The organism is uncultured Caulobacter sp., assembly GCF_937900395.1.
Lineage (GTDB): Bacteria > Pseudomonadota > Alphaproteobacteria > Caulobacterales > Caulobacteraceae > Caulobacter.
Genome location: NZ_CALCDX010000215.1, coordinates 1 through 57671, shown reverse-complemented (window position 1 = coordinate 57671; position 57671 = coordinate 1). Strand labels below are relative to the sequence as shown.

The window sequence follows — 57671 nt, the reverse complement described above, 5'->3', positions numbered from 1 at the left end:
GCGGATCGCGACCTTCGCCGCGATGGGCGTAGCCGACGACCTGCCCGCCGAACGCCGCGCCGATGGAGTCGAGCACGTCGCGGTCGGCGACGCCCAGCGCCTCGAGCCGCGAGCGGTCGGGAACCAGGCGCAGGGTGGGACGCGGAGAGCCCCAACTGTCGTCGATGTCGACGATGTAGGGCACGGCGTGGAAGGTGGCCTTGACGCGCTCGGCGACCGCGCGGCGGGTGGCGGCGTCCGGGCCGTAGATCTCGGCCAGCAGGGTCGCCATGACCGGCGGTCCGGGCGGCGCCTCGACCACCTTGATGGCCGCGCCGGCCGGCAGAGCGACGCGCGCCAGGCGCTCGCGCAGGTCCAGGGCCACGGCGTGGCTCGAGCGCTTGCGCTCGTCCTTCGGCGCCAGGGCGACGGAGAGGTCGCCCTGCTCGGGACGGGCGCGCAGATAGTAATGGCGAACCAGGCCGTTGAAGTTAAATGGCGAGGCGGTCCCCGCATAGGAGTCGATCGCGACTGTCTCGGGCAGGGTTCCGGCGATGGCGGCCGCCTGAGCCAGGGTGCGCTGAGTGATCTCCAGCGACGTGCCTTCCGGCATGTCCAGGACCACCTGCAGCTCGGACTTGTTGTCGAAGGGCAGCAGCTTCACCGTCACCGTCTTGGTGGCGAACATCGCGCAGGCCAGCAGGGTGGCGACACCGACCCCGCCCAGGAACATCCAGGCCGAGCGCCGGTCCCGGATCACCCGGCCGGCGACCCGGCGATAGAGCGCGCCCAGCTTGCCTTCGTCATCATGGCCGTGGCCGCTCGGCGCGCCTTCCAACGCCTTGCGGGCGAAGCGGACCATCAGCCACGGCGCGATGACCACCGCCACGAAGAACGAGAAGACCATGGCCGCAGAGGCGTTGACCGGGATCGGGGCCATGTACGGGCCCATCAGCCCCGAGACGAACAGCATCGGCAGCAGGGCGGAAACGACCGTCAGCGTAGCCACGACCGTGGGATTGCCGACCTCGGCCACTGCCTCGACCGCCGCCTCGATCCGGCCGCGTCCGTCGTTCATCGCCCAGTGGCGAGCGATGTTCTCGATCATGACGATGGCGTCGTCGACCAGGATGCCGATCGAGAAGATCAGGGCGAACAGGCTGACGCGATTGATCGTGTAGCCCATCAGGTTCGAGGCGAAGAGCGTCAGCAGGATGGTGCTCGGAATGACCACCGCCGTGACGCCCGCCTCTCGCCAGCCGATCGCCAGGCCGATCAGCACGACGATCGAGACCGTCGCCAGGCCCAGGTGGAACAGCAGCTCGTTGGCCTTTTCGTTGGCGGTCGCGCCGTAGTCGCGGGTGATGTCGACGTTCAGCGTCGCGGGCAGCAGCGAGCCCTTCAGCGCCTCGACGCGATCGAGCACGGCCTTGGAGACGACCACGGCGTTGGCGCCCTTGCGCTTGGCGATGGCCAGGCTGACCGCCGGAGCCTCGCTCCAGCCGTTCTCGAAACGCGCGTAGCGGCGGACCTGGGTCTGGTCCTCGCGCGGCCCTTCGGCGACGTCGGCGACGTCGCGAACATAGACGGCCTCGCCCTTGGACGACGGCAGGGCCAGCAAACCGATCTCCGCCGCGCTCTTCAGGTCGCGCCCGGCGGTGACAGCCACCGCCTCGCCGCCGTTGCGCGCATCGCCGGCCGGGAAGGCGCGGGTCGCCTGCCGGATGGTGTCCATCAGCGCGCCCATCGACACGCCGCGCAAAGCCAGGCGCGCGGGATCGGGCGTGACGCGGATCTCGCGAGGGCGGCCGCCGACTATGAAGGTCAGCCCCACGTCGTCGACCTTGGCGACCTCGGTCTTCAGCTTGCCGGCGACCTCGCGCAGGCTTTCGTCGGTCCAGCGGCTTTCGTAGCCCGGCTTGGGCGACAGGGTCAGGACCAGGCTTGGCACGTCATTGATGCCGCGGGTCTGGATCAGCGGCTCGGGGACGCCAGCGGGAATCCGGTCGTAGTTGGCGCGAACCTTCTCGTGGATGCGCACGGCCGCCGCGTCGGGATCGACACCGACCTTGAAGCGGGCCGTGACCATCACCTGATGGTCGTCGGCGAAGGTGTAAACATGCTCGACGTCGTTGACGCTCTTGACGATGGCTTCCAGCGGCTTGCCGACCAGCTCGACGGCGTCGGGCGCGGACAGGCCTGGGGCCGCGACCATGATGTCGACCATGGGCACGCTGATCTGGGGCTCCTCCTCGCGGGGGATCGAGAACAGCGCCAGCAGGCCGACAGCGATCGCGGCCAGCAGGATCAGGGGCGTCAGCGGCGATCGGATCGTCGCCTTCGTCAGGCGGCCGGAGAGCCCGAGGTTCATCGCCCCGCCTCCGCCGGCGTCAGGACATCTCCGATCCGAAGGCCGGACAGGACTTCGACCATGCCGGGATCAGCGGCGGCCGAGGTCTGGATGGGGCTGTCGGCGACCGCGCCGTCCTTGCCGACCAGGCGGACATAGTCGACGCCAAAGCGGGTGACCACGTAGCGACGCGGGATCACGATCGCCTGGCGCTGGCCGACCGAAACGAAGGCCCGAACCTTTCGCCCGATCAGCGCCTGGGGAAGATCGGCGGCGGTGACGTCCGCGACGATCTGGCCGCCCGTCACGGCGGGATAGACTTGGCTGATCTGCCCGGACGCGACCGCGCCGCCCAGATCCTCGGCGGCGAAGCGGACCTTACCGCCAACCTTCAGCGCCGAAGCCTCGCCTTCGGGAAGGGTTATGCGCACGACCAGCGGCCCGGCGGTGATCGTGGCGATCGACTGTCCGGGCATAACCACCGAGCCGACGGGGATGTCGGCCGTCAGCACGCGTCCGGCCGCGGGGGCCAGCACCGCGCCCTGGACGCCGAGTTCGGCGCTGGCCCGCGCCTGGGCGCGCGCGGCGGCGAGCCCGGCGCTGGCGGCCTTGGCCGCCGCCTGCACCTGATCCAGACGGGCCTTGGCGTAGACTCCGTGATCGTAAAGGTCCTGGGTGCGGGCGAGATCGGCCTGGGCCTGGGCGGCCTGGGCGGCTGCGGCGGCGACCTGGGCGTCGTAAGCGCCGGTTTGCAGGCCGATCCGCTCGTCGTGGACAATCGCGATCGTCTGCCCCTGGCGCACGATGTCGCCTTCCTTCACCAGCAGGCGCGAGATCGTTCCCGGGATGCGGGCGCGAGCCTCGGCCATGTCCCGCGTGGTCAGGGTGGCGGGGACCGGTTTGAGATCATCGACGACCGACGCGCGGACCGTCAGACGATCGGCGGCGGGCGTCATGACCACGGCGGGCTTGGTCGAGGCTTCGTCCTTGCCGCATGCGCCAAGCAGCGCGGCCAGTCCAAAAGCGCCGATCAGAAGAGGCTTTGCGGTCATCGTCGTCCCCCCAAGGGCCTTTTTTCTTTAGCCGCGATCACTGATCTGGCCGCTCGCGGCGTCCAGGCTGACGGTGGGGAGGCCCGCGGCCTTCCACGCCATGATCCCGCCGCCCAGATGGCTGTCCAACTTGTGGCCGGCGACCCGGCAGCGATCGATGGCGGTCGCCGAACGCTTGCCCGAGCCGCACTGCATGACGATGCGCCGGTCGTCGGCCAGCGGCAGCGCCGACGGGTCGAACGTCGACAGCGGGAAATTCAGGGCCCCATGGATCCGCTCGGCCGCGAACTCGGCGGGCTCGCGCACGTCGATCAGCAGGATCTGGCCAGCGTCCAGCGCCGCCTTCACTTCCGCGGGGGTGAGATCCTTCACCTTAGATCCGAACATGGCCGTCTCCATCACCGGGGCGGCGTCGCCACCCGTAAAATTCGTAATTGCTAATATGCGGAGATTGGAATATTAAGTCAAGCGCGGCTGGTTGACGAACATCATGGCCGCTCCGGCCGGCCGGTGAGCTGATCGGGATCAAACCAGTAGGGAGAAGCCAGGTGGTAAAGCCTCGCATCGTCGTTCTGGGAGCCGGTCTGGGCGGCGCTATCGCCGCGTTCGAGATCAAGCTCGCCGTCGGCAAGAAGGCCGACGTTCATGTCGTCTCCCAGGGCGACACGTTCCACTTCGTGCCATCAAACCCCTGGGTCGCCGTACGCTGGCGCACGCGCGACGCGATCGAGGTCAAGCTGCCGCCGGTCTTCCAGAAGAAGGACATCGCCTTCACGGGCGTCGGCGCCAGCAAGGTCGACCCCGCGACCAACACGCTGCATCTGGCTGACGGTCAGGCCCTGCCCTACGACTACCTTGTCATCGCCACGGGCCCCGAGCTGGCCTTCGACGAGATTCCCGGGCTGGGACCGAACGGCGGCCATACCCAGTCGGTCTGTCACGTGGCTCACGCCGAGACCGCCGCCGACGCCTTCGACAAGTTCTGCCAGAGCCCCGGCCCGATCGTTGTCGGCGCCGTGCAGGGGGCCTCGTGCTTCGGGCCCGCCTATGAGTTCGCTCTGATCCTCGACACCGAGCTGCGCCGCCGCAAGGTGCGCGACAGGGTGCCGATGACCTTCGTGACCTCAGAGCCCTATATCGGCCATCTGGGCCTGGACGGCGTCGGCGACACCAAAGGCTTGCTCGAAAGCGAACTGCGCCAGCGTCACATCAAGTGGGTGACCAACGCCAAGGTCGCCTCGGTCGACGAAGGCCTGATGCATGTCGAGGAGATCGCCGAGGACGGTTCGGTGCGCGCGCGTCACGACCTGCCGTTCGGCTTCTCGATGATGCTGCCCGCCTTCCGCGGCGTCGAGGCCGTGCGCGGCGTCGAGGGCCTGGTCAATCCGCGCGGCTTCATCCTGATCGACAAGCACCAGCGCAACCCGACCTATCCGAACATCATGGCCCTGGGCGTCTGCGTCGCCATCGCGCCGACCGGCAAGACGCCGGTGCCGGTGGGCGTGCCCAAGACCGGCTTCATGATCGAGAGCATGGTCACGGCCATCGCCCATAACTTGAAAGATATCCTGGACGGGCAGCCGGCGACCCATGAGGCCAGCTGGAACGCCATCTGCCTGGCCGACTTCGGCGACGGCGGCGTGGCCTTCGTCGCCCAGCCGCAGATCCCGCCGCGCAACGTCAACTGGTCGGCCAGCGGCAAGTGGGTCCACCTGGCCAAGGTCGGGTTCGAGAAATACTTCCTGGGCAAGGTCAAGCGCGGCGAGAGCGAGCCGTTCTACGAGAAGCTGGCCCTCGACATCCTGGGCGTCAACAAGATCAAGGGCGGCTAGCGATGCGTCAGTTCGTTTGCCCCGCCTGCGGCGCGTCCAACCGCATTCCCGAGGATCGCGACCCCGCCGCCGCCCGCTGCGGGCTTTGCAAGGCCGAGGTCTTTTCCGGCGCGCCGCTGGACGTCGACGCCCAGGGGCTAGCCCGTCACCTTTCCGGCACGAAGGGCGCGCCGGTGCTCGTCGATGTCTGGGCGCCCTGGTGCGGCCCCTGTCGGGCCATGGCCCCGCAGTTCGCCGCGGCCGCCGCGCGTCTTGGCGCTCGGGCGCGGCTGCTGAAGCTCAACGCCGACGACAATCCCGGCCCCTGCGCACAGTACGGCGTCCAAGGCATACCGGCGCTGCTGCTCTTCCAGGACGGTCGCCTGATCGCCCGCAAGGCGGGGCTGATGAGCGCCGATCAACTCGTCGATTGGGTGGGCTTGGCCACGGCCAAGGCCGCCGTCTGATAGCGAAAGGAATAGTCCCATGACCCTCGATCGCGCCGTGCTGGCCTTCGCCGGCCTTGTCGTTCTGCTCGGGCTGGCGCTCGCGCATTTCGTTCACCCGTACTGGGCTGGGCTGTCGGCCTTCGCCGGCCTGAACATGATCCAGGCCGCATTCACCGGCTTCTGTCCTGCGGCGATGATCTTCAAGAAGCTGGGCGTCAAGCCGGGGACGGCGTTCCGCTGATGCGTCGCGCCGCTCTGATCGCCGCCGCCGCCCTGCTGGCCTCGCCGTCCATCGGCCAGGCGACGACGCTGGAAGAGGCCATCGCCGCGGCGCGCGCCTACAATCCGCAGATCCGCGCCGCCAAGGCGCGGGCGGACGCGGCCGACGCCCGTCTGGACGCGGCCAAGGGCGCGCGACTGCCATCGGTTGGCCTCGCCGGCGAATACATGAGCGGTCGAAACGATCTGGGCGGTTTCTTTAACTTCGCGGCGGCGAACGTCGACCCGCGTTCGGTCCGCCTGGAGCTCTCGCAACCGCTTTACGCGGGCGGCGCGCTGTCCGCGGGCGTGGACCAGGCGCGCGCCGGCCAGGCGGGCGCCCAGGCTCGCCTGGTCCAGACCGACGATGAGCTGCAGGTCGCCGTCGCCCGCGCCTATGCCGGCGTACGCGCCGCCCAGGCCTTCTTCGAAGCGAGCCAGTCGCAAGCGAAGGCGCTCGAGGAATGGGCCCGGCAGGCGACGCTGCGCTTCAACGCGGGCGAGATCCCCCGCAGCGACCTGGACCTGACGCTCGCGCGCAAGGCCGAGGCGCGCGCGGGCGTGGCGAAGGCGCAAGCCGCCCTCGCCGTGGCCCGCGCCCAGTACGCCGCGCTCGTCGGCGCCGAGCCGGTGACGCTCGAGCCGGCGGCCGACGACAACAGCCTGCCTTCGCTGGACGAAGCCCTGACCCGCGCCGAGACCGTCAGCCCGACCCTGAAGGCCGCCGAGGCCGGCGTGCGCGCGGCCCGGGCGGCCGCGTCGGCCGCCGCCGCTCAGGGCCTGCCCAGCGTCAGCCTGGCCGCTCGCGCCGAGCAGGTGCGGGACCAGTTCTTTCCCGGCTACCGATCGGACGCCGTGACGGTCGGCCTGCAGGGGCGATGGACCCTGTTCGCCGGCGGACGCGTCCAGGCGGCCAAGTCCGAGGCGTCCGCGGGCCTCCGCGCCGCCGAGGCCGAGCGCGACGCCGCTCGCGCCGCGGTCAAGACCGCCGTCATCAGCGCCTGGAGCGATCTTCAGGCCAACCGCCTCGCCGCGACCGCGGCCCGGGAACAGGTGCAGGCGGCCAACAGCGCCGTCGATAGCCTGCGTCAAGAGGTGCGGGTCGGGCAGCGCCCCCTACTCGACCTTCTCGACGCCCAGCGCGACCAGCTCGCCGCTGTCGCTCACGCCTTGGCCGCGGAGGGAGAGGTGACGGCCAGCGCTCGCCAGCTGGCGGTCCTGACCGGCGCGAAGCCCGCGTCGCGTCCATAGAGGGCGTCAACCCTCTTCCGCACGATCGCGCGGACCTAGGCTTGGGCGGCCGGGAGGCGTACGGCCGCCGGGCGCCCGCGTCGCCACGGAGCTTCGAAATACCGATCGAAGAGAAAAGGCGGTGGCGGTGAGAGAGTCCGCCAAACCAGTAATCCCATATCGCATCAATGCATCTCACGACGCCTCATTATGACGTTGATTTTCATAGATTAATTCTCAATCCTGTGTCATTCCGCTCAACCCCTACCCAACCGATCCTGAGTACAAAATGGGACCGAAAGTGGGACCCGAAGTGGGGCCGAAAATGAAATTCGGCGAGCTTCGCTAGTGCGACTGGCCGAGGTTTCCGGAAGTGGGACCGGGCGGCTGTTTAAAAGCGGGACCGAACTGAGCTGGAGGCTTGGCATGGGACGTTCACTTCACAAACTGACCGCGATTCAAGCCGCGAAGCTCAACAAGCCAGGCCGCCATTCCGACGGCGGCGGCCTCTATTTGTCGATCGATAAAAGCGGGCGTCGGCGGTGGGTGTTCATGTACACGCGCGCCGGAAAGCGCGTTGAACTCGGGCTTGGAGGCCGCCGCGACCTCTCCCTGGCAGACGCGCGCGCTGAAGCGGCAACTTTACGTGCGATGCTGGCGGCGGGCGCCGACGCCAAGGTCGAGCGCGCCAGAGATGACAAGGTGCAGACCTTCGGCGCCTGCGCCGACGCTTATCTCGAAGCCATGCAGCCTTCGTGGCGCAACGCCAAGCACGCCGCACAATGGAAGATGACGCTCACCAAGTACGCCGCGCCGATCCGCGAGCGCCCGGTCAACGACATCACCACTCAGGACGTTCTGGACGTCCTACAACCGCTGTGGACACGCACGCCCGAGACGGCCGAGCGCCTGCGGGGGCGGATCGAGAACGTCTTGGATGCGGCGAAGGCCAAAGGGTTACGCACTGGTGAGAACCCGGCGCGGTGGCGAGGCCATTTGAACCAGCTTCTACCCAAGCGACAGCGATTGAAGCGCGGGCACCATGCGGCACTTCCCTACGACCTCATGCCCGAGTTCATGGCCAATCTCCGCACACGCAGCGCGGTTGCAGCCCGTGCCCTGGAGTTCCTAATTCTAACCGGCGCGAGATCGGGCGAAGTGCTGGGCGCGACTTGGGATGAGATCGATCTCCAAAAGGAGATCTGGACGGTGCCAGCCGATCGTATGAAGGCCGGCCGCGAACATCGCGTTCCCCTCTCAGGCCGGGCGATGAAAATCATCGCCGAGCGGCTGGAGACTGGGTCGGTCGGTCATGTGTTCCCAGGAGCGACGTCGGCGTCGGCGCTGTCCTCCATGGCCATGGCGATGCTGCTGCGAAGAATGAAAAGCGACATAACCGTGCACGGCTTCCGGTCAACGTTCCGCGATTGGGCCTCGGAAACGACGGGCTTTTCGCACGAGGCTTGCGAGATGGCCTTAGCCCATACAATCGCCAACAAGGCAGAGGCCGCCTACCGCCGCGGCGACTTGTTCGACAAGCGCCGTAAGCTTATGGAAGCGTGGGCCGGATATTGTTCAGGTGGGACAAAGCAAAGAGTGTTCACCTTGCTCCGCGCCTAGGCTCAGGACCCATTGATGTGAGGCGTGCGATCTGATTCAGGCTCCTGAGGAATCTGGATATGAGCGACCTGTATTGGCTGACGGACGAGCAGATGGCTCGGCTGGAGCCTTTCTTCCCCAAGAGCCACGGCAAGCCGCGCGTTGACGACCGCCGGGTGTTGAGCGGGATCATCTTCGTCAACCGCAACGGCCTCCGCTGGCGAGACGCGCCGGCGGCCTACGGGCCGCACAAGACCCTCTACAACCGCTGGAAGCGATGGAGTGAGGCTGGCGTCTTCATCCGGATGATAGAGGGCCTGTCCGGGGCTCAGACCGAACGCCGCACGGCCGTGATCGACGCGACCTATCTCAAGGCGCACCGCACGGCTTCGAGCCTGCGGGCAAAAAGGGGGGCCTTGGGTGGCTGATCGCACGCACGAAAGGCGGCATGAACACCAAGCTCCACGCCGTGACCGATGCGAACGGCAGGCCCATCAGCCTGTTCATGACAGCGGGTCAGGTCAGCGACTACACCGGCGCCGCCGGCCTGCTGGACAGCCTTCCACGGGCGCAGTGGCTGCTCGGTGATCGGGGCTATGATGCGGACTGGTTCAGGGACGCCTTGCAGGCCAAGGGCATCACGCCGTGCATCCCAGGCCGCAAAACCCGCACCGAACCCATCCGTTACGACAAGCGTCGCTACAAGCGGCGAGACCGGATCGAAATCATGTTCGGCAGGCTGAAGGACTGGCGACGGGTCGCCACTCGCCACGATCGCTGCCCGACCGTCTTCCTGTCCGCCATAGCTCTCGCCGCTACGGTGCTGTTCTGGCTATGAGTCCTGAGCCTAGAAGTAATCTCCTTTTATCTGACGCGTAAGGATCGCCCTGGCGACGGCTTCCGGCAAAGTCTTGGCGTTCAGCTTCCGGCGGGCATTCTTGAGATAGAGCTCAATAGTCACGCTGGCCAAATCAAGGTGCTCAGCAATCGCCCCCACGCGCATCCCATGCGAAATGAGTTGAAGACACGTCTTCTCTCGTTGAGTGAGTGGCTCAGCGCCTTGAGGTGCGCTGAGCACCCGGCTTATCTCGTCTGAATTATGCGAGGCGCTTCGCACGACGATTAGGCTGTGAACGGAAAAGCCCAACGACCACCCCCATCCCGGCATACGGAAAATATCCAAGCCCAGCGGCTCCTGCCCATCCCGATCGGCGGGGAGGACAAGCATCACGTGGGGCTGCGATGCAACCTGAGCTAGACTACGTTGCAGGACGGCGTCACCCTGCTCTGCCGCGCCAAGACGCCCCTCGTTTAACCTCAGGGGCCCGCCAGCGCCCACAAGCGCCTCGGCGGCCGGCGACATACCCCTGACCTTGCCGATGCGATCGCACAGGAAGATCGCCGCGCGCACCTTATCGAGGGCGTTCTGGACAACCAATTCGGCCTCCCCCTCAAGCGCCAGCTGGCTCACTGCGGCCGCTCGAGCATAAGGCGCGACAGCCGACAGCACCTGCCGCTCAACTGCCGTCGTGCGTCCCTCCTGGCGGGAGCGAAGGATCGACAACCCAACAAGAAGGTCCGACTTGGCGATCAAGTTGGTTTGACATCCGAACGGATAGTCCGCCCTCTCGACAAAGTCGGCATAGGCCCTGTTGTCGATGGTCAGCGCCTCACGGTCGTAGTCGACCTCGCTCACGACTGCGAGCTCCGGCGCCTTCAAACCCGCCGCAACCCTGGGATTGACCAGCGGGTTACCGCCGTCTAGCGCCTCGAACTCTTCCAAGATTTCTTGGGATATGCCCGTGACCCAGTTGAAGGTTACGCCGTGTGGCGCTCCTACGCCGATGAGCTGTGCCCGGCTGGAGCCTGTCACGAATGCGAGTTGCTCAAGTGCTTCCAACCACTGAACTTTGTCCAAGCCCGCCGCAGAGAACAACGAGACTAGAGAGGGGAGATATAACCCGTCGCTCACGAGAAGACTCTATTTTTGCTCAGTACCGTTAACCTGGGCTCACATATTGGAGGTTGCGCGGAGAATCAAAGGTCCAAATTATAAAAAATGTTAAACCCATTTTCTGCTTGACGGACCAAAGCGCAACCCGAATTTTTAAACAGTACTTGCGTCCGCACACATAAAATCCCCAAGAGCGAGTTTATCATCTTGACCACTCTCTATGAGGGCGTAGGGCGACGATCGACGCCGCCCCACTACGATCCCTAGACGACGGCGAGCTTGGTCCAGACGGGAAGAAGGTTCTCCGTCCAGGCGCGCGCCTGATCCCGCAACTGGTCGAGGTTCTCGTCTTCCGTCTGCAGGGCGATGCCGTCCTTGACGAGAACCTGGTTGATGCTGCGAAGAGCCAGCCATGCGGACTTGGCCAAGGCCTCGGAGCCCTCTTCACCCGCCTTGTGAGCAAGCCAGAAGAGTTGTTGCACGCGGGTCGCGTTGATCGCCGCGCCCGTGATCGGCGACGTCAGGTGGCTCGCCGCCGTCTCAGACAGGGCCCGCGCGGCGAGCGTCTTGTTCAGAGCCCTCGATGCGGCTGCAGATTGCTTGCAGACCTCTGGCTCCGCGGCGGGTTGGACCACGCCAAGACCTTGGAGGATCGACAGGGCCTGGCTGACCTGGGCCAGGTTGAGGCCTTCGGCCAGCCCATCGACCACCTCCGCAATGGCGTGAGGCTCGTGATCGGCGAGGAATTCGAGGATTGGACCGTAGACGGTAGGATTGAGGTCGGCTGGCCCCAGCACGCCCGGCGCGGTCGTCGGCCAGTCCGCGCGCGGCGTGACAAGCACGACACGCAACGCTCTAAACGCCTCGACCTGAGCCGAGGCTGACAGCTTGCGCGGCCCCTTGATCCAATAGTCGCGCCTGAACTGCTGGTTGGTGCAGTAGTCGCGAACGGTTTCGCGCAAAGACGCATCGGAAACAGTCTGGATGAGAGCCGACTGATCAGGCGTCAGGTTGATGCCCGTCGTGTGATCAAGGGTATGGGCCGAGCACACAAAGCTGAGCTTGGCGTCTGAGAGCCACTCCTCAACCTCGCCAAAGCTCATCGGCTGCCAGTCGCGGTTCATGTACTCATGCGCGATATAGCTGCGATCTTGTGTCTTGAGCCGCTTGAAGCGCTCGGCGACGCTGGGGTTGGCCTGCAGATAGCCCGGCTTGGCGTCCAGGAGCCGCTCGACGAAGTCGATCGCCCCGTCGATACGAGCCGCTGCGCCCTCACCGGGGACGCCCATGATGTCGGCGTGTCGCTTCAACAGGTGGCGCAGGGGCGCGCTCGCCGCCCAGCCAGGATTCGTATTGTAGCTGATATAAAGCACGCCGCCGGGCTTGAGCTTGCGGCGGATGAAATCGACCAAGACCTTGCGGTTTTCATTGGAAATCCAGGTCCAGACGCCGTGCAGGCCGATGAAGTCAAAATCAGGGAGATCGCGGCGTTCGCAGAACTCGGCGAAAGCTTCATCGTAGAGCCGAGCCTTGCCTTCCGCGGTGTCCACCAGCGACTGGGCGAAACTGGCGTGGGCAGGATTGAAGTCTGTGCCACACCAATCGATATTCGGCTGCAGCGCGGCGTGGAGCGCCAGCGAGAGCCCTTGACCAAAGCCAAGCTCACATCCGGCGCGGAAGGTCGGCGGTTGGTATCCGTTTGCAATCAGCGGAAGAACCGACCGGCTCGGATTGAGCTCCCCGTAGTATCCGAAGGTGTAATTTACGTCGGTGACGTAACCCTCACTCCACTCAACTGACACGTGCCCCCCCCCCGGTCTAAGGCCTGCCGTTACGCCTATTGGAACATCTTCCCTAAAAAGGGCCCGCCATGCGGCGGGCCCTTCCTAGTCCTCAACTCATCGTCAACCTAGGCGATGAGGATGGTGTTGGCGCCGGCGGCCGTGCCGAGAGCGACCACACCCGTCAGGCCGACCAATTGGACGACCGTGTCAACAGCGCCATCTTGGAAGATGAAGGTGCTGTCGTCAGCGGTCACGCCGTCACCGGTGCGGTCCCAGGCGAAGGCGACCGTCGCGCCGGTGCCGTTCAGCGCGGTCGACAGGTAGGACAGGACATTGCCCAGCGACAGCTGGCCAGCGCCCGTACCCACCGTCTCGGCGCCGGCGTAGACGTCGACGTTGTCGAAGGTCACGACGCCGTTGACGATGGCGTGCGAGGCCACGGTCGTGGCGCCGGTGCCGAAGTTCACACCATTGGTGCCGGCGGTGTTAGCAGCGATCACCGTCGAAGCTAGGTCCAGCGTGTCGGCGTTAGCGCCGGCGATGGCGCCGAAACCGACGACTTGGTCGTAGGCCGCAGCGGTCGATTCGCCGTCCGCGATGTGGACGATGTCGGCGGCCGCATCGACCGAGCCGTTCTGGCTGAGCACGATCTTGTCGGCGCCGTCGCCGCCGGTCACGTCGTCGACGCCGGTGTTGCCGACAAAGCCGTCGTTACCCGCGCCACCGTTGAAGGTGTAGGCGGTGCCAGCGGTCTGACCCAGGAACACGTCAGCGCCGTTGCCGCCGTTGAACGTGAAGGTGGCCGCAGCGCTGGTGGCCACGACGAAGTCGGAGTTAGCCGAGCCAGCGATCGTCGTGCCGGCCGAGACCACTTGAGCCAGCGAACCGTTGAGGGTCGCGCTGCCCGAGTTCAGGACGTTGCCGGTCCAGCTGAGGCTGAGGTCCGCACCTTCGCCGACGGCCAGGTACTGGTCGATGTCGCCACCACCGAGGCCGTCGCCAACCACGTCGATCTGCACTTGGACCAGGCCACCGCTCGTGGTGACCGCGTTGGTCGCCTTCGAGCCGTCCAGGCCGGTGCCGACGTTGTCCGAAACCTTGTCCCAGCCGGTGCCGACCGAGTAGGTGTCGTTGCCGTCCTTGGCCGAGGCGGTGTCATCGCCAGCGCCCAGCGACAGAACGTTGTCGCCACGGTCGGCGGCGACGACGTCGTTACCAGCGCCCGTGTTGATCGTGTCGCTCTGAGCCGTGCCGGTGATAGTGTCGATCTTGGCGCCGCCGTTGATGGTGACACCCTTGCCCGACGAACCCAGGCCGCTGAACGTGTTGGCGCCGGTCGTCGACAGGTTGACGACGGCGTTGTCGCCCAGGGCGATCGTGTTGGCGGTGAAACCACCCACAACGTTCGAGGCGTCAAGCACCTTCAGGCTGTTGTTGGTCGCGCTGCCGACGATGGTGCCGAGGTTGACGGTGCCGGTTGCGGTGACCTTCAGCGACTCCAGGTTCTTGGCGAACACGTTGTCGACCGTGGTCGCAGCCCCGCCCGTCACTTCGTTGCCAACCGCGATCGTGGCGGTCTTCACGCCATGGGCGGTCAGCTTGCCCAGGGCATAGGAGGTGGCGCCCAGGTCGGGGTCCAGGCTCGAGTTGATGTTGACCGCCAGGGTCTCGACCGAGTTATTCTCCAGCGTGACGCCGTTGAACGTTTGAACCAGGCTTTGGTTGGCCGGGGTGACGTCGTCGGTATCGTTGTCACCGAAGAAGTTCAGGGTCGAGAGGGCCGTGTTCTTCAGCGTGATGATGTCGGTCTTGTCGACGCCAGCCACGATGCCGAAGGGCTCGGCGGTCAGGGGCGACAGGTCCCCGCTGCCATCGACAGCCTTGTCCGACAGGATCGCCAGTTCCGTGATCGTGCCAGCCTTCGACAGGTCGATGGTGGTGTTCTCGGTGGCGACGATGTGGAACTTCTCGATGCCCGCCAGCGAGGGCGTGCCGGTCACGTCCTTGCTGAAGGCGGCGCGCACCGTGTCAACGCCACCAGCGTCGGTCAGAACGTCAGCGCCCGTCAGGGTGTCCAGCCCGTTGAAGGTCAGGATGTCGTTGCCAGCGCCCAGCTTGATCGCTTGGTCGGCAGCGCCGACGGTCAGGCGCAGATTGCTCAGCTGAGCTTCGGCGTCGATCGTCTTGGCGACCAGCGTCGAGTTCACGGTGAAGTCCAGGTCGGCGGTGCCGCCCGTGAGCTTGATCGTGCCGGTGTGCTCAGCAGCCTTCGTCAAGGTGACGATGTTGGTCTCGGTGTCGTTGTCAGCGATGGTGACGTTCTCGACCGCGATGCCCGTTTGGGTGCCGTCAGCCTTGTTGTCGCCGTCGATTTCCAGCGTGTAGTTGAAGGTGGTGTCGGTGTTCAGACCGTTGGTCACCGAGATGGCGACGGTGTCCGAAGCGCCCGAACCGTCCTTCAGGTTCAGCGTCACGGTCTGGCCGCTGGTGCCGGTGATGCCGTGCTGCAGGACGATCTTGCCGCTTTCGGCAAGGGTCTTGCTGATGCTGTCGAGCTTGAAGGTCGAGGCACCAGCCGACTCGTCACGCAGCAGAACGCTGGTCAGAGCGGCGTCGAAGGCGTCCAGGTCAGCCACTTGGTTGGCGCCGCCATTGTTGCGGATTTCCAGGGCTTCGACGTTGCTGATCTTCGCCTTTTCCGAAATCGAACCACCGTAGAAGCGGATGGTGTCGACGCCGTCGCCGCCGTTGATCACATCAGCCTTGGTGGTTTCGCCCGCGATGGAGCTGCGCACCCAGAAGGTGTCGGCGCCTTCGCCACCCTTGACGTTGCCATAGAACGACGCGCCCGAGTTTAGCGGGTCATTGCGCAGGCCAATGGCGCTGGTGATGTCGATGCTGGTCGTGCCCTTGAAAGCCGACAGATCGACCGCACGAATGCCGATGCCGTCGCCGATGGCCAGGCCGCCCGTCGCGACCGTAGTCGCTTCGTTGGTCTCGGTCGTGTTGACGATCGCCAGCGAGCCGGTGCCCGAAACGGTCAGGGTTTCCAGGTCGGTGGCCTGCAGCGTCTTGACGTTGTTCACGCCCGTCGACGTCAGCGCCAGGGCCTCAAAGCCCTCGGTGTTCCCGGTGTTGCCGATCGTCAGAGTGTTCAACGTCGCGTTGGTCAGGTTCAGCTTGCCAGCGTCGGCGTCAGCCGTGGCGCGCGAACCGTCCAGAACGCCCGTGACATAGTTGAAGGTCACGTTCTGCAGGACGCTGGTGGTGTTGGCCACCGACAGGTTGGCGGCCGGCTGGCTGATGTTCTGGAAGGTGGCGCTGCCGGCGTTGGCCGTGATGCGCGAAACTTCCAGGGTCTGGATGTTGTTGGCCGAGCGCAGGTCCAGCGTGTTGGTGTTGCCGGTGAACTGGGCCTTGACCGTCTGAATGTTGTTCAGGACGGGCGTGACGTTGTTGGCGCCGTTGTCGTTCGAGTTGCCCAGAACAACGTTGAGCGTCGGGTTCACGCCTTGGCCGGTCAGAACGTCTTCGTTCTGCAGGGCGTTGATACGGTCGCCGCCATCGGGTGTGTAAACCAGGTTGGACTCGAACAGGTTACCCGACTTGATGTCGGTGCCGTTGGTCAGCGTGACGACCGAGCTGCCCGCCGAAGGATAGTTGGCGAAGATGTCGTTGCCGGCGGCCGAGTCGACCGTCAGAACGCCGTCATCACCCAGGTCCGCGATCATCTTCGCGGTCGAAGCGGCATAGCCGCCCAAGCCCGTGGTGGTCGCGATCGACAGGATCTGACCGATGATGGCGGCTTTCACGGCGAGGTCGACATCGGTGGCGCTGGTCAGGCCGGTGTTGGCCTTGATGAAGGTCGACAGGTAGTTGACGTTTTCAGCGCGGCTCAGGTACGCGACGGCGGCGGCGACATCAACGCCAGCAGCAGCAGCAGCGCTGTTGCCGATGATCTTGTCGTAGGCCGAGGCGACGGCCTGAGTGATCGACACGTCCTTGTAGGCAGCCGAGAACGCAGCCGCGCCTTGACCGGAGCCGGTCGCCAGGTTGATCGCGAAGTTAACGAAGCGGTTTTCCTGGTTGAACTTGGCGTAGGCCGCGTCGTTCAGGTCCGAGGTGTTGGTCGTGGAGTCGACCAGGAAGTCCAGACCGGCGGCCGACGGGGCCTTGCCGGTGAAGAACTGATAGGTCGAGATGGCGACCGCGGTCGTGCCGTTAACAAGCGCGTAGGTCTTGGACAGCGCAACGGCGTCCGAAATCCCACCCGTCTGTGATTGGGTCGCGAAAGCGTCGAGCGTGAGCAGCGTGGCTGCGTCCGGCCCCTTGCCGAGATTGGCGTTGGTGTACGCCGTCTTCAGCTGATCCGTCGTGTAAGCCATAGAAATTCTATCTCCCAAAAGGTCCCAAGGCCACAGCCGGCACATGGCCCCAACTATTGCCCTGGGTGGCAGGTACAGCATTGCCAATACGCTCGCAAGGAGTTTTTAGTATAGAGTAATTGCTCTATAGCATTGATACACAGCTCGTCGCAATCACCGGACCACACTTCGAATTATAGAGCAATTACTCTATATGCCAGAAACGCATGTTGCGTTTAAACTTAATAACCCGACTGCACGTTTAGTTTAAACTGTTCGAAATTTATACGAGAGACTATGGATTCCCATAGTGGACGGAGAGCATAAACCCGGCATAACCACGGTATAAAGCTGCCGCCGAAACAATACGGCCAGCCTGAGATCGATTTTCGCCGCCTAGAACGGCACACATGCAGATCTGCATGTGCAGTTCCGTCGATGGGCTAGCTGCAAGTCGAATCGTCATTATGGGCGACGGAGTTTTTGCCTTGAGCAGCTTAAAGAAAAAAGAAACGGCAAAATTCTCCGAACTTCGCAAGGAAGCTGGCTCCTGGCTGAAGCAGAAGCGCCTTGATATTAACCTTTCTCAAAGTCAACTTGCATCCATACTTGGGTCTGATCACTACACTTTTATTTCTCAAATTGAGATTGGAAGAAGTAGAATTCCTCCAGATAGATATCTGGACTGGGCTCTCGCTCTGAAAATTGATCCATATGAATTTGCACAACACATGCTGCGCTTCTACGACCCGGCTATATTTGAGCTCATGTTCTTGGACGATCGAAAGTCTCGCAAGTAATCTACGAGAAAGGCACCCCAGGAGCATGATCAGAGCGCGTTCTCGGCCAGCCGTTAGACACTGGTCGCATCTGACAGGCATGGCCTCTATTCTTAATTGTGAAGTATTTATATACTTTGGGCCCAATGCGGCAGAAGCGCTTCCCGCCGTTAGATATGCTGATTTCAGCCTTCAGCCGCTTTAGGATCGGTGGGTGAGCGCCGCTGGCGGCTAGAGGCGAGCTAAGCTGGAGCTTGGTGCATGGCGGCGCCCCGCTCGAGTTCTTTGTCGAAACGGCTGGCGCCTCAGAATCAAAGTTCGAGGTCATCACCCCGGGCCGACGCAAACCGGCCTGCACGAGGTGACATAATGGCTTCGTTCCTGGACTTCGACTTCACCGCGCCCCTGCCACACCCTGGCGAGATCCTGCGCGAAGCCTATCTTGCGCCGCGCCGTATAACCGCCAGCGCACTGGCCGCGACCCTGGGACTGCCAAACATCGAGCAGATCACGGTCGGCTTGGAACCCATAACCGCCGACACAGCCTTACGGCTCGAACGCGCGCTTGGCGTCGACGCGCAGTTCTGGATGGACCTGCAAAGCCAACACGACCTGTCAAAAGCGGCGATCCAGAGCCGCTCGGTATTGTTGGCAATCGAAACGTGGGAGCTAGCGCTGGAGGCCGAATGACAAGCGCCACGCCGCGTTGGACTACAAGACCCCCCGTTCATGACGACGATCCGCCATCAGAGCAACGCCGGCGCGCGGGCGCTAGGCGCTCTTCGCGGACAAGCTCGGGGCCGATCTTCGCGATGCGCGACGCCGGCGCCGGCTATCGATGGCAATCGTCGCTGAACGGGCCTTCACCTCACGCCCACTCTCCAGAAGATTGAAAAGGGCGATACTGGCGTCAGCATAGGCATCTACGCAGCCGTTATGCAGACACTCGGACTGCTGGACGGCTTGGCTCCACTCGCCGGTATCGCCGAGGATCGAGCTGGCCAAACGCTGGCTAGCGCCAGCCTACCCAGGCATACGCATATCAAGCGACGTGACGGCAGCTAGCCATCGGATACAGACAACGTATGCGTTTTCACTATCCAGCTACGGCTTAGGGCGAGAACCTCGGCAGCCTCGCTGATGCGGTAGGCCATCCGCTCCACTTGATGCTTGGCCATCACGACGCCTCCGGACGGAAGCCGACCGGGTCGGCAATCCAGCGGTTAAGAGCCGACTCGCGCCATCCGGCGCCGTGGATGCTGATACGCACCTGGGCGGGGAACGTCCCCTCACGGATCTTGCGGTAGAGGGTTGAGCGACTGAGGCCCGTGCGCGCCAGCACAGTCTTCAGGCGAACAATGCGGTCCGGATCGGCCATCGTTGCGAGCTCCACAGATTGGGATCTGAAGGCATTCGATGAGCCAGAATTGGATTTCGGGTCGCCAACGACAAGACCTTGCAGGGCCAGATCGTACTCTGGGAAAGAAAGACAGGCTGCCGGCGCCTTTAGCGTAGCCTGCCGCAGCTGGCCGCAGTACGCCCGCCTTGACGCAGCCGAGCTGGATCACCGCCGCCTTCGCTACTTTCTTAGGCGTACACCGGGGCCGGCGGTTTCATCAGCCATCTGGAATATGACACCAGCAGTCTCAAGCGCTCGGCGCACCGCCTCAACGTTGTCGACGGCACTGCGACCTGGCCCCACCGCGCTCTCCATCCTACGGATTGTCGGCAAAGACAGCCCCGCCGCCTCAGCAAGCCTCGGCCCGCTCCAATCCACAAGTGCCCGTGCGGCGCGGATCTGAGCTGCAGTCAGCATCGTATTTTACCTTTAGTAAAGTTTAAGATGCTTTTCGCTTTACGAAAGGCATCGCCGGTGATACTAAAGAAGTAGTACACACCCAGGATCACGTGTCATGAACTCACGTCGTAAAGCGGCGGATGCTGTCGTGCGCCCGTACCATCTATCTCGACGTGTCATACTCGCCGGTGGATCAGCGACGCCGATGTTCAGCGCGACGCCGGGCGGATCGCAGAGCCGATCTGTTGACCTCTGTCACCGCTGGCTCGCCATCGACGCAGAGCAGCGCCGCCTTCAACTGGAATGGGGCAGCCTCGAAGGCCGGCTGATGAAGGCGCACGGCTGGCACCGCCTTTCGCTCGAACAGCAAGCCGGAATACCTGAAGGCGCCAGATTGGCCGCGATCGACGCCCGACTCGATGTGCTGGAGGTGGAAGGCGAAGCCCTCCTGAGAGCGATGAGGCCGGCGCCGGCGACAAGTGTCGCGGCTGTGGCGGCGAACCTGTCGGTCGCCGCGCGCCTCATCTTTGCAGAAGATCATCCACGGGCTCACGGCCTGATCACGCGCGCCATTCGCGATCTCGGCGCCTTCACTGGTGGAACATGACCCGCCGCGTTCGTCCGCGGCGTCACAGCGCCGACCGTTCGCTGGCGACAACGTTCCGCCGCAACGCGAGCGGTTTTCATCAGGCCGCTGAGACCGCGTTGCCGCGCTACCCTGAACTGACGCGATACTTTCTCGCCATCGCGATCGAGCTTTCGCTGAAAGCGTATCTTCTGCAACGCGGGATCACCGATGACTGGTGTCGCGTGCATCTGCGGCACGATCTGGTGAAGGCCCTCAGATCGGCACGGCGGGCGGGGCTTTCCAACGTGCCGACGGCGCTGCCTGAACTCGCCGCGCTGTTGAGCCCCTACTACCGGGTTCACGCCATGTCTCACATGGCGCCGGACGCCATCGCATCGGTGTGCTGGTCGCAGGCCTGCGTGACGGTGCGCGCCTTGGTCGACGCGATCGGGGACGCTGCAGGCGCTCGCTGGCCTGAGCCGCGAGGAGCCGTCTGATGTCGCGGATCCAGATGCCGTGGCCATTCGTGCGCGATCAGGGGTGGCGTTGGCGACATCCTCGCCTCTGGCGAGGTCGCCCGTTCGATCCAGACAATCCGCGGCAGGTCCTGTCGTACGCGGTGCTACGGCTTGGCCGAGATCGGCGCGACGTCTTTCTGCTCAGTCAGATCAAGGCGCTCGACTACGCCCTGATCGCGCGCCAGCTGGGCATTTCAGTCGCGGAAGTTCAGGCGCATCTCGCCGGCGCTCTCTACGAGATCGTCAGAACGATGGATGTGATCGAGCGCGCGCGCCCCAGGTCCATCCCACTGTCCAATGTGGAGCCTGCCGATGTCTCGGGACCATGACCCCTTCGCGGTGTCGCGGCGCGTTGTGATTGGCGCTGCCAGTGCGGCGCCCATGATCGCTGGCGCCGGGAGCGCGGTGTCGCCGAACGAGGTCCTGGCGCGCTGCGAGGCCTGGATCGCGCTCGACGCCGAGATCGACCGGCTCGGTCTACGCTGGTCGGACCTTGAGACCATTCTGGTCCGTGAGAGACGTTGGGAACGCATGACGCCGGACGAGCGCGTGGCGCTGTCGCCGACGCAGGAAATGGACGCGATCGACGCGCAGTTAAAGCCGCTGTTCGAGCGCCGCGAGGAATGGCTGGAAGCCTTGCCGGCCGTACCGGCGCGCGACCTGCAGGGCGTTATCGCCAAGCTGGAGGTGGCGTTGAAGGTGATGGTCCATCAGCAAGGCGACGGTTACGCGTTGTTCAAAGCGACGATGGACGAGCTGCGCACGGCACGTTGTCCGCGCTGTGCCTCGCTTATCTGTGGGGCCTGACCGCCGCGTCCCGACGTCGGCCGCCCCGCCCTCCCCCATGGCGGGAGCCAGGACCGGAACGGTCGGTGCTCGCCCTGGAGCGCCAGGTTGTGCTCGGCGACCTCCCCTCTCAGCATCCTGGCCAGGGTCAGAAACGCACCATAGAGCGCCGCGCGATCGTCCCGGGTGAGATCGACAAGACCGGCCTTCTGCACCAGGCCGCCAAGCTCGATCAGATGTCGGGTGCGCTCTCGCCGCTTCACGACCCAAGCCCGCCTGTCGGTCCTCGCCCGCCGCGCCTCGAGACGGCGTTGCGCGGCTCGCACACGGCGTTCGGCGTCACGGGTCGACGCCAGCGCTTGGCGCAGCGCCGTGACGCCCCGGATCGGTTGGTTCGCCGCGAAAGAAGTCCGCGCCGCGTTGGCGCCAAGCTGCCTTACGGCCGGCATCTTTGGCGCTGGCCATGTCGAGGAGCCCGCCGGCGAGGGTTTCGATATCGAGCGCGTCGCCGCCGGTGGCGATCACCAGGTCGCCAAGCTGCCGGACCTTACGATCCTTGAGCGCCTTGGCCTTGTCTTCGAGGCTCTTCAGCTCGGCGTCGAAGTCACGTGGTTTGCGCATCCCAAATCTCCAAGTTTGGATGATGGCGCAAGCGTAAAACAGGACGTTGGGGAATGCTGTAAGGTCGCCGGAACACACTGAGACGGTCCGGTCCCTCCCGAGATTCTAATCTTGGAGGGCGCGCTTATACGTCGTGCCGACGTGCGCTCAGGGTAGTAAGTGGTCTGTCGCCATGGCGATCTACCACTTCAGCGTCAAAGTCATCAGCCGCGCCACCGGGGCCAGCGCCGTGGCCTCGGCCGCCTATCGCTCGGCCAGCCGGCTGCGGGATGAGCGGCTGGATCGCGACCACGACTTCACCAACAAGGGCGGCGTCGTCCACTCGGAGATCATGCTGCCGGACGGCGCGCCCGAGCAGCTTTCCGACCGCACCACGCTCTGGAACACCGTCGAGGCCGGCGAAAAGCGCAAGGACGCCCAGCTCTCCCGCGAGGTTGAGTTCGCTATTCCCCGCGAGATGGATCAGGCGCAGGGCATCGAACTGGCCCGTGACTTCGTCCAGCGCGAAATGGTCGATCGCGGCATGGTCGCCGATCTCAATGTGCATTGGGACATCGGTCCGGACGGCCTGGCCAAGCCCCATGCCCACGTCATGCTGTCGATGCGCGAAGTGGGCGAAGAGGGATTCGGCGCCAAGGTGCGCGACTGGAACCGCATCGATCTGGTTGAGCACTGGCGCGAAGCCTGGGCCGACCACGTCAACGAGCGCCTTGCGCAGCTCGATTTCGACGCGCGGATCGATCACCGCAGCCTGGAAGACCAGGGCATCGACCTTGAGCCGCAGCACAAGATCGGTCCGGCCGCCGGACGCATGGCCGGCGAAGGCGTCGAGACCGAGCGGCTCGAAGATCATCACCGCATCGCCCGTGAGAACGGCGAGAAGATCATCGCCGATCCGCGCATCGCCCTGGACGCGATCACGCACCAGCAGGCGACCTTCACACGTCACGACCTGGCAAAGGTCATCCACCGCCATTCGGACGGCAAGGAACAGTTCGACCGCGCCATGAGCGCGGTGAAGGCCTCACCCGAGATCGTCGCGCTGGGCCAGGACGGGCGCGGCCAGGAGCGCTTCACCAGCCGCGAGATGATCGCCGTCGAGGACCGGCTGCATCGCGCCAGCGACGTGATGGCGCAGCGCCAGGCGCACGGCGTCAGCGCGTTGGAGCAGCGGCGCGCCCTGGCGCGCGCCGAACAGCGCGGTCTTGTTCTCTCCGGGGAGCAGAGGGCGGCGTTCGAGCACGTCACGGAGAGGTGCGATGTTGGCATCGTCGTCGGTTACGCCGGCGCCGGCAAATCGGCGTTATTGGGCGTTGCGCGCGAGGCCTGGGAGGACGCCGGCTATCGCGTCCAGGGCCTGGCGCTGTCGGGCATCGCCGCCGAGAACCTGGAGGGCGGGTCCTGCATTGCCTCGCGCACCATCGCCAGCCTGGAACACCAGTGGACAAAAGACCGCGAGCTGCTCGATGCCCGTGACGTGCTGGTGATCGACGAGGCCGGCTTGATCGGCTCGCGGCAGATGGAGCGATTGCTGTCTGCGGCGGAGAAGGCTGGGGCCAAGGTGGTGCTGGTCGGCGATCCCGAACAGCTCCAGGCCATCGAGGCCGGCGCGGCTTTTCGCTCGATCGCCGAGCGTCATTCCCATGTCGAGATCACGGAGGTTCGTCGCCAGCACGAGGACTGGCAGCGCGACGCTACCCGGCATCTGGCGACGGGTCGGACGGGCGAAGCGCTGGCGGCTTTCGAGGCGCGCGGCATGGTCCACGCCGCCGAGACCCGCGACCAGGCGCGCGAGGATCTCGTCGCGCACTGGGACCGAGATCGCATGGCCGAGCCGGGCAAGAGCCGGATCATCCTCACCCACACCAATGATGAGGTGCGCGAGCTGAACCTGACGGCTCGCGAGCGGCTGCGCGCGGCTGGCGCCTTGGGCGACGACGTGGCAGCGAAAGCCGAGCGCGGCGAGCGGTCGTTCGCGGTGGGCGACCGGTTGATGTTCCTGAAGAACGATCGCGGGCTGGGCGTGAAGAATGGCATGCTTGGCGAGATCGAGCAGGTCTCTCCCACCCAAATGACGGTGCGGCTCGACGCGGGGCGATTGGTCGTCTTCGATCTGAAGGACTACGCCCAGGTCGATCACGGCTACGCGGCCACCATTCACAAGAGCCAAGGCGTCACGGTCGATCGCACCCATGTGCTGGTGACGCCGGGGATGGATCGCCATAGCGCCTATGTCGCCCTCTCGCGTCACCGCGACAGCGTTCAGGTCCACTACGGCCGAGACGAGTTCGAGGATCTCGGCAAGCTGACCCGTGTGCTGTCGCGCGAGCGGGCCAAGGACATGGCCAGCGACTTCGCCGAGCGACGTGACATCCATGTACCCGCTTCGGTGCGGCAGAAGGCGCCGCCGTCGCGCGAGCCCGGGATGTTCGACGGTTTCAGGCCCGCCAGTCCCGCGCGACAGCCGGCGGCGCCGGCGCGGGAGATCGGACAGCTCGACCAGCACCGCGCGATCGAGCGCCATGCCCGCGCTACGGCCGATGTCATGCGGATGAACGACCGCGGCTTGCCGGTCCTCGCTCACCAGCGACGGGCGCTGGAGATAGCGCGCGAAGCCATGAATGAGATCGGTCCGCATGCGGCCAAGGATCTGGAGCGAGCCTACGTCCGAGAGCCTGGCCTGGCCGCCGAAGTGGCGTCGGGCCGGACGCAGCGGGCGATCAGGGCACTCCAGCTTGAGGCGGAGGTTCGGTCCGATCCGCGCCTTCGGGCCGATCGCTTCGTCCAGCGCTGGCAGGGCCTGGAGCGGCAGCGCACAGCCTTGTACCGCGAGGGCGACATGACCGGCGCCAGCCAGGCGAGAGATCGCATGGGAGCCATGGCCAAGAGTCTGCAGCGTGACCCGCAAGTGGAGTCGCTGCTGCGCGGCCGGCGGGCCGAGCTCGGCCTGCCCTCAAACATGGGCCGCAGTGTCGGACAGGGGCTGATCGAATACCTCGGCATCGGCCGCGGACGCGGACTTGGCATCTAGGAGAAAGACGATGGATCAGGAAATCGAGGCCGAGCCGCCAGCCGATGCGACGGCGGCGTTCGAGGCGCTACGCCGGGAGGTGGCGCTGCTGAATGTCGCCGTGGCTGGGCTAGCGGCCGAGCGGGTGCCCGCGCCAGACTACAGCGAGACGCTGGGGGAGATCGCCAAGGGTGTGTCGGTGGCGGTCGGGCGGCTCGGCAAGGTGATGGCTAGTCCCGCCCTTGCCCTGAGCCCGGCAGACCTGGCGCGGCAGATCGCGGCGGCGGGCGACGAGGCTCGGCGGCAGGACCGCGCGACGGTTCATCAGGCGCAGGAGGCGCTTCAGCGCTCCACTCGTGATCTCGATAAGTGGATTGATCGTGCGCGGCTGGCCAGCGTGCAGAACTGGCGCTTGATTCAGGCGGCGGCTGTTGGCGTCGTCGCTGGCGCAATTCTCTTTGCGAGCGTCCCGACGATGATCGTCAATGCCGCGCCAGTCGCTTGGGCGTGGCCGGAAAGAAGGGCGGCGCACGTGCTACGCCGCGACATGTGGTCGGCTGGTGAGCGAATGCTGGTGGCCGCTGATCCAGAGCGATGGCGGGAGATTAAGACTGCGCAGCGGATCGCTGGGCAAAATCGGGACGTGGTCGCTAAGAGTGCGAGAGCAACTGATAAGGTGAAGGCGCCGTAAGCCCTGAAACAATCCGCTGAGCTACCGCTACTACCTCAATGGTCACTCTTCCCAGTATTGCTGAGATACGCTGTCAAATCCCTGGGCGACACACCATCGCGACGGTGAAGCATACGGTGGCAGTTTGAGCAGACGGGAATTAGATCCTCCAGCCTCGTTTTCGCGCCCGGCTGGAGCTGCGATACGGGGTTAGGTGATGGGCCTCAATAAGCCCACGACCGATCTCATCATATCGCTCGAAGAAGTCGCAGTCACATATGTTGCACCGGAAATCCTCAAGTTTCTCTTTGAATTTCTGAACCAGGACCTTGATCGCTCTCTACGGAGGTGCGCTCTTAGTGTCTCTGCACCTTCCTGAGCCATGAACGGTTCTGCAGCATCCGCGAACCCATCGTTGTTTGCTGGGTTGAGCGGATCGGTTTCCCGGAGGCCCCAAACCCCACCACCAATGCCGTGTACGCTGTAGAAAAGATCCCGCTTCCGTTTCCAAATTTTCGAGTCGGATGAGCATTCCTGGATGCGCCCCCGGACGCTCTGAAAAAGTGAAGACGGATGTTCGCCCGGAACAGGCGCCTTATCTCCTGAGCGATCTCAGCTGGCCTCGCTTGGCGTCGGATGGGGCGTCATGTCGACCGCCGTTTCTTGATCCATGTTGCGCCCCCGCGTGAGGTCCCGCCGCATGGGTACCCAGACAGCGTAGCTTTTTAGGGTAGCGGGATTCTTGTGCTTCGCTCAACCACGGAGGATCTCCTCGCGCGGCTACGACGGGAGCGGGTTGTTCTCTGCAATTTGGCCCTTCCAGCGTTCCTTGCTGATTGGCAGCTATCGGCGGTTAGGGCCGCTCACAACCGCTCAGGCCGGATGACCCCGGCTTTGGCGTCAGGAGAATGGTAAGCGCTTGTCGCCGCCGACGTCGATGCATAGGTTCGCTGGTCGACCCCTGGGGAAGTACCTTTTCGAAGCGCCCACCTTGGTGGCGAAGGATGGGTTTAAAGCGACGAGGACGACGCGCAACGCCATCTATAGCTAAGTTATCTTGCCTCAGTGATCGCTTCAGCTTCTCCGGCCCACCCAATTTGCGCAGAAAGCGCACCTCAAGGAAACATCCAAAATGGGGCCGGAATTGGGACCCACGAATCTCGCGGGACTTATTCGTTAAAAAATCAATGAGATAATCAGGGCGGTGGCGGTGAGAGAGGGATTCGAACCCTCGATAGAGTTTCCCCTATACACGCGTTCCAGGCGTGCGCCTTCAACCACTCGGCCACCTCACCAGCGCATTCGAGTCGAGGGTGGTTGAGACCCCCGGCGCGGGAAGGCGCGCAATATACTCAGGGACCGTCCCAGGGCAAGCCAACAAAGCGCGCCTCTTCATCGCGGGGTGAAACCGGCGGCGCGAACGCCTATATCGGGGCCCAAGACATTCCAGCCTGCGAGAGGCCCGTCATGCTGTCGCTGAAGAAAACCCTCGAGATGCCCACCGCCGACACGGCCCTGCCGGGTCGTCCCGAGCCGATCCCGACGGCGGAGACGCACTTCGTCAACGGCCATCCGCTGAAGGGCCCCTATCCGGACGGCCTGGAGACGGCGATCTTCGCCATGGGCTGCTTCTGGGGCGTCGAGCGCGTGTTCTGGAAGGTTCCGGGCGTCTACGTGACCGCCGCCGGCTATGCGGCGGGCATCACGCCGAACCCGACCTACGAAGAGGTCTGCACCGGCCACACTGGCCACACCGAGGTCGTGCTGGTGGTGTTCGACCCCAAGGTCGTCACCTACGAAGCGCTGCTGAAGACCTTCTGGGAGAACCACGACCCGACCCAGGGCATGCGCCAGGGCGGCGACATCGGCACCCAGTATCGCTCGGGCATCTACGTGACCAACGACGCGCAAGGCTCCGCGGCCGTGGAGTCGAAGGAAGCCTACCAGCAGGCTCTGTCGGCGAAGGGCCTGGGTCCGATCACCACCGAGATCGCCGCCGCCGGTCCGTTCTACTTCGCCGAGAACTACCACCAGCAGTACCTGGCCAAGAACCCGAACGGCTATTGCGGCATCGGCGGCACGGGCGTCGTCTGCCCGATCGGCCTGGGTGTCGAAGCAGGCGTCGAGGCCTGATGAGTCCCGAAGCTTTCGACCGGGCGTGCCTGGCCCTGCCGGGCGCGACCCTGGCGATCCAGTGGGGCGACGATCACGTCTTCAAGGTCGGCGGCAAGATGTTCGCCGTGCGCGGCTCGGGCGTGACCTTGGGCGGCGGGATCTCGTTCAAGGCCTCGGACGTGGCGTTCGAGGTCCTGACCGAGTCCGGCCGGGCCGCGCCCGCGCCCTATTTGGGCCGCGCCAAGTGGGTGCATTTCGCTGACCTCGATGGGCTTGATGCGGACGAGGTCACAGACTGGGTGAGAACCGCCCATGGCCTGATCGCGGCGAAGCTGACCCGAAAGGCGCGCGCCGAACTCGGGCTGGGCTAGCTTCGCGCCAGCCCGCGTAGCGCCGTGGCCTCGATCGCCTCCAGCAGCCGCTCATTGGTGAGACCAGGGGTCTGCGGCGTCCACTTGACCAGCCAGATCAACATGCCGACCAGCAGCTGCACCACCAGCGGCGGCTCGCAGGGCGCGATGGTGCCGTCGGCCACGCCCTCCTCCAGAAAGCGCTCCAGCGTCTTGCGGAGCTCTGAGGTGCGCGTCTCGATCGCCTCGCGCTGGACGTCGTCCAGGTACGAGTTGTCGCCGAAATAGAGCTGCGGGCCGTTGTCGACCGCATCGTCCAGCACCGCGCGAAAGATTCGCCGCAGCTTGCAGAGGCCGCTTCCGCCCGCGGCGTCGACCGCCAGCAGGATGGCCTCGAACCGGTCCAAGGACTGATGATGGCCCGCGAACGCCAGGGCCTGCTTGTTCGGGAAGTAGTAGTAGAGCGCCGCGTCGCGCAGATCGAGCGCCGCGGCGATGTCGGGCATCGTGGCCGCCGCGAAGCCCTTGGCGTTGATGATCTCGATGGCGGCGCGCAGGATCGCCTCGCGCTTCCTCAGGGACTTCTGGCTCTGCGCCAGAGGCCTGATGTCTTCCGCCGGCGTCAGGGGTTCCCCCGCCCTCGACAATGGTCGCTCCTCCGCCCGGCGCGCTTGATTCTGCGTCCAGCGATCACCGGTCTGCCAAGCTCTCCCCGAACGGCAACGCAATCAATCGGATAATTTCTAACTTGCACTAGAATATCGAGAGCATGTTAGATTTCTCCTTGGCTCAGCACGGGATGCAAGACCGTGCAGGCTTGGGGCAAAAAATGACGGACAACGTCCGCATCCACGTTCCGGCTCTTCCGACCGCCACGCGCGGCCCGAACGGCCGGCCGAGGCCGCCCTTACCCAACGTCAAGAAACCCGCCCTTTCCTCCAGGAACTCCGGTCAAGCTCGAGCCGGAGCGGGAAGAGGCGCGCATAAAAATAAAACACATCAGGGAGTTACATATGAGAAACGTCCAGATGCTGGGGGTTTCGGCCCTGGCGCTCGCCATCGCCGCCCCCGCCTTCGCCCAACAAACCAAACCCGCTGAAGCCACCGCCGTCGACGAGATCGTCGTCACCGCCACCAAGCGGGAACAGACCCTTCAAGACGTGCCGATCTCGGTCGCCGTCACCGGCCAGCAGACGATCGAGCGGGCGCAGGTCCGCGACCTGATCGACCTGCAATCGGTCGTTCCGTCGCTGAAAGTGTCGCAATTTAACGCCACCGGTCAGACAAATTTCGTCATCCGCGGCTTTGGCAACGGCAACGGCAACGACGGCATCGAAAGCTCGGTCGGCGTCTTCATCGACGGCGTCTACCGCAGCCGCTCGGCCGCCGCCCTCGACGACCTGCCCGAGGTCGAGCGCATCGAAGTGCTGCGCGGCCCGCAGTCGACCCTGTTCGGCAAGAACGTGTCGGCCGGCGCGATCAGCATCGTCACCAAGCGCCCGCAGTTCGACGCCGGCGGCAAGGTGGAAGCCACGATCGGCAACTACAACACCCGCCAGATCAAGGGCACTTTCACCGGCCCGCTCAGCGACACCTTGGCCGTCCGGGTTTCGGGCAGCTACAACAAGCGCGACGGCTTCTTCACCAACCTGACCACCGGCAACGACGTAAACGACCGTAACCGCTGGTCGGTCCGCGGCGACGTGCTGTGGGAGCCGACCGACAAGACGTCGGTCCGCTTCATCGCCGACTACAACAAGATCAAGGAAACCTGCTGCGCGGTCAGCTCGATCCTGAACGGCCCCGCCACCCTGGCGATCGGCGCCGTGCTGAAGAAGCCGATCAGCGACACGACCAAGGTCTTCGACCGCAATGTGATCTTCAACACCGATCCGAATAACAACCTGTCGGGCAAGGGCGTCTCGGCCCAGATCGATCACGACCTGACCTTCGCCAAGCTGACGGCCATCACCGCCTACCGGAACCAGAAGAACGCATCCTTCCAGGATATCGACTTCACCGGCGCGGACATTTCCAACAACCGCACCGCCAACACCATCAAGACCTTCACCCAGGAAGTGCGCCTGGCCTCCAGCGGCGATGGTCCGATCAACTGGCTGATCGGCGGCTTCTATCAGAATGAGAAGCTGGATACCGGCCGGACGATCACCTACGGCGCGGATATGCGGGCCTTCGCGGACGCCCTGTCGGGCCCGGTGCCGGCCACGCTGCTGGGCGCCCTGCCCGCGACGCTGCGCCCGGCCCTGACCGGCCGCTCGAACCTGTATGCGCTGGAGTTCCTGCAGAGCCTGGCGACGCCGACCCTGGTGCGCCCCGGCCTGACCTACTTCCAGTCCGGCCAGGGCATCGACGACTACTACAACATGAAGCAGACGTCGTACTCGCTGTTCGGCCAGGTCGACTATCGCGTCACAGACAAGCTGACCCTGACGGGTGGTCTCGCCTATCTGAACGACGACAAGAAGGGCCGCTCGAATGTCGTCATGAACGACCCGTTCTCGGCGCTGAACCTCGGTGCGGTGCCGCAGTTCCCGGCCCTTGGCCTGCCGGGCAACCTGTATAGCGCCCTGGGCGCCCTGCAGTTCTTCTACGGCAACACCACCAACCATGGCCCGGTCAACTTCCCGAACGCCAGCGAGTCCGGCGAGCTGAAGGCCGACAAGGTCACCTATGCGGTGCGCGCGGCCTACGACTTCGGCGCCATCAACGCCTATGTCAGCTACTCCACGGGCTGGAAGGCCGGCGCCTACAACCTGTCATCCGACAGCCGTCCGCCGAACGCCAACGGCGTGGGCCGCACCGCCAACCCGGAAAACGTCGACGTCTACGAACTGGGCGTGAAGGCCAACTTCCCGGGCGGCTACGCCAACGTCGCGGTGTTCAAGCAGTCGATCAAGGGCTTCCAGTCGAACGCCTTCACCGGCCTCGGCTACAGCCTGGTCAACGCCGGCGAGGAGTCGGTGAAGGGCTTCGAGATCGACAGCGCCTGGCGTCCGGTGAGCTGGCTGAACCTGGCGGCCGCGGCGACCTATCTCGATCCGAAGTACGACAGCTTCACCGGCGCGGCCTGCGTGAACTATGACACCGTCCGCTGCCCGGTCGATCCGGCGACGGGCCGTCGTCCGAACTTCCGCAACCTGACGGGCGACCGCCCGACGGGCATTCCGAAATGGTCGTTCTCGACCTCGGCCACCGTCAACCACGACCTGGGCGGCGACTACCAGGGCTACGCCCGGGTGGAATACGACTATGTCAGCAAGACCCAGCTGACCGAGACGACCCCGCCGAACCTGTCGACCTGGGGCCAGAAGGTGGTCAACGCCAGCATGGGCGTCACCAACACGGCCAAGCAGATCGAGGTCATGGTCTGGGCGCGTAACCTGACCAAGGACAACAGCCTGATCTCGACCTTCCCGACCGTGGCCCAGGATGGCAGCTACAGCGGCTATCCCAACGCCCCGCGCACCTACGGCGTGACGGTCCGCAAGACCTTCTAGGTCCTAGGCGACAAGGCAAAGAGGGGGCGGCCGCGCACGACGCGGCCGCCCTTTTCTTTTCCAGCTTGTCTGACCACTACCCGAGGCGGTCAGACCATGCTTCAACTCCCCAAAGGCCAAAGGCCGCGTGGGAGGATGCGATGGGACCGGGACTGAAGACCATCGGCGCGGCGTGCGCCCTGATGATCGCGGCGCCGGCGCTGGCCTCCTCGCCGACCCTGACCCGCGCGGACCTGCGCGACGGCGTCGATCTTTCGGGGACCTGGCACTACTCGGTCGATCCCTATCGCGACGGGCTGGCCGGCTTTCATCGCGGCGCGCCGGGTCCTGGCCACCGCCGCTACGACGACGTCGATGTCGACGCCCTGACGCGCGCCAAACCGACGGCGCTCTACGAATACGACATGGACCGCAGCCCGACGGCGACCTTGCCGCAGGCCTGGATCGGCCACGACCCGACCCTTCGCTACTACCAGGGCCTGATGTGGTACCAGCGCCGTTTCGACGCGCCGGCGCTGAAGCCCGGCCAGCGCGCCTTCCTGCGTTTCGAGGCGGCGAACTACACCGCCAAGGTCTTCCTGAACGGCAAGGCCGTCGGCGAGCACGAGGGCGGCTTCACCCCGTTCTCCGTGGAAGTCACGGACACCCTGCGCGCCAGCAACAACCAGCTCACCGTCGGGGTCGACTCCACGGCCCGGGACGACGGCGTGCCGCCGCCCGTCACCGATTGGGAGAACTACGGCGGGATCACCCGGCCGATGCGGCTGGTCATCACGCCAGGCACCTTCATCGACGAGGCCTGGGTGCGGCTCGCCAAGGACGGCAAGATCGCCGCTACCGTGAAGCTGGACGGCGCCCAGGCGGCGAACCAGGAGGTCCATGTGAGGGTCGCCGAGCTGGGGCTCGACCTCGCCGGCCGAACCGACGCCCAAGGGATTCTCAACGCCTCGGCGCCAGCGCCCAAGCGCCTAGCCCGCTGGTCGCCAGAGAGCCCCAAACTCTATGACGTCGTGGTGCAAACCGGCGAAGACCGCCTGACGGACCGGGTCGGCTTCCGCATCATCGAGACCAAGGGCTCGGAGATCCTGCTGAACGGCAAGCCGATCTTCCTGCGCGGCATCTCGATCCACGAGGAGGAGCTGGGCGACAACCCCGCGCGCACCATCACCGAAGTCAACGCCCGCGCCCTGCTCAGCGAGGTCAAGGACGGCCTGCACGGCAACTTCGTGCGTCTGGCTCACTATCCGCACAGCGAGGTCACCACGCGCCTGGCCGACGAGATGGGTCTCCTGGTCTGGAGTGAGATCCCGGTCTACTGGCTGGTCGATTTCGCCAATCCTCGCACCCTGTCCCTGGCGCGCGGCATGCTGGCCGACAACATCCGCCGCGACCGCAACCGCGCCTCGATCATCCTGTGGAGCGTGGCCAACGAGACGCCGATCACCGACGCCCGCAACGCTTTCCTCTATCAGCTGGTCGACGAGGTCCGCGCGCTGGACGACACGCGGCTGGTCACCGCGGCCCTGCTGACCGACCGCAAGTCGGTCGACGGCCGGCCGCTGATGGGCCTCAACGATCCGCTGGCCGATAAGCTCGATGTGCTGGCGGCCAACACCTACAACGGCTGGTACAGCGACGACGCGCTCGACGCCCTGCCCGACATGGCCTGGAAGGCCACGGACAAACCCCTGGTGTTCTCCGAGTTCGGCGCAGACGCCCTGGCCGGCTTCAGCGACCCGGTCCTGATGCGCAAGTTCTCCGAGGACTACCAGAAGCGCTACTACGAGAAGACCCTGGCCATGGCCCGCAAGATCCCGACCCTGCGCGGCATGTCCCCCTGGATCCTGAAGGACTTCCGCGCGCCCCGGCGCCAACATCCGGTCTATCAGCAAGGCTGGAACCGTAAGGGACTGATCTCGCCGACCGGCCGCCGCAAGCCGGCGTTCTTCGTCCTGCGCGCGTTCTACGACGAGAAGGCGGCGGGTCGCTAAAGGCCCGCCGACCATCGACCTTGGTCGGGGTGGCGCGCTCCCTCCGACGCCGCTAACCGGACAGGCGGTATTGGCCCCATGAACGATGAGGATGGCATGACGACGCGCTTGCAGCTGACGGCGGCCATCGCATGAGCCTGGAAGTCTCCACCGTCCGCCGGGTGACCGCGCGGCTGATGCCGCTGTTCTGCATCATGTACCTGATCGCGTACATCGACCGGCAGAACGTCTCGTACGCGAAGCTGGAGATGGTCCAGGCGCTAGGCCTCAGCGAGGCCGCCTATGGCCTGGGCGCCAGCCTGTTCTTCATCGGCTACTTCCTGTTCGAGGCGCCCTCGAACCTGATCCTGGCGAAGGTGGGCGCGCGCGTCTGGTTCGCGCGGATCATGTTCACCTGGGGCCTGGTCACCCTGGCGCTGGGCTTCACCCAGAACGCGACGATGTTCTACATCCTGCGCTTCCTGCTGGGGGTGACCGAGGCCGGCTTCTTCCCGGGCGTGCTGTACGTCCTGACCCTGTGGTTCCCGCACGCCCACCGCGCCCGCATGGTGGGCCTGTTCATGATCGCCTCGGCCCTGGCCAACGCCGTCGGGGCGATGATCGGCGGCGCCTTGCTCGATCTGCACGGCCTGCTGGGCCTGGCGGGCTGGCAATGGGTGTTCCTGGCCACCGGGGCCCCCGCGATCCTGATGACGCCCTACGTGCTCTGGAAGCTGCCCAACGGCCCGGAAAAGGCGCCGTGGCTGGCGCCCGAGCAGAAGGCCTGGCTCGCCAAGACCCTCGCCGACGAGGACGTGGGCCAGGACACCAGCCACGCCGGCGCTTGGAAGGCGATGCTGGACCCGCGCGTCCTGCTGCTGGCGGGCCTCTATATCGGCATGCCTTTGGGAGCCTATGGCCTCAGCTACTGGCTGCCGACGATCGTCAAGGCGTTCGGGGTCTCCAACACCGTCAACGGCCTGATCAACATCATCCCCTGGATCCTGGTGGCCGCCGCCCTCTGGTGGGTCCCGCAGCACGCCGCCAAACGCGGCTTCACCGTCTGGCACGTCGCCGGCCCGCCCCTGCTGGCGGCCGTCGCCCTGGTGGCCAGCGTCGTGGTTCCGGGGACCTGGGCCAAGTTCGCCCTGCTCTGCGTCGCCGCGCCCGCCATCTTCGCCGGCCAGCCGGGCTTCTGGAGCCTGCCGCCGAGCTTCCTGCGCGGTCCGCGAGCCGCCGCCGGCATCGCCGCGATCAACGCCGTGGGCAACCTCGGCGGCTTCATCGCCCAGAATGTCGTGCCGATCATCCGCGACTCAACCGGCAGCAATCTGGCCCCGATGTTGTTCCTGGCGGCCTGCCTGACCCTCACCGGAGGGCTGGTCTTCGTGGCCTTCCGTGTATTGGGGACGGGGTCCAAGACCGCTCAACCTCAAGAATTGCCTAAAACCCAGGCAAAATAAGGGATCCGCGCCCGATTGTCGCAGCGGCGCAACCACAAGGAGCGTTGCCATTCCGCCAGGATAAGTTAATTGATCTGGCACTCGGCGCACCCCACCGCGCCGACACCTTTTTGTTTCGGCCGGCCGGCTCGCCTCTTGGGCGTGTCGGCCGGCTTTTTTCTTGGCTGGATCGTGGGGGCCTTGGCCGGGTGGTCAGGCTGTGGCGGGTCCGGCGACGTATTCCCGTTCCTGGTAGTCGAACCAGTCGAAGTCAGCCGGCGCGCCCTGGCCCGACATGTCCTGGCAGGCCATGCCGACGAAGGCGCCGGTGAAGGCCGGCGCGCCGGGAGCGGTGGCTTCGTCCGACAGAATCGAGGCGTCGAACACTTCGGGCAGCCAGGTCCATTCTCCGCCGCCCTGACGGAAGGCGAATCGCAGACGCTCGAAGTCGATCTCGACGCGCAGTTCAACAGGGCCGGCGTTCAGCTGGATCGGCGCGGTGAAGCTGTCGGTCTGGGGGCTGTCGGGCGTGAAGGTCATGACCCGCAGGTGCTTGCCCATGGTCTCGTCATGCGTGACGTGCAGATAGTGCAGCTTCGAGGCGTTGTAGTAGCAGATCAGCCCCGCCGCCTGCTGGAAGTGGGCGGGCTCGAAGTCCAGCATCGTCGTGGCCGAATAACAGTGCGCCTGCTGGCGACGGGCGACCAGGGCCTGGCGGAACAGGCTGCCCACCGTTTCGCGGCCGTAGAGGCGCAGGAAGCCGGGCCTGGCGGTCAGGCTGAAGATCTGGTCCGGATAAGGCGTCCGCAGCCATTGGAAGTCGATCGGCAGGCTCGGCGCGTCGAAGTCCTCGCGAGCCGGCGCGGCGGGCCAAGGCTGCTCGGGCAGGTTCGGCGCCGGTGTCTCCAGGGTCGGATCGCCGGAGCCGTCCAGGGTGCGCGGCCAACCGTCCTCGCCCCAGACGATCTTCTGGATCGCGGTCTCGCGGCCCAGGGTGCAGCGGCCGCGGTTCGGGATCGGACGCCCGACCAGATAGACCGCGTAGGTCTCGCCGTCGGCGGTCTCGACAAGGTCGGCGTGGCCGGCGCGCTGCAGCGGCGCGTGCGGCCGATCGCGCGAGGTCAGCAGGTAGGTGTCGGGGTGCAGCTCATAGGGGCCGTCGATGGTCCGCGAGCGCGCCACGGTCACCGCGTGGCCCCAGCCCGTGCCGCCCTCGGCGGTGATCAGGTAGTACCAGCCATCGCGCTTGTAGAGGTGGGGTGCCTCGGTCAGGCCGATCGGCGTGCCCTGGAAGATCACCTTGCGCTCGCCGATCAGGCGGCCCTCTTCAGCCGAGAACTCCTGCATCACGATGCCGGCGAAGCGGTTCCTGCCCGGTCGATGATCCCATAGTTGGTTCAACAGCCACTTGCGGCCGTCGTCGTCATGGAACAGCGAAGGGTCGAAACCGGAGCTGTTCAGATAGACCGGATCGGACCACTCGCCGTCGATCGTGTCGCACGTGACCAGATAGTTGTGGAAGTCGCGCAGGGACGCGCCCGAAGCGCCGCCGACCGTCGTGCGGCCATAGCGCTTGACGTCGGTATAGATCAGCCAGAAGCGGCCGTCGGCATAGGATAGGCAGGGCGCCCAGACGCCGCAGCCGTCCGGATCGCCCAGCATGTTCACCTGGCTGGCGCGCTGCAGCGGCCGGCTCAGCAGCCGCCAGTTCTTCAGGTCGCGCGAGTGGTGGATCTGCACGCCCGGGAACCACTCGAAGGTCGAGACGGCGATGTAGTAGTCGTCCCCCACCCGCACGATCGAGGGATCGGGGTTGAAGCCGCGCAGGATGGGATTGCGGATCACGGGGACGCTCACGGGTTGGGAATCTGGCTGACCGGCTCGGCCTTGGGCGCGATGCGGTCACGGACGAAGGTCCATAGAATGATGGCGCCGACGATGTCGAGCACGCCCAGGGCGACGAAGAACGGGTCATAGCCGATCGTGGCCACCAGGCCGCCGATCAGCAGTGAGAACAGCAGGACGCCCAGATTGCCCATCATGCCGGCCAGGCCCGCGACGGTGGCGACCTCGTCGCGGCGGAAGAGGTCCGAGGCCATGGTGATCACGGTCACCGACAGGGTCTGGTGCGCGAAGCCGCCCAGGCACAGCAGGGCGATGGCGGCGTAGGGGCTTTCGACCCGGCCGACGAAGATCATGCCGGTCATCATCGCCGCGCCCAGGGTGACGGCCCAGCGGCGAGCGTTGATCAGAGAGACGCCGCGCGCCTGCAGGAAGCTGGCGACCGTCGGGCCGAACAGGCAGCCCAGGTCGGCAGCGACGAACGGCAGCCAGGCGAACATGGCGATCTGCTTGAGGTCGAAGCCGCGCGTCTGGGACAGGTACAGCGGCACCCAGAACGACAGCGTCCCCCAGGTGGGGTCGGCCAGGAAGCGCGGCAGGGCGATGCCCCAGAACTTCCGCTGCTTGAGGATGGAGATCACCGAAGGCTTGGCGCCCGCCTCGGCCAGGTGCGTCTCCTGACCGGCGGCAATCCGCTCGCGCTCGGCCTGCGTCATCGACGGGTGCTGGTCGGGCGAGCGGTAGAAGAACAGCCACAGCGCCAGCCAGATGAGGCCTAGTGCGCCGGTCATGATGAAGGCCGCGCGCCAGTTCCAGGTGAGAACGGCCCACACCACCAGCGGCGGGGCCAGCATCGATCCGACCGAGGCTCCGATGTTGAACACCCCGCCGGCGAAGCCGCGCTCCTTGGCCGGGAACCAGGTGGCGACCGTCTTCATGCCGGCCGGCTGAGCCGAGCCCTCCGCGAAACCGAGCAGGCCGCGCAGCGCGGCGAAGCCTTGCCAATTCGAGGCCAGGCCATGCGCCATCGCCGCCAGCGACCAGGCGGTCGCGAACACCGCGAAGCCGGTGCGCAGGCCCAGGGTGTCGAGCACGTAGCCGCACACCGGCTGCATCATGATGCCAAGCTGGAACGCCCCGGTGATCCAGGAATATTCCTTCACCGAGATGCCGAGGTCCTTCAGCACCGTCGGGGCCGCCACGCCCATGGTGGAACGCGTCAGGTAGTTGATGATCGCGCCCAGCATGACGAGGCCGATGATCCACCAGCGCAGGGCCCGAAGTTTCGGAAAGGACAGCTTCGGCAAGACGCGTTTCCCTAATCAGGCGCGCGTTCATGTCGACGCGCTCGCCCTTTGGTACCGCTACCGTCTAAGGCAACCCGCGTCCAGCCTGTCGAGGTCGTAACCGGCGCGCCGCTATTCGCTGGATCGACCCGCTTTCAAGGCCTTAGCGCGGCTGGCGGCCCGGGCCTTGGCGGAAGGCTGAGACTTGGCTTGCGCCTTGCGCGCGCCAGCGTTCGATTTCGCCACGCGAGCGTCCTTTTCGGCCGCCGCCCGTTGCAAGGCGCGCATCGACCGATCAGCCCGGGCCTTGCACCGGGCGTGCATGACCTCAAGCTCCTTGTCGGTCAGCTTCTCAATGCCGATGAACTCGTTCTCGGCGTCGGTCGTGGCGCGGATCAGCTCGTCCAGCTTGGTCTGCAGGGCCACGCCGTCGCGATTCTGGGTGTTCTGAATCAGGAACACCATCAGGAAGGTCACGATGGTCGTGCCGGTGTTGATCACCAGCTGCCAGGTCTCGGAGAAGCCGAACAGCGGCCCGGTGACCGCCCAGGCCAACACAAGGCCCACGCAAACCAGAAAGGCCGGCGGGCTGCCCGTGATCCGGGCGGTGACATTGGCGAACTTGGCGAACAGCTTGTCCACGGACGACCTCCTGAAGCTTCCGCTAACGCTCAAGCGTTGGCGGAAGCTCCACGATCGACCGACCTATCTGCGCGACGGTCATCGCCCGCGTTGCTGATCTCACCGATGAAACGGTCGCATCCCTCGGGACCTTGAGCGGACTCCCAGACAAAGACGCCCACGCAATCGTGGGACGCGGCGATCTCGAGCGCCAGCTCCAGCGCGTCACGGTCTGTCTCCGCGACTTCGGCGATAAAGGTCAGCGACACGCCGTCGGCGCGGCGCGGGTAGAAGAGGTAGGTGGGCATCAGTAGCTCCGCCATTCGAGCGGGAGCGAAACCTCAAGCTTGAGCTTAAGATTTACCTCTCAGCCACCGGCGCTCGAAAAGGCCGTGCCGATGATAATTCAACCTACCACCTGAACGCGATCTACCAAAATCAATAATCATTATTTCTCTAAATAGATAGGTCGACAACCCGACATAACGACGGAAAGCCATTTAAAAACCTAAATAATACAGAACCAACTCAATTACATACTTGGAGCAGAACATACATCTTTTGATGACCACCTCGCCAAGCGAGCGGCGGGAGGCTCGCGCGACAGAAGCAAGCGCTTTGCCAAGCGGGCGATCCTGGGATTACCTGACCGGATCAAAGACAACGGCGGGAGGCTCATTTGATCGGATACACCCTGGTCGGCAGCAACGACCTGGAGAAGGCGAAGGCTTTTTACGACGCGCTGTTCGAGACCGTCGGCGTCAAGCGCCTGATGGAATTCCCCACTGGCGGCTGCGCCTGGGGCGCGGACTGGAGCAAGCCGATGTTCGGCGTCGGCAAGCCGTATGACGGCCAAGCCGCGACCTTCGGCAACGGTACGATGATCGCCCTGGTCATGGACGAGCGCGCCAAGGTCGACGCCCTGCACGACAAGGCCGTGGCCTTGGGCGGCAAGTGCGAGGGTGAGCCCGGCGTGCGCGGCGAGGAAGGCCCGCAAGCCTTCTACGCGGCCTACTTCCGCGATCTGGACGGCAACAAGCTGTGCGCGTTCCGCGTCGGCCCGGCCTAGATCTCAACGCACGGACCCGAAACGAAAACGGCCGCCGGAGGAACCCTTCGGCGGCCGAATTCTTAGGTGAGCGCCTCGCCGCCTACCAGTTGAACATCGTGCCGTCCTGCAGGCGGTTCACCGGCAGGTAGGCGCGCTTGTACTCGTACTTGGACGCCAGCTCTTCGTCGATGTCGACGCCCAGGCCCGGCTTGTCGCCCGGATGCAGCATGCCGTCGTTGAAGGTGTAGGCGTGCGGGAACACCGCGTCCGTCTCCGGCGTGTGGCGCATGTATTCCTGCAGGCCGAAGTTCGGGATCGACATGTCGAAGTGCAAGGCCGCGGCCATGGTGACCGGCGACAGATCGGTGGCCCCATGGCAGCCGGTCTTGACGTGGTGCAGGTCGGCGAAGGCGGCGATCTTCTTGAGGTTGGTGATGCCGCCGGCGTGCAGCACGGTGGCGCGCAGATAGTCGATCAGCTGCTCTTCAATGAGCTGCTTGGCGTCCCAGACGTGGGCGAAGATCTCGCCGACGGCCAGCGGCGTGGTGGTGTGCTGGCGGATCAGGCGGAAGCCCGCCTGGTTCTCGGCCGGGACCGAGTCTTCCATCCAGAACAGGCGGTAGGGCTCGAGGTCCTTGCCCAGGCGCGCGGCCTCGATCGGGGTCAGGCGATGGTGGACGTCGTGCAGCAGGTGGACGTCCCAGCCCAGGACTTCACGGGCCTTCTCGAACAGCTTGGGCACGTGCTTCAGATAGGCCGAGGTCGACCAGACGTTCTCGGACGGCAGGTCGTTGTCGGCCGGCTCGTAGAACATCTTGTCCTTCGAGACGCCGTAGGTGCTGGCCAGGCCCGGGACGCCGGTCTGCAGGCGGATGGCCTTGTAGCCCATAGCCTTATACTTGACGGCCTCGGCGATGGTGTCCTCGATCGTCTCGCCGTTGGCGTGACCATAGACGGTGACCCCCGTGCGGCATGCGCCGCCCAGGAGTTGATACACGGGCAGGCCCGCGACCTTGCCCTTGATGTCCCACAGCGCCATGTCGACGGCGGCGAGGGCGGTCATGGCCACTGGGCCGCCGCGCCAGTACGAGCCGCGATAGAAGAACTGCCAGATGTCCTCGATCTGGTGAGCGTCACGGCCGATCAGCGACGGGATCATGTGATCTTGCAGGAAGCTGACGACCGACAGCTCGCGGCCGTTCAGCGTGGCGTCGCCGACGCCCGTGATCCCGTCCTCGGTGGTGATCTTCAGGGTGACGAAGTTGCGGCCGGGGCAGGTGACGATGACCTTGGCGTCGATGATCTTCAGCATGGACCTAGTCGTTGAGCGTGGAAGAGAAATTGGCCTGACCAGTTTTAGCGACTTATCAGACGAGATGCTAGAGCCCGTCGACGAAGGTCGGGTAGCGCGCCCCGTTCCCTTGCAATAGTCTGCACCACCCTGGCGCGTATGGCCGGCGCGTGATGGACGGGATTTGAAGAGACATGACCACTTCGACGACGGAAGCCCGCAAGCTCTACCAGCAGGTGGCTGGCGCGATCGCCGAAGCGATCCGCGAGGGCGTTCACAAGCCCGGTCAACGCCTGCCATCCGAGCGGGACCTGGCGGAGGATTACAAGGTCAGCCGCCCCACGGTGCGCGAAGCGATGATCGCCCTTGAGATCCAGGGCCTGGTCGAGGCCCGGCATGGCTCGGGCGTCTATGTCACCGACGCGCCGCGCGCCCAGGACTCCGCGCCCGAATTGGACATCGGCGCCTTCGAGCTGACCGAGGCCCGCCGCCTGATCGAGGGCGAGGTCGCCGCGCTGGCGGCCGCCACGATCACCGACGAGGAACTGACCGAGCTGGCGACGATCATGGACGACATGGTGGTCGAGAACGACAAGGACGTGCGCGGCGAAGGCGCCGACCGCCGCTTCCACGTCGCGATCGCCCGGGCCAGCCGCAACAGCGCGCTGGTCAGCGTCGTCGAGACGCTGTGGGACCAGCGCTACAAGTCGCCGCTGTGCCGGGCCATGCTGGAGCGCGCGCGCCAGGTCGGCGTCCGTCCCCGCATCGACGACCACCAGGAAATCCTCCTGGCCCTCAAGGCGCGCGATCCGGCCGCCGCCCGCAACGCCATGCGCGAGCACCTGGGCCGGGTCATCGACAACCTGCTGACCGCCACCGAGATCGACGCCCTGGAGCGCGCCCGCAGCGAAGTGGCCGCCCGCCGGGTCGAACTGGCCCGCCGCTCGGCGATCTGACCTCCACCGAATCTCGCGTACGGGCCGCCAGTAAGGCCCGATGAGAGGAAGGGGCCGTCCGCGAGGGCGGCCCCTTTTCCATGCGCCGATACTCCCGACGAAAAAATGGGCTGCTCCGCCGGTTGCTCCGGGTGCGGAAATCCGATCCAGCTTCGTCTTTCAAAGGGATGGAGCGGCCTCTGCTGTCGAGGCGCGCGGGTGAGGGGTGATATGATGACGCGTGGCGGAGCGATGGCCGGTGCGGCCCTCGGCGTGATTCTGGCCTTCGGGGCTCTGGGCGGCGCGACCGCCGCGGACATCACCCCACCGGAGAAGGCGTTCGCCCAGCCGATCGGCAGCGACTACTTCCTGGCCGACTACACCGCCTATGAGGCGTATCTGAAGTCCCTGGCGGCCCAGTCCGACCGGATGAAGCTGGTCGACATCGGCAAGACCGAGGAAGGCCGCACTCAGTGGATGGCGGTCGTCTCCTCGCCGGCCAACCTCGCCAAGCTGGATCGCCTGAAGGAGATCTCGCGCAAGCTGGCCAAGGCAGAGGGCGTCTCCAGGGAAGAGGCCGCCAAGCTGGCGGCCGAGGGCAAGGCGGTCGTCTGGATCGACGCGGGCCTGCACGCCACCGAGACCATCACCTCGCAAGGCCAGATCCAGGTCCTCTATCGGATGCTGACCGCCAAGGATCCCGAGACGCTGCGCCTGCTGGACGACTGCGTGATCCTGTTCGCCCACGACAACCCGGACGGCATGGAGCTGGTCAGCGACTGGTACATGCGCAACCAGGATCCGAAGAAGCGCGAGTTCAACTCGTTGCCGCGCCTGTATCAGAAGTACGTCGGCCACGATAACAACCGCGACAGCTTCATGTCGGCCATGGCCGAGACCACCAACGTGAACAAGCAGCTGTTCCGCGAGTGGTACCCGCAGATCGTCTACAACCAGCACCAGACCGGCCCGAACGGCATGGTGGTGTTCGTCCCGCCGTTCCGCGACCCGTTCAACTTCAACTACGACCCGCTGGTCATGACCGAGCTGCAGGAAGTCGGCATGGCCATGCACAGCCGCCTGGTGGCCGAGGACAAGCCGGGCTCGGGCGCGCGCAGCGCCGCTCCCTACTCCACCTGGCACAACGGCATGGAGCGGTCGGTCGCCTACTTCCACAATTCGATCGGCCTTCTGACCGAGATCATCGGCGGCCCGACCCCGACCACGGTCAATCTGGTGCCCGAGCTGCAGCTGCCCGGCAACGACCGCCCCGCGCCGATCGCCCCGCGCGTCTGGCGTCTGCAGGACTCGCTGGACTACCAGATGACCATGAACCTGGCGGTCATCGACTACGCCGCCCGCAATCGCGAGCGCCTGCTCTTCAACATCTGGAAGATGGGCGACAACAGCATCAAGCGCGGCTCGACCGACAGCTGGACCACCACCCCGACCCGCGTCGAGGCCCTGGCCGCCGCCGGCAAGGGCAAGCCCGGCCCGTACGGCGCGGCGATCGATCCCAGCCTCTACAAGGCCGTGCTGCAGACGCCCGAGTCCCGCGATCCGCGCGCCTACGTCCTCCCCGCCGACCAGGCCGACATGCCCACCGTGGTCGCCTTCCTCAACGCGCTGATCAAGACCGGCGTCGACGTCGACAAGGCCGACAAGGCCTTCACGATCGCCGGCAAGACCTATCCGGCCGGCTCGTACGTCGTGCGCACAGCCCAGGCCTATCGCCCGCACGTGCTCGACATGTTCGAGCCGCAGGACCACCCGCACGACCTGGAATATCCGGGCGGTCCGCCCAAGGCGCCGTACGACGTCACCGGCTACACCCTGGCCTACCAGATGGGGATCAAGTTCGACCGCATCCTGGACGGCTTCGAGGCCCCCACGACGCGCGTGCCTGACCTGATCAAGGTCGCGCCGGGTTCGGTGAAAGGCGCGGGAAGCGCGGGCTGGCTGGTCAGCCACGAGACCAATGCCAGCTTCACCCTGACCAACCGCCTGCTGAAGGCCGGCGCCAAGGTCTATTGGCTCAAGGACGGCGCCAAGGCCGGTGAAACCGCCTTCGGTCCCGGCGCGATCTTCGTCCCCGCCTCGCCGGCCGCCAAGGCGGTTATCGAGAAGGGCGTCAAGGACCTGGGAATCGACGCCTACGCCGTCGGCGGCAAGCCGTCCGGCGCGACGATCGCCCTGAAGCCGATCCGCATCGGCCTGGTGGACGTCTATGGCGGCTCGATGCCGTCGGGCTGGAACCGCTGGATGTTCGAGAAGTTCGAGGCCCCCTTCCAGGTGGTCTATCCGCAGCGCCTGGACGCCGGGAACATCAAGAAGGACTTCGACGTCCTGGTCTTCCCCGACGGCGTCGTGCCCGCCCCTCAGGACAGCCCATTCAAGGCCGGTCGCCCCTCGACCCAGCCCAAGCCCGAGGACATTCCGGCGGAATACCACGCCTGGCTGGGCCGATTCACCGACGACAAGACCCTTCCCAAGGTCGCCGAGTTCGTGAAGGGCGGCGGTTCGGTGGTGGCCATCGGCGCCTCGACGCGCCTGGCGACTGCCCTGGGCGCGCCGGTCGAGGTCGCCACCGCCAAGCGCGAGAACGGCCAGCTGAAGTCGTATTCGAACCGTGAACTCTACATCCCCGGCTCGGTTCTGCGCGCCAAGGTCGACCCGAAACAGCCTCTGGCCTACGGCGCCGGCGAACAGGTTGACGTCTTCTTCGACCGCAGCCCCACCTTCACGGTGAAGCCCGACGTCAAGGGCGTCTCGCGCGTCTCGTGGTTCGACACCGACAAGCCGCTGCGCAGCGGCTGGGCCGTCGGCCAGGAGAAGCTGAAGGACTCGACGGCGATGCTCGACATCGACCTCGGCAAGGGCAAGATCTTCGTCTTCGGCCCCGAGATCACCCAACGCGCCCAGTCGTGGGGCACGTTCAAGTTCCTGTTCAACGGCCTGCTGTACGGGCCAGCGGCCAGCGGTAAGTAGGCTCGGCGAAGCCCCTCTTCTCCGTTGATGGGGGAAGGGTCGGGGATGGGGGTGATTGCTAAGGTTGGTCCGCGCCCAGCTTACACCGCGGCAGCACCCCCACCCTAGCCTCCCGAGCAAAGGTGGGCGGGAGTTTCGGTCTTACTTCGACCCAAAGCGGACGCCCAACCCCTCCACTTTAGAGCGAGCGCCCCATTGCGAAGCAATAGAACGGTGAGCGAAGATCACCCAGATTGGTCTCGCCATCGGCTGGGATTCGCCGCCGAGCGCAGCGCTTCTTTGGGGGTATAATGAATCGGCCACTTCTTCGCCTGACCAGCCCGGCGCGTGGCGCCCGTTGGATCGTTTTGGCTGTTGCGGTCCTGCCGGCCGTCGCCGCCGCCAGCGACTTGGCGCCATGCGGTCCCGCAACGAATGGGGTGGTCGTCAGCACCAGCACTGTAGCCACGCCGCTGGCCGGCAGCGAGAGCGAGGCAGAGATCGGCCAAAGCATGATCTCTGCCGTGCGGCTCGACGATCTCGCGACCGGCATCAAGGTGCTTGAGCCGTTTTCGGCGAGCGGGAAGTATGTTGGCGCAACTTTCCAAGTTCAAATCCCGGCGGGCGACTACCTTATCTCAAGGGATCGACGGGCGGCGCGGTGGCCGTTCCGGACGCGGTCTTCAAGTACGACCGCGAGCGCAAACCGCGCCGCGGGTTTGGGGCTCCCGACGTCACTATGCGCATCGCCCCTTCGAATGTCGCGGACATAGAGGTGATCGTGACCTTCGGAATTCCACAGCAGATGGTTGTCGCAGAGCACCCCCCCTTCAAACCCACGGCATGCACTCGGGTCGACAAACCTTCCTTCAGGCGCGAACTGGTTTATTCGGGCTCTAGCAAGGGAACGGTCAAATTACTTTATCGCGAGTTCAGTAACGACTTTGCTCGTCCTGCCTTCTCGCAGGACCTCACCTACGATTTGGCAGACGGCGACGAGATTGGCTTCCGAGGCGCTCGCTTCAAAGTGCTCAAAGCAACCAACACTTCCATCCGCTACGTCGTCCTGAAGCCGCTCAACGAAAACTGATCTGTAAGCGTACCACAGAAGGGGCGGTCGCGCGGTCCAGGATCGGCGCCGCTGATGTGCGTAGCAATCCACCCCGAGCAGATCTTGGGTATGGCCGCGGTCGGCGCGCGAACGATCCTCTCCCGTAACTCGTCGATCTCGAGACGACTGCCGCCCCCAAAAACAAGATCGGCGCCGGATGCGATTCCGGCGCCGATTTAGCTTCGGAGCACCTAGGGGGCACGGCCCCGAAGCGCCGCCGTCCGACGTCGAACTGGCGATGACGTCGAGCGGCGGTAGGCTCCTGCCTGGACCGCAAACAGAAGAGCCTGAAGACATACTGCGCCCGCCCGTCCGGGCCAGCTTTGATCCCGCGCAAATCCCGATACGAAAGCGGCGCCGGAGGGGCAGCTCCGGCGCCGTGATCGCGTCCTAAGGATTGAGGTGGGAGAATACCCTAGGGCGCAACCGCCTCGGCCCCTGGGCGACGCGGATCGGCGCCGCCCAGAAAGAGGCCATTGTCGATCATGATCGACTGGGCGGAGCCCATGGTCTCGTCCGAGGTTATCGGGTGACCCATCGCCTTCAGCAGGGCCACCGTGTCGGGATTGAAGTTCGGCTCGACGCGCAGGGTGTCGCTGGCGTCCTGGAAAATCCGCGGCTGATGCGTCGCCTCGGCCACGTTCAGCTTGAAGTCGACGATGTTGACGATGACCTGCAGCACCGTGTCGATGATGGTGGCGCCGCCGGGCGTGCCGGTGATCAGCCAAGGCTTGCCGTCCTTGAAGATCATGGTCGGCATCATCGTGGAGAGCACCCGCTTGCCGGGCTCCAGCGCGTTGGGCGGCAACGGCTTGCCAGCCTTCCGGGCGCGCCAGGCGGCCTCGTGGGCGTAGTTGTTCATCTGGTTGTTCAGCACGAAGCCCGCGCCCGACACCATCACGCCCGAGCCGAAGTCGGCGCCCAAGGTGTAGGTGTTCGACACCGCATTGCCTTCGGCGTCCGCCACCGAGAAGTGGGTGGTGTTATGGCTCTCGAACGCCCAGGGATCACCCACGCCGAGGTCTTTGGCGGGGGTGGCCTTGTCCGGGTTGATCCGCTTGGCGCGCTCGGCGCCGTAGGCCTTGGACGCGAAGCCGCCCAGGGGGACCTTCACGAAGTCGGTGTCGCCCAAATAGCGCGCGCGGTCGGCATAGGCCATCTTCATGGCCTCGGCCTGCAGGTGCAGGGTCTTGGCCGAGCCGAGCCCCGAGGCCTTTAGGTCGAAGGTCTCCAGGATGTTCAGCATCTCCAGCAGGGTCGCCCCGCCCGCGCTGGCCGGCGGCGAGGTCATCACCGTCAAGCCGCGATAGCTCCCGACCAGAGGCTGGCGGATCACGGCCTTGTAGGACGCCAGATCCTCGGCGGTGATCAGACCGCCATGGGCCTTCATGTCGGCGGCGAAGCGCTGGGCGATCTCGCCGCGATAGAAGGCGTCGGCGCCCTTGTCGGCGATCTGGCGCAGCGACCAGGCCAGGTCCGGCTGCTTGAGCGTCTCACCCGCCCGGTAGAGGGCCCCGCCCGGCTTGTAGAAGGCCTGCTTGCCCGCCTCGCTCTCGGACAGGCGCTGCTTGCCCCAGCTGAAGACGAAGGCCTCGTCCGGCGACAGCACGACGCCCTCGGCGGCCAGGCGATAGGCCGGTTCGACCAGGGTTTTCCACGGCAAGCGGCCGTACTTCTGGTGGGCCAGATAGAGGCCTGCGACGGTGCCGGGCACGGTCGGCGCGCGGTAGCCCTTGGAGGCGACGTCGTCGATCTCCTTGCCGTCCTGGTCGACGAAGGTCTCGAGCTTGGCGGCCTTGGGCGCGACGCCGCGATAGTCAATGAAGATCGTTTCGTTGGTCTTCGCCAGATGGACCATCATGAAGCCGTCGCCGCCGATATTGCCGGCCCGCGGCAAGGTCACGGCCAGGGCGAAGGCGGTGGCGACCGCCGCGTCCACGGCGTTGCCGCCCTGGCGCAGGATGTCGGCGCCGACCTTGGTGGCGATCGCGTTCTGGCTGACCACCATGCCCTTCTCGCCGACGACCGGCGAGTGGATGCTGGGGTACTCCAGAAGCTGCTTCTTCTGCGCCCAGGCCTCGCTGGAGGCGATCGGCGCGGCCGCGATGGCCAGGGCCGCCAGGCTGGCGGAAACGAACCGGAAGAAGGTCATGAGGGCCTCGTGCGAGCGCGCGAACAGTCACGTCCGACTCCTCCGGCGAAGGCCGGAGAAGTCGGACGCTTCAAGGCTTAGAACCGCTTGGAAACGTTCATGTACCAGTAGCGGCCGGTCGCGTTGTACAGCGCGCCGTAGTAGCCGAAGTTGGTCGACGAGATCGGCGGGGCCTTGTCGCCGACGTTGCGGACGCCGACGCGGACCGTGGAGCCGTCGAAGCGGCCTTGCTTGAACGCGTACTGGCCGTACAGGCTGACCGTGGTCCAGGACGGCATCTGGTAGTATTCGCCGCCGGTCAGGGTCGAGCCGGTGTCGTAGACCTCGCTCACATAGTTGACGAAGGCGCCGGCGCCCCAGCCGCCCTTGCGCCAGCTCATGCTGGCGCTGCCCCGGAACTCCGGCGCGCCGCCCATGCCGATCTGGTTGCCGGCGCTGGTGACCGTCACGCCCGGCAGCTTGCCGGCGGCGACAGCCTGTTGCAGCAGCACCTCGGTCGCGCCGGGCGACTGGTCGTACTGCAGCAGCTTGGCGACGTTGACGTTCAGGCCGAAGTCGCCCCAGGGGGTGTCGTCCAGATCATAGGCCAGCGAGAAGTCGACGCCCTTCACCACGCGCGGCTGCAGGTTCGTATAGACGTCGTTGATCTGGGCGATCGCGCCCACCGTATTCGTCCCCACCGGCGCGTCGCGGACGACGTTCGGGTTGGACGAGCCCTGCTGACGCAGCAGCCAGTCCAGCGCGATCTGGTTGCCGCCGCCCAGAATGCCGATGACCCCCTTCTCGCGGATCGACCAGAAGTCGGTGGTAAGGGTCAGCCTGCCATATTCAGCCGGGATGAAGCGCGGCTGATAGACGAAGCCGACGCTGGCGTTGTCGGCCTCTTCCGGCTTCAGGTTCTGATTGCCGCTGCGGACCTCGATGGTGCTGGCGCTGGAGCAGGTGGTCGCGTTGGGCGTATTGATCCGGCAGAAGGCCCAATCGGTGCGGGTGTTCGAGACCGAGGCGCCCTCGCTGTAGAACTGCGGCAGGTTCGGCGCGCGGAAGCTCTGCGAGACCGAGCCGCGCAGCGACAGGCCCTGGCCGACCTTCCACAGGATCGCGCCCTTCGGCTTCAGCACGTTGCCGAAGTCCGAATAGTGCTCGTCGCGGGCGGCGATCTGCAGGCTGACTTCCTCGACGAACGGGATGTTCATCTCGGGCGAGATGACCGGCACCGCCAGCTCGAAGAAGGCCGAGGCGATCGTGCGATGGGCCGAGACGTCCGGCGAGCCGGAAGCGCCCATGACGTCGGTGCCATAGGTCACGCCGGTGACGCTGTTGGTGTACTTGATCGTGCCGTCCAGACGGTCGTCGCGATCGTCGTCATAGGTCTCGCGGCGAACCTCGACCCCGGCCGCGAAGCCGACGTCGCCGCCGGGCAGCTGGAAGAGATCCCTCTTCGACACCTTGAAGTCGCCCAGGGCCAGCGAGGTCTTGCTGATCCGATAGACGTTGATCAAGAACGAATTGATGGTGTCCTGGCTGTTGGGCGTGGCGTCCGCGCCCGAATAGTTGGTCGTCGAGCCGCCGTTGAACGGGTTATAGGCCGAGGCGTCGGTGCGGTTCAGCGCCGCCTGGAAGGCCGTATTGCTGATCGCGTTGTGCGTCATGTCCTTGGTGCGAGCTTCGGAGTAGAGCAGCGCGCTGTCCCACTTCCAGCCGTTCCACGAACCCTTCAGGCCACCCAGCAGGCGGATGCTGTCGTCGGTGACCGTGTAGGTGCGGCCGCCGGCGTCGACCGGGCGGTAGTTGGTGATGTTCATCGCCACGCCCGACGCAGCCACGCCGGTCAGGCCCGTCAGACGGTTCGGATTGACCGCGCCATTCGCGAGGGTCGTCGGACCGAAGGGGTTCCAGTAGGCGTTGGCGGCGATGCTGATCGGGGCGGTGCTGAGCGGCGCGGACTGCTCGCGATTGCCGGTGAACAGGGCGTGATAGTAGCCCGCTTCGCCATAGGCGGTGATGTCGCCGAAGTCGTGCTCGACCGTCGAGAATAGGTTGGTCCGCTCCAGCCCGCCCTTCAGCGAGCGCTGCGGGTTCTCGTCGTAACGCAGCGGGCGGTCGGCCGCGCCAGTGATCGTGCCGGACTTGATGCAGATGCCGCCGGGCAGGGTCGCGGACGAGCAGCCCGCAGCGGTATTGCTGATCGGCTCGATATGGAACACGCCCGAGGTCGTCAGCGCCACGTTGTTCTGGCGCGGCGCCGTCGAGGACGGGATCAGGGTGAAGGCGCCCCACGGGCTTGAGGTCGAGCGATTGTCGAACGCGGTGTCGTTGGCCCAGGCCGTGCCGGCCATGGCGGCGCGGTGATCCTCGCTGGCCGCGTAGTCGCGCTCACTGGCCATCAGGCGGCTGTGGCCGGTGTAGGAGCCGAAGAAGGTCAGGCGGGTGCCGTCCTCGAGACGGGTGCCGGCCTTCACGTTGAAGGTCCCTTCGCGATAGCCGGTGCCTTCCGAGCCGCCAACCTGGGCCTCGACGCGCAGGCCCTGGAACTTGGTGTCGATCACCGTATTGACCACGCCCGCCACGGCGTCCGTGCCGTAGATCGCGGCCGCGCCGTCCAGCAGGACCTCCACGCGCTTAACCCCGGCGACCGGGAAGGCGTTGGTGTTGACGGTCTGCACCGGCACCAGGTTCTCGGTCTGGGTGCCCGGCGCCAGCACAGCGCGACGGCCGTTCAGCAGGGCCAGGGTGTTGCCGGTGCCGAGGCTCCGCAGGTTCAGGGACGAGACGTCGCCGCGCGCGTCGTTCAGGTTCCCGGTGGTGCGGGCTTCCTGGAACTGCACGTCGCCAGCCTGCGGGATCGAACGGAACAGTTCGTCGCCGGACACGGCGCCCGTGGCGATGATTTCCTTCTCGCCGACCACCGTCACCGGCAAGGCGCCCGTCGTCTTCGCGCCTTCGATCTGCGAGCCGACGACCACGACGGCTTCGACCATCTGGGCCTCGTCAGTCGTCGCGCCGGCCCCCGCGCCCGCGGACTGGGGGAGTTCGGCCGGGGCCGGACGCAGGGTGATGGTCTTGCCGTCGTCGGATTGGACGACCAGACCGGCGGCCTTGGCCAGGCGCGCCAGCGCCTCGGCGTCGGCGATGTCGCCGGCCACGGCCGGCGTGCGCTTGCCGGTCGCCGCCTCGAACGGGAACAGCACCTGCTTGCCCGACTGCTGAGCGAAGGCCTGCAGCGCGGTCACCGCGTCGCCAGCTGGAATGTTGAAGGTGTGGCGGGCCTCTTGGGCCAGGGCCGGACCGGCCAGAACCAGGACGGCGGCGGACGCCATCAGGAAGCCACGAACCGTGCGGCGACGCGTGTCGTTAGACATTGTTTTTATTAATCCCTCTCGACGCCTCCAGCCCCGACGGGAGAGCGTCTTCTCGGGATCGACGGTATAGCCTCGCGTTTCCGCCAGTCGCGATGGAACTTTTTTGAGCGGCGCTTCGGGTTAGGCGCCTAGCTGCGCCGCGACAGGCGGATCGCGCCGTCCGCGCTTTCGGAGGCGCGCACCGGGAAGGCGCTGGTCACCGCCGAGACGAAACTGGTGGGTTCGGTCGTTTGGAAATAGCCGGCCAGGCGCAGGTCCGCGATCGACGGGTCCGCGATGCGGATCTGACGATGGTTGTAGCGGTTGAACTCGGCGGCCGCCTGCGCCAGGGACTGTCCGTTCAGCGCGATCGCCCCTTGGCGCCAGGCCAGGCTGCGATCGATCTCGGCGTTGGACACCGCGCGGGACCGCGAGCCGCGCGAATCGTAGATCGCCACCACGCCGGCCTTCAGGCGCATGTCGTCCTTCGACTCGTCGCGAACCGGATCGACATCGACCGCGCCCTTCTTGACGGTCACCGCCGCGCCGTCCGAACGAAGACGCACCACCACTTCGGCCGAGCCGTCGGCGGCGATCACCGCGTCGGCGGCCTTGACCACCAAGGGCTGCGCGCCGGGCGCCGCGTCGAACAAGGCCTCGCCCTTGACCAGCTTGACCTCTCGCACGCCCCGCTTGAAGCGCACCACAACCTTGCTGTTGGTGTTCAGCTCGATGCGGCTGTTGTCGCCCAGCACGACGACCCGACGCTCGCCGATCGCGGTGGCGTAGGCGGTCGAGGTTCCGAAAGACAGGCTTCCGGCCACGACCAGCGCCATCGCCGCCGCCGCGGCCATCCCGCGCGCCCAGGGCGACCGCGCCAAGGCCGGCAGACGAGGCTTGGACGTCGGCGCCAGCAGATCGGCGTCAGGGCTTTCCAGGCCTGGCCGGAGCGCGCGCACGCGGTCCAGCCGAGCCCAGGCGGCGGCTTCGCGCTCGTAGGCGGCCTCGTGCTCGAAGCTTTCGCCGCGCCAGGCCTCGAAGGCGGCGCGGTCGGCGTCAGAGCACGAAGGATCGTCAAGCCGCACCACCCAGAGGGCGGCGGCCTGCCTTACCGCTTCGCGTCGTGATCCCGTTTCCCGCTCCATGAGCGCCCTTCGTCGACCTTGATCTTTCGTTCGTTACGCCGTCCCAGCTTCTCGGAACAGTAGCGAAGCCCCTTCACCAGGTGCTTCTCAACAGTAGAGACGGACAGGCCCAGCCGAACCGCTATCTCGTCCGGCGAGAGGCTGTACACTTTTCTCAACGTGAAGACGCGTCGACATTGCGTCGGAAGTTCGGCGATGGCGTCGGCGAGCGCGCGAAGCTCCTGACGCGATTCGACGATCGAGTGCGCGCCCGGCGCCTCGTCGATCGGATCGATGCGTTCGAAGTCGGCGACGGCCGTGATCGTCAGCACCTTCCGACGACGGAGGGTGTCGAGGGCGCAGTTTCGGAGGATGCGGGTGGCGAAAGCGCCCGGGTTGTTGATCTCGCGCCAGGTCTTGCAGGCGATCGCCCGCGCGAACGTCTCGTGGACCAGGTCTTCCGGATCGGTCTGCCCGTCCCGGCAGAACCGGCGAGCATAGGCCAGCAGATCCGGCTCCAGCGGCAGGATCGCCCGCCGAAACCAGGCGCGCCTGTCTTCATCTTCTTGCGCCATCAACGCTCCCCTCGGCGACAAGCAAGCCGATCGGGGACGGAATGGCAACCCGGCGACAGCGTCGCCGCCGGGTTGCTTTCGGCGCGGCGCCTAATCCTCGATCGGATTGTGCCGCGTATCCTTCAGGAAGAGACCCCCGATAACGGCGGTCACCGTGGCGATGATCACCGGATACCAGAGGCCGGAGTAGATATCCCCGGTCGCCGCCACGATCGCAAAGGCCGTGGTCGGCAGGAAGCCGCCGAACCAGCCGTTGCCGATATGGTAGGGCAGCGACATCGCCGTGTAGCGGATCCGCGTCGGGAACATCTCGACCAGCATGGCCGCGATCGGGCCGTAGACCATGGTCACATAGATCACCAGGATCGCCAGCAGGCCGATGACGACGGGCTTGTTAACCAGCGCCGGATCGGCCTTGGCCGGATAGCCGGCGGCCTTCAACTGAGCGCCGAGATCGGCCTCCCAGGCTTTGCGCGCGTCGGCGAAGGCCTTGCCCGTGGCGCCCTTGGGATCGAAGCCCGACAGGCTGACTCCGCCGACCTGGACGGTGGTCGGCGCGCCGGCCGGGATGTCCTGCGACGTGTAGGTCACGCCCGCCTTGGCGAGATAGGCCTTGGCCACGTCGCAGGGCGTATTGAACTTGGCCTTGCCGACGGGATCGAACTGGAAGGCGCAGGTGGCCGGATCGGCGTTGACGACGATCGGGGCCGAAGCCTCGGCCTGGGCCAGCACCGGATTGGCGTAGGTCGTGATGGCCTTGAAGATCGGGAAATAGGTCGCCGCCGCCAGCACGCAGCCGACGATGATGATCCACTTGCGGCCGATCTTGTCGGACAGCCAGCCAAAGAACACGAAGAACGGCGTACCGATCAGCAGGCTGGTGGCGATCAGCAGATTGGCCAGCGCGCCGTCCAGCTTCAGCGTCTTCTCCAGGAAGAACTGAGCGTAGAACTGACCACTGTACCAGACCACCGCCTGGCCCATTGTCAGGCCGAACAGCGACAGCAGCACGACCTTCAGATTCGACCAGCGGCCGAAGGCCTCGGCCAGCGGCTTCTTGGTCCCCTTCCCTTCCGAGATCATGCGCTGGAAGGTCGGGCTTTCGTGCAGCTTCAGGCGGATCCACAGCGACACGCCCAGCAGCAGCAGCGAGACCAGGAACGGAATCCGCCAGCCCCAGGTCTTGAAGGCGTCCTCGCCCAGCCAGGTGCGCGTCGCCAGGATGACCAGCAGCGACAGGAACAGGCCCACGGTCGCCGTGGTCTGAATCCAGCTGGTGTAGAAGCCGCGCCGGCCTTCGGGCGCGTGTTCGGCGACATAGGTCGCCGCCCCGCCGTACTCGCCGCCCAGCGCCAGGCCCTGCACCAGGCGCATGACGATCAGCGCGATCGGCGCGGCGACGCCGATCTGCTCGTAGGAAGGCAGCAGGCCGACCACGAAGGTCGAGACGCCCATCAGCAGCATGGTGATCAGAAAGGTGTTCTTGCGGCCCCAGATGTCGCCGAGGCGTCCGAAGATCACCGCGCCCAGCGGTCGGATGGCGAAGCCGGCGGCGAAGGCCAGCAGGGCCAGGATGAAGCCGGTGGTCTCGTTGACGCCCGAAAAGAAATGGCCGGTGATGATCACCGCCAGCGAGCCATAGAGATAGAAGTCGTACCACTCGAACACGGTGCCGAGCGAGGACGCCCCGATCACCAGCGCGTCGCGGCCCTTTTTGGGCGCGGCTTGGCTGTCAGCCCCCATCGATGAATTCCCTTCCCTGAACGCCGCGTTTCCCCGCGGTCAAGCAGGACCCTAACTCAGCGAACGTGACTCTTGCGATGCAGGAAATCTGGGAGCGGTCACTTTTTTGGGACCGGTTTCCACAATGCGAGGCGCGACGCGCGCAATGACGGCGCGGCCGCGATATGCCATCACGCCGGAAGAGGAAGAGGAGCCGCCATGACCGTCTCAAAGATCGCCCGTCGCGCCCTGGTCGGCGCCCTAGCCGCCGTTCCTCTTTTCGCCGGGGCCGCCTCGCCCGCCCTCGCCGCCGGCAAGCCGCGCGTGGCGATCGAGACCGACAAGGGGACCATCATCGTCGAACTGGAGGACAAGAAGGCGCCGATCACGGCGACGAACTTCCTCTATTATGTCGACAAGCACCGCTTCGACGGCGGCCAGTTCTTCCGCGCCAACCGGGCCAAGGGCGCGGCCGGCGCCGGCTCGATCCAGGGCCAGCCCAAGCCCTACTCCCGCCGCGCGCCGCCGATCGCTCATGAGAGCACGCTGAAGACGGGCTTGAAGCACAAGGCCGGCGCCATCTCGATGGGGCGCGACGCGCCCGGCTCCGCCACCGCCGACTTCTTCATCTGCGCCAGCGCCCAACCCTATCTCGACGCCAAGCCGGGGAAGTCCGATGCGGCCCAGGGCTATGCGGTCTTCGGCTATGTCGTGCAGGGCATGGATGTCGTGAAGAAGATCCTGGCCGGCCGCACCGACGGCCCGACCAGCGTGCCGTCGATGAAGGGCCAGATCCTGAACCCTCCGGTGAAGATCCTCAGCATGAAGCGGGTCTAGGGCCCGACGCCCGGCGCGCTTTTTGCGGCGCCCGGCTTGCGTCGGCTCATTTATAATATAAACGCCGACGCCGAACATCCGCGCGGGAGGAGACTTACGTGATCCGCATCGGCCTCGTCGGCGTGGGCAAGATCGCCCATGACCAGCATATCCCCGCCATCGCCGCGGATCCGCGCTTCGACCTCGTCGCCGCCGCCAGCCGCAGCCAGCCGGACCTCGGCGACCTGCCGGTCTTCCACGACATCGAACAGATGCTGGCAGAAGGCCCGGCGCTGGACGCGGTCGCCCTCTGCACGCCCCCGCAAGCGCGCCGCGAGACCGCGCTCGCCGCCCTGCGCGCCGGCAAGCACGTCTTCCTGGAAAAGCCGCCCGGCGCGACGGTCGGCGAAGTGGCCGAGCTGGCCGCCGTCGCGCGCGAGCAGGGCGTCGTGCTGTTCACCAGCTGGCATTCCCGCTTCGCCGCCGGCGTGCCCCAGGCCAAGGCCTGGATGGCCAAGAACCCCGTCCGCACCCTCGCCATCGAATGGCGCGAGGACGTGCGCCGCTGGCACCCGGGCCAGACCTGGATCTGGCAGGCCGGCGGCATGGGCGTCTTCGATCCGGCCATCAACGCCCTGTCGATCCTGACCGAGATCATGCCCGAGGAGGTCTTCGTCACCGACGCCAGGCTGCAGGTGCCTGAGAACGTCCAGTCGCCGATCGCCGGCCACGTGGACATGACCACGCTGAAGGGCGCGACGATCACCGCCGATCTCGATTTCCTGCAGACCGGTCCCCAGACCTGGGACATCACCGCCTGGAGCGACGCCGGCGAGCTGAAGCTGTCGCTGGGCGGCGCCGAGCTGACCATCGACGGCAAGACCGTCGAGGTTGGCGAGAACCGGGAATATCCCGGCCTCTACGACCGCTTCGCGACCCTGATCGCCGAGGGCCGGTCGGAGGTGGATGTGCGGCCGCTGACGCTGGTGGCCGACGCATTCATGGTCGGGACGCGCGAGAGCGTCGAGGCGTTTGTGGAGTAGAAAGCTCAAACAAGATGCTCCCCCGCGATACGGGGGAGCTGTCGCGGAGCGACTGAGGGGGCTAACGCGGCTCGCCTCCAGCTTGCCCCCTCCGGCCCTCTGGGCCACCTCCCCCGCATCGCGGGGGAGGATCTTACCCCGCCTAATTCACCTGCCGCTCGCGCCCCTCCCAGTACGGCGCCCTCAACTCGCGTCGAAGGATCTTGCCGGACGCGTTCCTGGGCAGCGCGGCCACGAAGTCCACGCTCTTGGGCGCCTTGAAGTGCGCGATGCGGCTGCGGGCGAAGGCGATGATGTCGGCAGGGTCGGGCGTGACGCCGGGCTTGGGGGCGACCACCGCCTTGACGGCCTCGCCCCATTTCTCGTCCGGCACGCCAATCACGGCCACCTCGGCCACGTGCGGGTGACCGTAGACGGCGCTCTCGACCTCGGCCGGATAGATGTTCTCACCGCCCGAGATGATCATGTCCTTCACCCGGTCGTGGATGAACAGATAGCCGTCCTCGTCCAGGTAGCCGGCGTCGCCGGTGCGCAGCCAACCCTCGGCGTCGATCGTCTTCGCGGTGGCCTCGTCCAGCTTCCAGTAGCCGGCCATGGTCGAGCGCGACCGGATCGCCACCTCGCCCACGGTGTTCGGCGGCAAGCTGTTTCCCGCCTCGTCGATGACCTTCAGCTCGACGCCCGGCATCGGCAGGCCGGCCGCGCGCATGCGCTTATTGCCGGCCGGGTCGTGGTCCTCGGGCGGCAGATAGACCACCGTGCCCGTCGTCTCGGTCATGCCGTACTGCTGGACGAAGCCGCAACCGAACACCTCCATGC

The 57671-nt window shown here is 65.8% G+C and carries 45 protein-coding genes, 1 tRNA gene and 3 pseudogenes (1 of these 49 running past the window's edge); 26 read left to right on the top strand and 23 right to left on the bottom strand.

All coding sequences use genetic code 11. The features are described 5' to 3' along the window. The 3 genes in view from Q0379_RS18815 to Q0379_RS18805 are tightly spaced (at most 27 nt apart) and all read right to left on the bottom strand, a layout consistent with a single transcriptional unit that may run on beyond the window. A protein-coding gene (locus Q0379_RS18815; RefSeq protein WP_299015181.1) for an efflux RND transporter permease subunit crosses the window boundary here: on the bottom strand, window positions 1–2350 show its 5' portion. Its footprint begins 863 nt before the window's first position; only the first 2350 of its 3213 coding nucleotides appear in the window; the start codon lies at window positions 2348–2350; its stop codon lies beyond the left edge, outside the window. Next, window positions 2347–3381 carry an efflux RND transporter periplasmic adaptor subunit gene (locus Q0379_RS18810; RefSeq protein ID WP_299015178.1) on the bottom strand — a complete coding sequence of 345 codons (1035 nt, stop codon included), beginning with the start codon at window positions 3379–3381 and terminating at the stop codon, window positions 2347–2349. The genes Q0379_RS18815 and Q0379_RS18810 overlap by 4 nt, the downstream gene beginning before the upstream one ends. A 27-nt stretch (window positions 3382–3408) precedes the next feature. After that, on the bottom strand, window positions 3409–3768 hold the full coding sequence (locus Q0379_RS18805; RefSeq protein WP_299015175.1) for a rhodanese-like domain-containing protein: 360 nt from the start codon (window positions 3766–3768) through the stop codon (window positions 3409–3411). 161 nt (window positions 3769–3929) lie between these two features. Between Q0379_RS18805 and Q0379_RS18800 the strand changes: the two genes are divergently transcribed. The 6 genes from Q0379_RS18800 to Q0379_RS18775 all read left to right on the top strand — a co-directional run bounded on the left by Q0379_RS18800 (window position 3930) and on the right by Q0379_RS18775 (window position 9566). Further along, window positions 3930–5213, top strand: coding sequence for an FAD/NAD(P)-binding oxidoreductase (locus Q0379_RS18800; protein ID WP_299015172.1), 1284 nt, complete (start codon window positions 3930–3932; stop codon window positions 5211–5213). A gap of 2 nt (window positions 5214–5215) precedes the next feature. Continuing rightward, window positions 5216–5659: a thioredoxin domain-containing protein gene (locus Q0379_RS18795; protein ID WP_299015169.1), complete on the top strand. Its 444-nt coding sequence runs from the start codon at window positions 5216–5218 to the stop codon at window positions 5657–5659. Window positions 5660–5678: 19 nt separating this feature from the next. Further along, window positions 5679–5882 carry a DUF2892 domain-containing protein gene (locus tag Q0379_RS18790; protein ID WP_299015166.1) on the top strand — a complete coding sequence of 68 codons (204 nt, stop codon included), beginning with the start codon at window positions 5679–5681 and terminating at the stop codon, window positions 5880–5882. After that, window positions 5882–7150: a TolC family outer membrane protein gene (locus Q0379_RS18785; RefSeq protein WP_299015163.1), complete on the top strand. Its 1269-nt coding sequence runs from the start codon at window positions 5882–5884 to the stop codon at window positions 7148–7150. The genes Q0379_RS18790 and Q0379_RS18785 overlap by 1 nt, the downstream gene beginning before the upstream one ends. Before the next feature lie 405 nt (window positions 7151–7555). Then, window positions 7556–8749 (top strand): site-specific integrase, encoded by a 1194-nt coding sequence (locus Q0379_RS18780; protein ID WP_299015160.1) that lies wholly within the window; start codon window positions 7556–7558, stop codon window positions 8747–8749. Window positions 8750–8808: 59 nt separating this feature from the next. Next, window positions 8809–9566, top strand: a protein-coding gene (locus tag Q0379_RS18775) for an IS5 family transposase (protein WP_299015155.1) whose coding sequence is annotated in 2 segments (ribosomal slippage) — window positions 8809–9130 and window positions 9130–9566 — 759 coding nt in all. Because the reading frame shifts where the segments join, the coding sequence is not laid out codon by codon here. A gap of 9 nt (window positions 9567–9575) precedes the next feature. On the opposite strand, the gene Q0379_RS18770 is transcribed toward Q0379_RS18775, so the two are convergent. The 3 genes from Q0379_RS18770 to Q0379_RS18760 all read right to left on the bottom strand — a co-directional run bounded on the left by Q0379_RS18770 (window position 9576) and on the right by Q0379_RS18760 (window position 16851). Next, on the bottom strand, window positions 9576–10700 hold the full coding sequence (locus Q0379_RS18770; protein WP_299015152.1) for a helix-turn-helix transcriptional regulator: 1125 nt from the start codon (window positions 10698–10700) through the stop codon (window positions 9576–9578). A gap of 245 nt (window positions 10701–10945) precedes the next feature. After that, complete coding sequence (locus Q0379_RS18765) at window positions 10946–12484, bottom strand: class I SAM-dependent methyltransferase (protein WP_299015149.1); 1539 nt, start codon at window positions 12482–12484, stop codon at window positions 10946–10948. A gap of 107 nt (window positions 12485–12591) precedes the next feature. After that, on the bottom strand, window positions 12592–16851 hold the full coding sequence (locus Q0379_RS18760) for a hypothetical protein (protein ID WP_299015146.1): 4260 nt from the start codon (window positions 16849–16851) through the stop codon (window positions 12592–12594). 389 nt (window positions 16852–17240) lie between these two features. Here Q0379_RS18760 and Q0379_RS18755 point away from each other — a divergent pair, with 389 nt between their 5' ends. From Q0379_RS18755 to Q0379_RS24310, 3 genes and pseudogenes are all read left to right on the top strand, one after another. Continuing rightward, the gene (locus tag Q0379_RS18755; protein ID WP_299015143.1) at window positions 17241–17630 is read left to right on the top strand and encodes a helix-turn-helix transcriptional regulator; all 390 of its coding nucleotides are present in this window, start codon (window positions 17241–17243) and stop codon (window positions 17628–17630) included. A 348-nt stretch (window positions 17631–17978) separates the two neighbouring features. Further along, window positions 17979–18299 (top strand): HigA family addiction module antitoxin, encoded by a 321-nt coding sequence (locus tag Q0379_RS18750; RefSeq protein WP_299015140.1) that lies wholly within the window; start codon window positions 17979–17981, stop codon window positions 18297–18299. Window positions 18300–18447: 148 nt separating this feature from the next. Continuing rightward, window positions 18448–18674: pseudogene (locus tag Q0379_RS24310) on the top strand (hypothetical protein). Window positions 18675–18786: 112 nt separating this feature from the next. Here Q0379_RS24310 and Q0379_RS18745 read toward each other — a convergent pair. Next, window positions 18787–18987 carry an AlpA family phage regulatory protein gene (locus Q0379_RS18745; RefSeq protein ID WP_299015137.1) on the bottom strand — a complete coding sequence of 67 codons (201 nt, stop codon included), beginning with the start codon at window positions 18985–18987 and terminating at the stop codon, window positions 18787–18789. Between the two features lie 535 nt (window positions 18988–19522). Between Q0379_RS18745 and Q0379_RS18740 the strand changes: the two genes are divergently transcribed. The 4 genes from Q0379_RS18740 to Q0379_RS18725 are packed head-to-tail and all read left to right on the top strand — an operon-like array spanning window position 19523 to window position 21300. Next, window positions 19523–20014: a hypothetical protein gene (locus Q0379_RS18740; protein WP_299015134.1), complete on the top strand. Its 492-nt coding sequence runs from the start codon at window positions 19523–19525 to the stop codon at window positions 20012–20014. Then, window positions 20011–20472, top strand: a complete 462-nt coding sequence (locus Q0379_RS18735) for a hypothetical protein (RefSeq protein ID WP_299015129.1) — start codon at window positions 20011–20013, stop codon at window positions 20470–20472. Before Q0379_RS18740 ends, Q0379_RS18735 begins: the two co-directional genes overlap by 4 nt. Continuing rightward, on the top strand, window positions 20472–20822 hold the full coding sequence (locus Q0379_RS18730) for a sigma-70 region 4 domain-containing protein (RefSeq protein WP_299015124.1): 351 nt from the start codon (window positions 20472–20474) through the stop codon (window positions 20820–20822). Before Q0379_RS18735 ends, Q0379_RS18730 begins: the two co-directional genes overlap by 1 nt. 52 nt (window positions 20823–20874) lie before the next feature. Next, a complete protein-coding gene (locus tag Q0379_RS18725) occupies window positions 20875–21300 on the top strand; it encodes a hypothetical protein (RefSeq protein WP_299015269.1) in 426 nt (141 codons plus the stop codon). On the opposite strand, the gene Q0379_RS18720 is transcribed toward Q0379_RS18725, so the two are convergent. Both Q0379_RS18720 and Q0379_RS18715 read right to left on the bottom strand, forming a co-directional pair. Then, window positions 21219–21728 carry a conjugal transfer protein TraD gene (locus Q0379_RS18720; protein WP_299015121.1) on the bottom strand — a complete coding sequence of 170 codons (510 nt, stop codon included), beginning with the start codon at window positions 21726–21728 and terminating at the stop codon, window positions 21219–21221. The two genes, Q0379_RS18725 and Q0379_RS18720, sit on opposite strands and share 82 nt — an antisense overlap. Continuing rightward, complete coding sequence (locus Q0379_RS18715) at window positions 21619–21900, bottom strand: conjugal transfer protein TraD (RefSeq protein WP_299015118.1); 282 nt, start codon at window positions 21898–21900, stop codon at window positions 21619–21621. Before Q0379_RS18715 ends, Q0379_RS18720 begins: the two co-directional genes overlap by 110 nt. A gap of 172 nt (window positions 21901–22072) precedes the next feature. On the opposite strand from Q0379_RS18715, the gene traA reads away from it, so the two are divergent. After that, window positions 22073–24931: a Ti-type conjugative transfer relaxase TraA gene (gene traA / locus Q0379_RS18710; RefSeq protein WP_299015115.1), complete on the top strand. Its 2859-nt coding sequence runs from the start codon at window positions 22073–22075 to the stop codon at window positions 24929–24931. 10 nt (window positions 24932–24941) lie between these two features. Next, a complete protein-coding gene (locus Q0379_RS18705) occupies window positions 24942–25601 on the top strand; it encodes a DUF6118 family protein (protein ID WP_299015112.1) in 660 nt (219 codons plus the stop codon). Between the two features lie 35 nt (window positions 25602–25636). Here Q0379_RS18705 and Q0379_RS24305 read toward each other — a convergent pair. After that, window positions 25637–25777: pseudogene (locus Q0379_RS24305) on the bottom strand (HNH endonuclease); the annotation flags it as partial. Between the two features lie 1008 nt (window positions 25778–26785). Next, a tRNA-Ser gene (locus tag Q0379_RS18700) sits at window positions 26786–26875 on the bottom strand. 172 nt (window positions 26876–27047) lie between these two features. Here Q0379_RS18700 and msrA point away from each other — a divergent pair. Continuing rightward, the gene (gene msrA, locus Q0379_RS18695) at window positions 27048–27713 is read left to right on the top strand and encodes a peptide-methionine (S)-S-oxide reductase MsrA (protein WP_299015109.1); all 666 of its coding nucleotides are present in this window, start codon (window positions 27048–27050) and stop codon (window positions 27711–27713) included. Further along, window positions 27713–28066 carry an MmcQ/YjbR family DNA-binding protein gene (locus Q0379_RS18690; RefSeq protein WP_299015106.1) on the top strand — a complete coding sequence of 118 codons (354 nt, stop codon included), beginning with the start codon at window positions 27713–27715 and terminating at the stop codon, window positions 28064–28066. Before msrA ends, Q0379_RS18690 begins: the two co-directional genes overlap by 1 nt. Here the strand turns inward: Q0379_RS18690 and Q0379_RS18685 are convergent. Beyond that, window positions 28063–28692: a TetR/AcrR family transcriptional regulator gene (locus tag Q0379_RS18685; protein WP_299015104.1), complete on the bottom strand. Its 630-nt coding sequence runs from the start codon at window positions 28690–28692 to the stop codon at window positions 28063–28065. The genes Q0379_RS18690 and Q0379_RS18685 overlap by 4 nt on opposite strands. 366 nt (window positions 28693–29058) lie before the next feature. Between Q0379_RS18685 and Q0379_RS18680 the strand changes: the two genes are divergently transcribed. The 3 genes from Q0379_RS18680 to Q0379_RS18670 all read left to right on the top strand — a co-directional run bounded on the left by Q0379_RS18680 (window position 29059) and on the right by Q0379_RS18670 (window position 34996). Continuing rightward, the gene (locus Q0379_RS18680; RefSeq protein WP_299015101.1) at window positions 29059–31563 is read left to right on the top strand and encodes a TonB-dependent receptor; all 2505 of its coding nucleotides are present in this window, start codon (window positions 29059–29061) and stop codon (window positions 31561–31563) included. A 140-nt stretch (window positions 31564–31703) separates the two neighbouring features. Continuing rightward, window positions 31704–33554, top strand: a complete 1851-nt coding sequence (locus Q0379_RS18675; RefSeq protein WP_299015098.1) for a glycoside hydrolase family 2 TIM barrel-domain containing protein — start codon at window positions 31704–31706, stop codon at window positions 33552–33554. A 131-nt stretch (window positions 33555–33685) separates the two neighbouring features. Further along, window positions 33686–34996 (top strand): MFS transporter, encoded by a 1311-nt coding sequence (locus Q0379_RS18670; RefSeq protein WP_299015095.1) that lies wholly within the window; start codon window positions 33686–33688, stop codon window positions 34994–34996. A gap of 192 nt (window positions 34997–35188) precedes the next feature. Here the strand turns inward: Q0379_RS18670 and Q0379_RS18665 are convergent, their stop codons facing one another. The 4 genes from Q0379_RS18665 to Q0379_RS18650 all read right to left on the bottom strand — a co-directional run bounded on the left by Q0379_RS18665 (window position 35189) and on the right by Q0379_RS18650 (window position 39032). Next, window positions 35189–36832 carry a glycoside hydrolase family 43 protein gene (locus Q0379_RS18665; RefSeq protein ID WP_299015092.1) on the bottom strand — a complete coding sequence of 548 codons (1644 nt, stop codon included), beginning with the start codon at window positions 36830–36832 and terminating at the stop codon, window positions 35189–35191. After that, a complete protein-coding gene (locus tag Q0379_RS18660) occupies window positions 36829–38064 on the bottom strand; it encodes an MFS transporter (RefSeq protein WP_299015266.1) in 1236 nt (411 codons plus the stop codon). Before Q0379_RS18660 ends, Q0379_RS18665 begins: the two co-directional genes overlap by 4 nt. Before the next feature lie 171 nt (window positions 38065–38235). Further along, window positions 38236–38745: a low affinity iron permease family protein gene (locus tag Q0379_RS18655; protein WP_299015089.1), complete on the bottom strand. Its 510-nt coding sequence runs from the start codon at window positions 38743–38745 to the stop codon at window positions 38236–38238. Between the two features lie 29 nt (window positions 38746–38774). Continuing rightward, window positions 38775–39032, bottom strand: a complete 258-nt coding sequence (locus Q0379_RS18650) for a hypothetical protein (protein WP_299015086.1) — start codon at window positions 39030–39032, stop codon at window positions 38775–38777. Window positions 39033–39403: 371 nt separating this feature from the next. Here Q0379_RS18650 and Q0379_RS18645 point away from each other — a divergent pair, with 371 nt between their 5' ends. Beyond that, window positions 39404–39793: a VOC family protein gene (locus Q0379_RS18645; protein WP_299015083.1), complete on the top strand. Its 390-nt coding sequence runs from the start codon at window positions 39404–39406 to the stop codon at window positions 39791–39793. An 82-nt stretch (window positions 39794–39875) separates the two neighbouring features. Here Q0379_RS18645 and manD read toward each other — a convergent pair whose 3' ends face one another. Continuing rightward, window positions 39876–41087 (bottom strand): D-mannonate dehydratase ManD, encoded by a 1212-nt coding sequence (gene manD / locus Q0379_RS18640; protein WP_299015080.1) that lies wholly within the window; start codon window positions 41085–41087, stop codon window positions 39876–39878. 173 nt (window positions 41088–41260) lie between these two features. On the opposite strand from manD, the gene Q0379_RS18635 reads away from it, so the two are divergent. The 3 genes and pseudogenes from Q0379_RS18635 (at window position 41261) to Q0379_RS18625 (ending at window position 46058) form a co-directional block, all read left to right on the top strand. Further along, window positions 41261–42022: a FadR/GntR family transcriptional regulator gene (locus tag Q0379_RS18635; RefSeq protein ID WP_299015078.1), complete on the top strand. Its 762-nt coding sequence runs from the start codon at window positions 41261–41263 to the stop codon at window positions 42020–42022. 122 nt (window positions 42023–42144) lie between these two features. Then, window positions 42145–44989: pseudogene (locus Q0379_RS18630) on the top strand (M14 metallopeptidase family protein). A 640-nt stretch (window positions 44990–45629) separates the two neighbouring features. After that, window positions 45630–46058, top strand: a complete 429-nt coding sequence (locus tag Q0379_RS18625) for a hypothetical protein (RefSeq protein ID WP_299015075.1) — start codon at window positions 45630–45632, stop codon at window positions 46056–46058. A 436-nt stretch (window positions 46059–46494) separates the two neighbouring features. On the opposite strand, the gene ggt is transcribed toward Q0379_RS18625, so the two are convergent. The 5 genes from ggt to Q0379_RS18600 form a co-directional block, all read right to left on the bottom strand. Next, window positions 46495–48231, bottom strand: a complete 1737-nt coding sequence (gene ggt, locus Q0379_RS18620; RefSeq protein ID WP_299015072.1) for a gamma-glutamyltransferase — start codon at window positions 48229–48231, stop codon at window positions 46495–46497. A gap of 77 nt (window positions 48232–48308) precedes the next feature. After that, window positions 48309–51593, bottom strand: a complete 3285-nt coding sequence (locus Q0379_RS18615; RefSeq protein ID WP_299015069.1) for a TonB-dependent receptor — start codon at window positions 51591–51593, stop codon at window positions 48309–48311. 128 nt (window positions 51594–51721) lie between these two features. Then, on the bottom strand, window positions 51722–52717 hold the full coding sequence (locus Q0379_RS18610; RefSeq protein ID WP_299015066.1) for a FecR domain-containing protein: 996 nt from the start codon (window positions 52715–52717) through the stop codon (window positions 51722–51724). Next, window positions 52681–53274 carry an RNA polymerase sigma factor gene (locus Q0379_RS18605; RefSeq protein WP_299015064.1) on the bottom strand — a complete coding sequence of 198 codons (594 nt, stop codon included), beginning with the start codon at window positions 53272–53274 and terminating at the stop codon, window positions 52681–52683. The genes Q0379_RS18610 and Q0379_RS18605 overlap by 37 nt, the downstream gene beginning before the upstream one ends. Window positions 53275–53361: 87 nt before the next feature. Continuing rightward, window positions 53362–55014 carry an MFS transporter gene (locus tag Q0379_RS18600; RefSeq protein ID WP_299015061.1) on the bottom strand — a complete coding sequence of 551 codons (1653 nt, stop codon included), beginning with the start codon at window positions 55012–55014 and terminating at the stop codon, window positions 53362–53364. Between the two features lie 198 nt (window positions 55015–55212). Here Q0379_RS18600 and Q0379_RS18595 point away from each other — a divergent pair, with 198 nt between their 5' ends. Both Q0379_RS18595 and Q0379_RS18590 read left to right on the top strand, forming a co-directional pair. Continuing rightward, window positions 55213–55830 (top strand): peptidylprolyl isomerase, encoded by a 618-nt coding sequence (locus Q0379_RS18595; RefSeq protein WP_299015058.1) that lies wholly within the window; start codon window positions 55213–55215, stop codon window positions 55828–55830. Window positions 55831–55928: 98 nt separating this feature from the next. After that, window positions 55929–56852 carry a Gfo/Idh/MocA family oxidoreductase gene (locus Q0379_RS18590; RefSeq protein WP_299015055.1) on the top strand — a complete coding sequence of 308 codons (924 nt, stop codon included), beginning with the start codon at window positions 55929–55931 and terminating at the stop codon, window positions 56850–56852. Window positions 56853–56994: 142 nt separating this feature from the next. On the opposite strand, the gene Q0379_RS18585 is transcribed toward Q0379_RS18590, so the two are convergent. Further along, window positions 56995–57671: AMP-binding protein (locus Q0379_RS18585; RefSeq protein WP_299015050.1), on the bottom strand; the 677-nt coding region annotated here is incomplete at its 5' end.

Coding starts and splice junctions, on each gene's coding strand:
- Q0379_RS18810 (WP_299015178.1), bottom strand. CDS start 3,381: ATGACCGCAAAGCCTCTTCTGATCGGCGCTTTTGGACTGGCCGCGCTG.
- Q0379_RS18805 (WP_299015175.1), bottom strand. CDS start 3,768: ATGTTCGGATCTAAGGTGAAGGATCTCACCCCCGCGGAAGTGAAGGCG.
- Q0379_RS18795 (WP_299015169.1), top strand. CDS start 5,216: ATGCGTCAGTTCGTTTGCCCCGCCTGCGGCGCGTCCAACCGCATTCCC.
- Q0379_RS18790 (WP_299015166.1), top strand. CDS start 5,679: ATGACCCTCGATCGCGCCGTGCTGGCCTTCGCCGGCCTTGTCGTTCTG.
- Q0379_RS18785 (WP_299015163.1), top strand. CDS start 5,882: ATGCGTCGCGCCGCTCTGATCGCCGCCGCCGCCCTGCTGGCCTCGCCG.
- Q0379_RS18780 (WP_299015160.1), top strand. CDS start 7,556: ATGGGACGTTCACTTCACAAACTGACCGCGATTCAAGCCGCGAAGCTC.
- Q0379_RS18760 (WP_299015146.1), bottom strand. CDS start 16,851: ATGGCTTACACGACGGATCAGCTGAAGACGGCGTACACCAACGCCAAT.
- Q0379_RS18755 (WP_299015143.1), top strand. CDS start 17,241: ATGCAGATCTGCATGTGCAGTTCCGTCGATGGGCTAGCTGCAAGTCGA.
- Q0379_RS18750 (WP_299015140.1), top strand. CDS start 17,979: ATGGCTTCGTTCCTGGACTTCGACTTCACCGCGCCCCTGCCACACCCT.
- Q0379_RS18745 (WP_299015137.1), bottom strand. CDS start 18,987: ATGGCCGATCCGGACCGCATTGTTCGCCTGAAGACTGTGCTGGCGCGC.
- Q0379_RS18740 (WP_299015134.1), top strand. CDS start 19,523: ATGAACTCACGTCGTAAAGCGGCGGATGCTGTCGTGCGCCCGTACCAT.
- Q0379_RS18735 (WP_299015129.1), top strand. CDS start 20,011: ATGACCCGCCGCGTTCGTCCGCGGCGTCACAGCGCCGACCGTTCGCTG.
- Q0379_RS18730 (WP_299015124.1), top strand. CDS start 20,472: ATGTCGCGGATCCAGATGCCGTGGCCATTCGTGCGCGATCAGGGGTGG.
- Q0379_RS18725 (WP_299015269.1), top strand. CDS start 20,875: ATGATCGCTGGCGCCGGGAGCGCGGTGTCGCCGAACGAGGTCCTGGCG.
- Q0379_RS18720 (WP_299015121.1), bottom strand. CDS start 21,728: ATGCCGGCCGTAAGGCAGCTTGGCGCCAACGCGGCGCGGACTTCTTTC.
- Q0379_RS18715 (WP_299015118.1), bottom strand. CDS start 21,900: ATGCGCAAACCACGTGACTTCGACGCCGAGCTGAAGAGCCTCGAAGAC.
- traA (WP_299015115.1), top strand. CDS start 22,073: ATGGCGATCTACCACTTCAGCGTCAAAGTCATCAGCCGCGCCACCGGG.
- Q0379_RS18705 (WP_299015112.1), top strand. CDS start 24,942: ATGGATCAGGAAATCGAGGCCGAGCCGCCAGCCGATGCGACGGCGGCG.
- msrA (WP_299015109.1), top strand. CDS start 27,048: ATGCTGTCGCTGAAGAAAACCCTCGAGATGCCCACCGCCGACACGGCC.
- Q0379_RS18690 (WP_299015106.1), top strand. CDS start 27,713: ATGAGTCCCGAAGCTTTCGACCGGGCGTGCCTGGCCCTGCCGGGCGCG.
- Q0379_RS18680 (WP_299015101.1), top strand. CDS start 29,059: ATGAGAAACGTCCAGATGCTGGGGGTTTCGGCCCTGGCGCTCGCCATC.
- Q0379_RS18675 (WP_299015098.1), top strand. CDS start 31,704: ATGGGACCGGGACTGAAGACCATCGGCGCGGCGTGCGCCCTGATGATC.
- Q0379_RS18670 (WP_299015095.1), top strand. CDS start 33,686: ATGAGCCTGGAAGTCTCCACCGTCCGCCGGGTGACCGCGCGGCTGATG.
- Q0379_RS18660 (WP_299015266.1), bottom strand. CDS start 38,064: ATGCTGGGCGCGATCATCAACTACCTGACGCGTTCCACCATGGGCGTG.
- Q0379_RS18650 (WP_299015086.1), bottom strand. CDS start 39,032: ATGCCCACCTACCTCTTCTACCCGCGCCGCGCCGACGGCGTGTCGCTG.
- manD (WP_299015080.1), bottom strand. CDS start 41,087: ATGCTGAAGATCATCGACGCCAAGGTCATCGTCACCTGCCCCGGCCGC.
- Q0379_RS18635 (WP_299015078.1), top strand. CDS start 41,261: ATGACCACTTCGACGACGGAAGCCCGCAAGCTCTACCAGCAGGTGGCT.
- ggt (WP_299015072.1), bottom strand. CDS start 48,231: ATGACCTTCTTCCGGTTCGTTTCCGCCAGCCTGGCGGCCCTGGCCATC.
- Q0379_RS18615 (WP_299015069.1), bottom strand. CDS start 51,593: ATGTCTAACGACACGCGTCGCCGCACGGTTCGTGGCTTCCTGATGGCG.
- Q0379_RS18610 (WP_299015066.1), bottom strand. CDS start 52,717: ATGGAGCGGGAAACGGGATCACGACGCGAAGCGGTAAGGCAGGCCGCC.
- Q0379_RS18600 (WP_299015061.1), bottom strand. CDS start 55,014: ATGGGGGCTGACAGCCAAGCCGCGCCCAAAAAGGGCCGCGACGCGCTG.
- Q0379_RS18595 (WP_299015058.1), top strand. CDS start 55,213: ATGACCGTCTCAAAGATCGCCCGTCGCGCCCTGGTCGGCGCCCTAGCC.